Here is a 57,671-nt window from a genome sequence, read left to right as displayed (position 1 = left end):
CTACGTTTTTTGTCACTAGCTTGTTGAACTTCAAGTAAGGTTCTAGATTTTTTTCAGTTTGATCGCTAAATGTTTTGAAGAAATCTGTGTACATGGTTTGTCTCCTAGAGAAAGAATTAAAAATGTCCGTTTAAATAATTACTTAACTGTCTTTACAACCACAGCCGTGCCCATGCCGCCGCCCACACAAAGTGAAGCAACGCCATATTGACCATTTTGCTTATGAAGCTCGTGAACCAGCGTGACTAAGATTCGGTTTCCAGATGCACCAAGCGGGTGTCCTAGCGCGATAGCACCACCGTTAAAGTTCGCTTTATCTTGAATCGCGTTAACTGGAACTTGGTTTGTTTCCGCCAACTGATGAATCACGCCAAGTGCTTGCGCTGCAAATGCTTCGTTTAACTCGTAAACGTCGATATCATTTACTGTGAGTTCTGCTTTTTCGAGTGCTTTATTGACCGACTCAACAGGACCTAGGCCCATGATCTTCGGATCAAGACCCGATTGCGCATAGCTTACGATCTCAGCAAGCGGCGTTAATCCATGCGCTTTAACTGCGCTTTCAGATGCAACGATAATCGCACTCGCGCCATCGTTAATGCCTGATGCATTACCCGCAGTCACAGTGCCTTCGCGGTCAAAAGCAGGACGTAGCTTGCTTAAGGCTTCCATTGTCGCGTTCGCTTTTGGGTATTCATCCGTATCAAACATCACGGTTTCACGGCGTTGCTTTACTTCCACTGGCACAATTTCGTCTTGAAATTTGCCAGCTTCGATAGCGGCTACCGCTTTCTGTTGGCTAGACAGCGCGTATTCGTCTTGCTGCTGGCGAGTTAAGCCGATTTGTTTTGCTACGTTTTCTGCCGTCACACCCATGTGATATTGGTTGTAAACATCAGTTAAACCGTCCGCTATGAGCAGATCTTTTAGCTCCAGATTGCCCATTTTGTTGCCATCACGAATGCTGCTTGGTGCAGCAAACGGAATCTGAGACATGACTTCAACACCCGCTGCAACAACGATCTCAGCATCGCCACTACGGATATGGGACACGGCATCCATGACCGTTTTCATGCCACTACCGCAAACCATGTTTACGCCATATGCAGGAACAGATTCAGGAATCCCCGCAAACAGTGCCGCTTGGCGGCCAACACCCATTCCTTGACCTGCACCAACAACGTTGCCAACAATCACTTCGTCAACCTTGTCGCCAGGCAACTTTGCCGCTTCCAACGCGCCCTTAATCGCTACTGCTGCCAGATCGCCAGCAGAAGTATTTTTCAGGCTACCACCAAAAGCACCAATTGGAGTACGCTTCGCCGCTACGATAAATACTTTTTCCATCATCTTCTCTCCTTAGTGCATGTATAAGCCGCCGTTCACCGACAAAGTCTCTCCGGTGATGTAGGCGCCCGCATCGCTGACCAAGAAGCTCACTGATGCTGCAATTTCCTCTGGTGTCGCAAGACGTTTCATTGGAATTTGGTTCGTGATGGATTCCAGCACTTCTGGCTTCATTTGCTCAACCATTGGCGTACCCGTGTAACCCGGAGCGATAACATTAACTGTCACACCCGAGCGAGCACCTTCGTATGCTAAGGCTTTAGAGAAACCGATCATCCCAGCTTTCGCCGCCGAGTAGTTTGCTTGACCAAACTGCCCTTTAAGACCATTGACTGAAGAGATATTGATGACACGACCACCGCCTTTTTCGCACATTGCAGCGAAGAGGGGTTGCGTAACGTTGAATAAACTATTGAGGTTGGTATTGATGACATCATTCCAAGCTTGCGCAGTCATCTTTTTAAACACGCCATCACGTGTGATTCCTGCGTTGTTGACAACAACATCAATGGTTCCCTCCTCCCCAAGCAATTGCGCCAATTTCTCTGCACACTCTGTCGTGTTTGTTACATCCAACTCAAAAAGGCGAACCTGATCTTTGGTAAACCCTTTGCTGTTGAACCACTCCAGCGCACATTCGTAGTTACCTGTGAAATAAGTAGCGATTACACGGTAACCGTCATTGACTAATTGAGAGGAAATAGCAGAACCAATTCCGCCTTTTGATCCAGTGATCAAAGCGACTTTCTTCATTGAAGACTCCATTCTTAACGGCATTTAAAAAGCAAACTTAATACACTGATGAAATATTTCACCAACTGACGTGTTTATTTATTCTTTTGACAACCAATCCCGTGCTGCCTTTATTTTAAGTTAACCTAGAAATATTACATTTCAAATAAAAAACTCACCCAATTGCATAAGATTGATTTAGATCTCATTACCCGTGAAATGTTATAAAATAGTTAATTTTACATAAGTCATTGTTTTAAATCACACTTCCACAAAAGCCACACCAATAGAAATAGAAACATAATTATTAAATATCATGCACTTACATACAGAATGGCAGACGTTACATTATGTCATGATTTAAGATCTGAATTTTAAGCCTATATGATTACAACAAACTTGAGATTAGAATAATAATTCAATTATCAGCAAAAATAATTATCAAACATATCATTTAATTACTGCATTTAATGATAATTTAGTTATCAATTCGATTATTTTAATACAGTGATGATTAATACCGACAAAATATAATAAATTAAATATATTTAATCTAAAAATGATATAAGAGCTTGTCTCATACTGGTGCAATACGCACTATTATGACGCATAGATTAAAATATAATTTCATTTTAAATTTATATATTCGAAGAACATCAACTAGCTACTAGTGAAAGTAATCGTTCGCTTTGTAGTAGCATCCTTTTCCACTTTGCACTATCTTTGTGGCTTCTCTTTAATCACTAAATCATCAACAGATATGAATCTTGCATTGCTCAGTATGTTCATCCCTACTTTCTTTTTTGTCTCAATCACACCTGGTATGTGCATGACTCTCGCCCTAACGTTAGGTATGAGTATCGGTTATCGTCGCACGTTATGGATGATGATAGGGGAACTTCTCGGTGTCGCGCTGGTGTCAGTCTCTGCGGTGTTAGGTATCGCTGCGATTATGCTCAATTATCCTTGGATGTTTATCGCGTTAAAGTTCATTGGTGGCGGTTATTTACTCTATCTTGGAGTTGAAATGTGGCGGTCGCGAGGGAAACTTGCGATTAATGTCGACAACTTAGAAACACCAAAGAGTGACAATATCGCACTTATCATGCAAGGCTTCGTTACCGCAATCGCAAACCCAAAAGGCTGGGCATTTATGATTTCTCTTTTACCGCCTTTTATAGACCAAAACGCAGCACTTGCACCGCAACTGATCATACTTGTCTCCATTATTTTACTGTTTGAGTTCATTTGCATGTCTCTGTACGCTACTGGTGGTAAAGGGTTGAAACACGTATTAGGTCAGTCTAAGAATGTACGCCTAATGAACCGTATCGCAGGCACTTTAATGATGGGAGTTGGTGTCTGGTTGCTACTAAGCTAAGGCAAACTGGAAACAATGAAAAATATTCTGAATAAAATCGCTAAAGTCATGGGTGAAGTATTGGACTTTCAAGCCCGAGTTTGGGTTGTGAACGTCTATAGCGGTGAGCATAAAGGCGAGTCTTATGTCGTTAATGAAGATGCTTTCTCTGTACCTCTTCAGTGGATGAAGAAGAAAGGCTACCAAGAGTCGATGTTGAATAAAGTCGAAGCAATGAAGCGCTCACAAGTCTTAGAGTTCGATTTGGGACTTGTGAAACATCGCTTGATGCGCGTGAAATAAGCACAAAAAAGCGCCACTCAAGATGAGTGGCGCAAGCACTTCTACCTTAAAAATAATGCTACGGCGCTGCGTCAATCTCAACTGGAAGATAATGTTTCGGCTCCAGTTTCAACCACTCCGGCAGCACAGTACCAATCGAAATCGAAGACCATGTACCCGACAGAACGCCAATAAACATGGCGGTTGAGAAACCAGCCAAAGGCGCTCCTCCCATAATCCACAATGCTCCAACGGTGATCAGTGTTGTACCAGATGTCACCATGGTGCGTGAAAACGTCGCGATAACAGCTTGGTCATTGATGTCTTCTGTTTTCCAACTCTGCTTCGCAATCAACAGCTCACGGATTCGGTCTGCAATGATGATCGAGTCATTCAATGAGTAACCTAAAATTGCTAACACCGCTGCAAAAACGGTTAAGTTGAACTCCATTTGAGTAATTGCAAAGAAACCAAGCACTAAGATCACATCATGGGCCAAAGCAAATAGTGAACCACTCGCTAAACGCCACTCAAAACGGAAACACAAGTAACCGAGAATACTCAACACACAAATCAACAATGCTAAGCCACCTTGTTCAAACAAGTCCTGGCCAACTTGAGCGCCAACTATACTGTTGCTGACAACATCAACTTGGTGAGAGATTGGCTTCAACACCTCTTCTACACTTGGCAACGTTTGTCCATCTTCCGGCGCAGAGTAACGAATCACCCAACGGCCATCTTCACCAGAGCGTGTCACTGACGCAGATTCACCAAGCTTTGGTTGCAGAACGTCAAGCAGATCATGGTTAGTTAGCTGCTTATCTACCTTTACTTCTGTCACCATACCGCCAGTGAAGTCCAAACCTAGGTTCAACCCTTTAAAGCCTAGAGCGACGATCGCGATCACCGTTAAAATGATGGAAACTAGCGTAGTAAAGTAGCGAATTTTACGAATATTTTGTTTTAGCATTTCGACCATGATTAAACCCTCACATCACGACGGGCATCGCGGCCCCAAATTAAATTGATCATTGCTCGAGAGGCAAATACGCCTGTAAACATACTGGTTAACAAACCTAATCCGAGTGTTAAGGCAAAGCCTTGGATTGGGCCATTACCGATGGCGTACAAAATCACGGCGGTGATCATGGTAGTAATGTTGGCATCAAGGATGGTCGAGAATGCGCTGTCAAAGCCAAGATCAATCGCTTGAGCGAAGCTGCGGCCTTCACGCATTTTGTCCTTAATACGTTCAAAGATAATAACGTTGGTGTCTACTGCCATACCGACGGTTAACACTAAACCGGCAATACCCGGAAGCGTTAGAACCGCTCCTGGTAACAAGGCGATTAAGCCAAGCAAACAAAGCATGTTGGCGCAAAGCGCCACGTTCGCTACCCAACCTAAGCGGCGGTACCAAAGTGCCATAAAGGTCAGTGTTAGTCCCATACCTAAAGCCAGTGCTGCAAAACCGTTTTCAATGTTTTCTGCACCCAGAGAAGCACCGATTGTTCGCTCTTCCACAATAGTAACCGGCGCGGTCAGTGACCCCGCGCGAAGCAATAGCGCCAACTGCTGCGCATCGTCCATGCTACCTGCCCCAGTAATACGGAACTGGCTACCAAGCTGAGATTGAATAGTCGCGACGCTGATAACGCGCTCACTACGCTCAGTTACACCGCGATCGTTTGTTTTGTATTCACGGTAAACGGTCGCCATTGGCTTGCCGATGTGAGTTGCTGAGAAGTCACTCATTTTCTTACCACCAGCGTGGTCAAGAGAAATATTGACTTCTGACATGCCCATTTTGTCGACACCAGCACGAGCGTTCACGATGTGCTCGCCCGTTAGAACTGGTCGTTTTGACAAAATCACAGTACGACCATCATTATCTTGAAGAACAAGATCTTGGCTGCTGTGTGCTTGGCTCGCATCTTTCACTTCATAAAACGCCAAGCTTGCTGTTGCACCAATAACGTTTTTCGCTTGAGCAGGATCTTGTACACCAGGGAGCTCAATTCGAATGCTCTCTTTACCTTGGCGTTGCACTAGTGCCTCTGTGATACCAAGTTCTTCAATACGACCACGCATGATCTTCAGGTTTTGTTGAAGAGTCGACGATTGAAATTCTTGGATATTTTGTTCACTCGGTTCAAGCACAAAGCCACGAGATGAACTTTTTGAAATCCAGCCCGGGTAGTTTTGACGCAAGAACTTGTTCACTTCCGACAATGCTTGCTCGCTGTCACTGTTTACCGTAATTCGGTTGCCACTTTCTGCTCGAACTTGCACACCACGAACACGTTGATCACGTAGGTTCGCTTTAATTTCATCAATCAACGCATCACGTTGTTCTTCAAACGCTTTATTCACATCAACATTCAACAGAAACTGAACGCCACCACGAAGGTCAAGACCGAGCTTAATTGGGCTAAAGCCCATCTCACTCAACCATTCTGGCGCAACCGATACGTATGAGAAAGTGATGCTGTCGTCTTTATTTAGCTCTTTGTTTAACAACGCACGAGCTTTACTTTGCGCATCTTCACCATCGAATACAATGGTTGTTTTGCCGTCTTTTTCGATGATTTTGTCGGCTGAAATATGGTTGGTTTTTAGCAGTTGATTCAGATGAACAACCGACATTTCACTGTTGTTTTGATCCGCAAACGTCAACTGGATAGAAGGCTGTTCGCCAAACCAAGTTGGTATAGCACTTAGGGTTAAAATAATGACTGTCGTGATTAATACGACATATTTCCAAGCTGAGTAGTGATTCATCAGCTTTCTGTTCTTTTGCTGCTTTGGTGTTTTTTTCATGTAAACATCATCCCTTCACAATGAAGTGAAGCTTTTAATAACAAGGCTTAACACACGACAGATGCTCCCAGAATAAATTCAGGGTATGAAATGCTCAGAACGCTCACGTCCTGTCGAATACAATCGTCGTGTTAAGAGTGCACAATGGTGCAAATAGATGGTGTTTAGGCAGAAAACTGACTATTGAGTGCGACGTACATGGCATTGGTATCTTTCCAACCAGAAATGCGATGATCGCTTGTGAAATGATAAAATGTGGACTGGTTGTGACGCCAGTTAATGTCCATCAAGCTGTATGCGTAACCCGCATCAGCGTAAAACGGAGTCGTGAGATCGCCGACAAAATCTACGTGCTCGTCATCAAGCCCTTCCCGTAAGTAAGACGTCCAGCGCTGAGAGTTAAACAAAGCAACGGAATCGAGACTTGCATGGCCTTCAGATACTGGAGATTGAGAGCTTTCTTCTGAAACTTCAGAAAAATCGACGGAAGAGTTTGGCGATACACTTACGGCTACAAAAGGTTGTAGCTTAGAAAAGTGCGGTACGTGAGCCTTGTGGTCGATTTGCGCAGCAGATACATGCACTGGTAGCAATACCATTGCAAATAGCAGCAAAATCAACTTTCTAAGGTAAATCCAAGGCATAGGAACTCACTAAAAACACAAAGAGCCAAGTTAGGTCACTTGACTCGTTGATAGTATTCCTATTGATTATGGTTCACAACTAAAAAGTTATAAATCTCTGATTTCAGGTTTGCATCGTTATTGCATTTATCAAAACGTCTTTAGAAAACTAGTGTAATTGGTGGTGAGTTATCGATAAAAAATATCGCCCTTATCAACATCTAAGTAGATCTTGTTCTCTTGCTCCAAACCGCCACAATAGATGAAGTAAACGTTGCGCTTTTTGAACGTCACAGAACGAACCCAGCCTCCGAGCTCCTCAAAATCACTCGGATCACAGGTTTCATCGTCTAACAATTGCTGTGTTTTCTTACGGAAAATATCCAAGTGAACTTTTAAATCATCCGACTTCTGTAGGTATTCATCCAATATCTCTAAGCGCTCTTGCTCTTTAATAACTGGCTCTGCATCCGATAACCCTTCAGCATTCAACCATTCGGCTTTTTCTTCTCCACCCTCTTCATAGACAAGATAGCCGGAGATTCGGTACCACCCATCTACTTTTTCTAACACCGATACTTTTTCTCCCTTATAGAGCGTATCGACAACTAAAGCATTAGGGTTAGGCTTGTTGTAAACATTGACACGACGCTCAATAACGTAGTACTCGGTAACTTCCGGGGGAACGGCTTCTAAATCCAGAATCGGTTTGGATGTTTCTTTTTGCAGTGACGATTGCTCGACTTGTGTAGCCTTTGGTGCTTCAGGTTCATCTTTCTGCATAAAGAAGAAATAGTATCCAGCCCCCGCTCCGCCGAGCAACAGCATGACAATCAATGCGACGAGAATTTTCTTCATGCCCTTTTCCTTTTCATTCTTTATTCTTATCCCACCAGCAGCACGCATGTCGTAGAAATTTGGGTATATACTCAAAAGAGCAAGTCAACTAACGCGAGCAATAATGATCAACAGACTCAATTGGATACTACTATTTCTTCTGTTCCCGATAACGGGGCACGCCAATATTCAATGTAACCCATCGTCGTGGAATGACAATCTTACCCAATTCAATCGTTTAGAGTCCAATTACAATCAGCATGTTGAGGTATTCAATACACTTTTGACCGAACATAAACAGCGTCAGTTATTGTCCGAAACCTTTTCACTGCATGAGCTCGTGCTACTTTGGCGTGCCAAGTCGAACCAAAATGTGTTCAAAGCGCAATTAAAAGCATCGATTCAATACAAAGAAGAGCTCACAACTAAAGCGAATCAGCTGCTTAAATTGAGCACACAATCCCAATGGTCAGCAAATGGGTGGGAGATACTGGCCCAGAAGTGCCGCGAGTCAAACAAAACAGCCAATCAAATAACTGCGGAATGGTATAACACCAACGCTTTGGAACTTGCTGAAGATTACAAGCGCCTCTCTTCACAATATCAAACTCTGTCACAAGTCTATGATAAAGAAGCCCGAGCGCTTCAATACGCTCAAGATGTTTCGAAGTAAAAACAGAGCCAGTTTTGAATAGACGATGTTGGTTTTTCACTCCAATATTGGACGTTATTCGTGCTTTTTATCTTTCCTTAGTCGTGAACGATATCAAATGTAAATAATGGGATTGTTCCCTTTGACAAACTTGACTAAACCATGACCAAGACAATCAATTTATAGAGACATACGTCACATTAATGCTTTACTTATGGACATTTTTTGGTTAGTTTAGCCATTAATAAAATTTAATAAAAAGTCACATTTGGCTGGAGATGATGCTACAAACATGGTTATCAATCGATTAAGTAACAGGGAATGTCCTAATGCTACCAAAGCCAAGTTTTTGTCAGTAGTTAGGCACGTAAAAGAGTTCGGTTCAATCAGTGATTTGGATCTTTGTAAAATCTTCGGAGAAACAATATGGAGTGATGGGAGGGAATACCATTCAGCCGCGTTCTCATTCAAGGTTGATAGATACACAGGTAACTGTGAAATCTCACAATACAAAAACCAATAAGGCTTAAGAATTTATTAAGCGGAGTCAGGAAACGGACTCCGCTTTTTTGATCATGGCAATCGCAAAGTCGTGCTCGGAGTATCCCTCAATCAATCGTGTATTCGGACACAGCAACCGACAATAGCGAAAGACACCTTCTTTATTGTGCGACGCTAACATTTTCATGCTGGGTAGTTTGGATTCATCCAACAAGTTAAACACACAACCTTTCTCTGTCGCTCGGTACATTTTATCAATCATTTCAATGGTATGATTTGGGTTGGTGGATTGATAGTTCAATGATCCGGAAGCAAAAACAAAGTCGCAACGAGGCAATACCAACGTTGAAAAGTCGCCACATATAAACTTACTTTGCGTACGAAAATCTCGTTTTCTGGCTTCAGAGATAAACTGTTTTTGCTGATCAATGCCAATATAGCTTTGAGGAAGCCCCCCCGTAAGTTCGATAAACGCTAACAAGTCTCCGTAGCCGCACCCAATATCTAAAATACTTGAACCGTCTAACGTTAACCCTCGGCACAACGCCTCAAAACGGCTGATCTGACTATACTTATCTGCCCATCCCAGAGTTCGGGCTCTGTCTTTACCAAACTGTCTATATCGCTTTCGATGATAGTGGGCAATCTTAAGTCTATCGAAAAATTTCATCTTTCTTATGCATAAATCGGCAAACTGCCATTTCCTTTCACTTGTCTAATCGCCAGGTGGGTATGAATATCTTTCACATTTTCTAATCGCTGTAACTTTCTAGTAAATGTTTCATAACCAGCGAGATCTTTACTGACCACCTCTAACAGGTAATCATAGGCCCCTGATACGACATGGCATGAGATCACTTCATCCATCTCAACAACGGCATGTTCAAACTCATCAATCGAAGAAGCTTGGTGGTTATTTAAACTCACTTCAACAAATACAGTCATCGCGATGCCTACAGTGTCTCTGGACACAATAGCTCGATAACCACTTATTACACCTTCCTGCTCCAAACGCTTAATGCGTCTTGCACAAGGTGATGCCGATAGCCCTACTTGGTCAGCAAGTTCTGCCGTTGTCAGAGTGGCATCCTTCTGCATTAGGTTGATAAGTTGCCTGTCAATTTTATCCATTTATTCTTCCATGCCTTTAATCACCAACAATTAACACTTATACGCAATTTATCACCAACATCAAGCCTAATTACGTCAAACTTTGCCTCCCTTTTGCAAGAGTTTTATTCAACAATTAACACATCATTTACAAATGGACATGTCGATAATGATCTTGGGATACGCAGCTATATTAACGACCTTACTGCTTTGGTCTGGTTTCTTTATTTCTTTAAAAGGGGGCGCAATTTCTGCCTTGCAGCCAGCCGATATCGCGTTAGTTCGCTTTCTAATCCCAAGTATAATTTTATTACCATTTGTGATTAAGCATAAACAGTCGCTGCGCGTAGTGCCTAAACGCTACCTGGTTGGTGTTGTGGTTGGAAGCGGCCTTCCCTATCTTCTGGTCGTCGGAACGGCTATGCATTTCGCTCCCGTGGCGCACGGCAGTGCATTAGTACCTGGCACTTTGCCATTGTTTGTTTCTGCTATCGCGGTACTTTGTTATCAACAGTCGCTGAGTGCTCACCGCTTAATCGGGCTTTCTACGGTGTTGTTAGGGATTTTCGTATTCCTTCTTTCTAATAGCGGCGCAGAGTACAACTGGTCTCAGTTGCAAGGGCATATCCTGTTTCTAACTGGCAGCATCATGTGGGCTGCTTTCACCATCAGCGCTCGTGTCGCTAATCTTAATGCACACGTCTGTGCAGGATTCGTTGCAATCGCGTCTTTGGCTCTACTCATCATCGCCGTTGGTTTCGGGTGGGTAGACAGTTATTTGGTGGTAACACCGTTCAGCCAGTGGCCATGGGAGGAGTTATTTGGCCACGCGATGCTACAAGGTGTTGGCGCAGGTTTAATCGCTTCTTTCACTTTCATTTATGCAATTAGGATCATCGGTGCCGAAGCCAGCGCTGCTTTTGGTTCATTAACTCCAGTCGTCGCGACACTTCTTGCCGTTCCAATTTTTGGTGAACAACCAGATTCTCTCACTTGGTTAGCGCTGATGTTGGTCACATGCGGCAGTATTGTGGCAAGCCAAATCTTTATGAAAGGTGGAATGAGCCAAACTTATCGCCCACCACTTCACAGATAGCGATGATTTTACAAAAACTTATGCCTTACTATCTTGAATAACAAAATGGCGTTTTGATAGCCTCAGCTTAACTAAAAAATTAAAACGCCAATGTGATGCCAGCCACTCATACTAAAGATGAACTGCATAGGTTTCTCAAACCGGGAATGAAGCTTTCTACTAATTTCGAATTTGGGCCTAAGGATCAATATACGTATTCCACCACCTATCTGGGGATGAAAGAAAATGCTTATTTGATTCTTGATATACCAATGCGTTTGCTTGAAGAGCAAGTGATGAGAAAACTCCCCAACGCCGATGTCATCGTGCGTGGTGTATCAGATACGGAGTTAGGCCATGTCATTGCGTTTAAGTCCAGCGTGCTGACGACGACCGTTCGACCATCCCCCCTTTTGTTTATCCGCATTCCAGGAACATTTGCAACCAAACCAGTTCGGGAACATGAGCGTTACAAGTTGCAAATGGACTGTAACGTTATTCATGCAGGGAATGTCTACGACGGTAGCCTTATCGATTTCTCTCTAGCAGGTGTTGGTATATCAACCTTGATTGAGCCCGAATTCAACGTGGGTGAGAGTGTTACCATCGAATGCCCGTTAAGCCACTATATCGGAGAAGAAAATCGATGTGTCATTGCCAACATTAAGAAATTGGTGAAGGGATGGGTAGTTGGAATTAAGTTTGCTAGTTCCATTGAGATGACTCACGAACTAAAAACAGAGTTACTGGAGCAATCCTTTCTAACCAGTAACGTCTGAACTTACTGCTCGCTAAAGCGCGTCGCCTCAAAGCTGTTGAGTATTCTGTGAACCGTATAGGTCACAAGCAGCGTCGCAACAATAGCAAACAAAATACTGCTCACGCGATACAGCGCACTGAACATTAAGTCACCATCCGGAGTAAGGTATTGGCCGAAAAGAATACCTAACGTGGTTAAGCCGCCAAATCCGGCTCCCGAACCGCTAGACTCTTTCACGTGCATATAACTGAACATCATAGCCCCAATCCAAAGCAATGGAACGATAAACAATAAGGTATCCGACCAATCGTATAATACAAGTTGTCCTACAATACCAAAGGTCACCCCCATCAAGGTCCCCATTGCTCTTTTTCGCGCATACCCTAAAGCACCGTTCCAATGCATAGGAAACAATAAAAGTAAGGTTGTCGCCTGAGCAGACATAGAGTCACTGAGGTCAAATAGCTGGAATACAAGGAAAGACATTGTAGCGATACTCGCCCCCATAAGGGCTTCATGACGCATGCGATGACTCTGTTTAGGCTGCGACGGTTTCGCTGGTGGCTGACGAGGTTCCGCATCGGGAATCAAAAATGTCACCACATAAGCAACGATCACTGAAATAACATTCGCTTGCAGATTGCTAAAGATTAGGTCATTTAAGTCAGTGGTTGGATAACTCGCAAAGTGCAGCATGATGCTTAAGCTCAGTACGCTGTTCGCTCCAAATAAGAATAAGCTCCCTTTTGACATACAGGCGAATTTATACAGGAACAACCCGAATGCAATGATTGTCATCATGCCTGGGTGCCCACCAAATAACCCACCAAGCACACCAACTTCTAATCCACACACAACCGCTGAAAAAATCAGTTGTCGTGCGGCATGTAGACTCATGACTGGCACCATTCCAAGTAACAGCATCGGGGTTACAGTAAAGAATACGCCATAGTTCCAACCAAATACTTTACATAAAGTGAAACCAATGGTCGCACCAGTTGCAATGCGCAAACACTGACGGAAGTCGTTTTCCGACATGGGGTGGTCCCATAACTTCATATCGCCTCCTCGTTAATAAATATAATGAAGAAGACTCAAGAATTGGATCTGGCACCTCGCTAACCAACCAGATAATGAGTTTTCTGGCAACAACTGCACGGTTGCTCGTGCCCCTGCTGGAAATGCGCGCTGCTGAGGTTCATCGATAGCTAAATGTAAACGTAAGCGCTGCGCGTCTCTCACCCAACGGTTTGAGTCAGTTGGTGTTGCTAAGCGACCATCCGCATCGAATTGACCCGAGCTGACCCCGGCATCCACACTCGTAATACGAGCTTCAAATACATCACCAGGTAAGCTATCAAAAGCCACTAACGCACGGCTGTTCTGATTAAAGTGTCGTAAACTCTTTTCACGAAAGTCGGCAATGATATCCACGTCATCGGAGACTAAAGCGACAAGAGGTGTACCAGCTGCCGCATAGGCCCCCGTCTCCAGCTGCAAGTTAGCGACAACGCCATCATGTTCCGCCGAGACTTGAGTGTAAGACAGATTAAGTTCCGCTTGTTTTAGCTGGTTTTGCGCCACGCGGATATTCACATTCGTTGCGCCTAAATCACCGCGGTTTACTTCCAACTCTTTTAAACGAGCACGTGCGGCCAGTAAGTTCGCTTTAGCTGCCGTTGCACTGCTCTGTGCGTCATCGCGCTGCTGTTGCGAAGTACCATTACGGTGAAACAGAGTATTAAGACGTTTTGCTTCGCGAACTTTTTGTTCCGCCACGATTTTGCTCGCTTCAACGTCTGCTTTTGCCGCAGCAATAGAAGCATCAAGTTGTTCGTTGTTTTGAATCACACGCTCAAGGTTAAGTTGAGCCTTTTCTACGGCGAGCTGATAAGGCTGGGGATCAATCTGAAATAGTAGATCGCCTTGGCTTATTTCTTGGTTGTTGGCAACATAAAGATGCGTAATCTGCCCACTCACACGGGGGGCCACTTTAGTTACCACACGCGTTGCCATTGCCTGAGGCGTCAACGGCATGGCGAGATCTGCAACTAGAAAATAGGCAAAGACAAGGACAAACGCGACGCAAGAATATTTGATCCAACGTGCGAATTTTTGATCTGGAGTCATAGGCGTTTACTTCTCTTTTTATTCGGTTTTCTGACTTATTCGCTAAGTGAATCAAGCGCATTGTGAGCAATCTGATCAAGAATCAATGAAAGCTGCTGAAGTTCCTGGTCGTTGATGTCCGTTAGGAGCTTGCTTCGAACTTGAAGAATTCGAGCCTCCATTTGCTTTAGTAGGGTTTTCCCCTCTTCTGTGAGGCTAACAATACGTGCTCGCTTATCGTGTTCACAGCAATGGCGAACGATCAGAGATTGCTCTTCTAATAATTTTAATGTTCGCATCAACGACGCTAACTCGATCTCAAGCGCTTCAGCCAAATGCTTCTGACTGATGTTGTCACCCATTCGATAAAGCTTCCATAACGCAGTCCAACGCGGATACGTTAGGTTTAAAGGCTCTAACTCGCGATCTGCAACCATTTTCCACAAACGAGCAACACGAGATAATTTTTCAGCCAGAGAAAGGTCTCGCAAACTGTTGATGTCTTGAATCATAAGATCTACTCAATTACTTATCGTGCTAAGTAATGTAAAATAGTTAGCACGCTAAGTAAATATCTTTTTGTGATTGAAATCACGTTGGGTGTGTCAGTGAAGGGGCAGAAATCTAAGTAACACAACACGATGTTTGAACTTGAAATGCAGCGATGTACACAACAAACGTCGAGACCAATAAAGTCTGATTTGTATAAGAGTAAAAGGGTCAGATACAAAAAAGCACAACCCACTGTCATGGTGTTGTGCTTTTCAGATAATGAATAATTGGGTTATCTCGTAGTGAGCCAATTCCTTATGTTCGCTCAACTAAGAACCGCTGCTTAAAATCCACAAATGCTTCATGGAGCGCATTTTCTTTAATCGGCTTGAGAAGCACGTAATTCGCACCCGATTCCATAAAGGCGTCACTGGTTTCTTTCGCGGTGTCAGCAGTACACGCATAAATTGGCGTGCCTAGTTTTAGCTTTTGTCGGATCTCTTTGGTCGTTTCAATTCCACCAAGATGCGGAAGTTGGTTGTCCATCAGTATCAAATCGTAAGTATGATCTTTTAAGAATTCCATTGCTTCTAACCCATCTTTCGCCCAATCAACCTGCATTTTGTACTTGTTACAAAACGCTTTTAGAATGAATGCGTTAGTATGGTTATCCTCTACCAACAACACTTTGAGACTCTCTGCAAATAGTTCACCTGGCTTAACTCGCAAACTCGAATCAAGAGGGGTGAGTACTCGCTCACGATCTTTCACTGGCATTGTAATGACAAAAGTCGTTCCTAAGCCTTTCTGACTGCGGACTTGAACATCACCTTCCAGCATGTCGACGAGGCTCTTCACAATGGTCAGCCCTAAGCCACTGCCGCCGTATTCTCGAGTCGTTGTTGCTTCTTCTTGAACAAAAGGTTCGAACATTTGGTCGAGTTTGTCAGACTCGATGCCGATACCTGTATCCGTAATTTCCACGACCAGCACGCTATTGTCAGCGCCATAGAACTGCTCAAGTTCAGCATGCAAGCGCACGCTACCCGAGGGCGTAAACTTTACTGAGTTACTGACTAGGTTGAATAAAATTTGGTTCAGACGAACTTGGTCAGTAAAGATTTCAACATTGGGATCTATTTTGTTTTCAATGACAAGGTTGACGCCTTTACTTTCACAAATAGGACGATAAATGTTTTCTAACGTTCGAATTGTATCAGTGAAAGAAAACGGGTGCTTTTGGATATTAAACTTACCCTGCTCAATCTTCGAAAAGTCCAAAATATCATTCAAAACAGCAAGTAAGTGCTCACCACTATGTCGAAGTACGTCAATTTGGTTATTCTGCTCTTCTGTTTCCACAGAGTCTTTTAGCAATTGAGCAACCCCTAAAATTCCATTGATTGGCGTTCGGATCTCATGGCTCATTTTAGCCAGAAAGTCGGCACGGGCTTGAGCAGATTTCTCTGCTTCTTTGCGCGCCAAGTTACTCTGTTTTTCCGCCTCAATTAGCGTGGTAATATCCTGACCTTGAACAATAATACCGCTAATATCTCCATCAACTCGAATCGGCGATAAGTTCCAGCGATATACTTTGTCTCCAATTGGCACATTAACGCCTGTCAACGTAGCTCCCTGAGCCGCCATGCGAAGGTGTGGCATCAACTTTTCTTTGAAACCTTTGAACACTGGGTGCATGGTTTCAACATCGTTTTCCATGACTAACTCTTTGCGTGCTGCCGGATTGATTTGGACAAGTACACCCGATTCAGACCACACCATAATAGGAGATAACGCAAAGTTAAACAGGTCGCGGAAAGAGCGCTTTTGTGCTTCAAGCTCTTCAAAAGTGTTTTCTAGTGTCGAACCAATATGATCGAATTCCTCAATATCTGACCCCTCAAAACGCTCAAATCCTTTTTCTTCACGAGCCGAGCGGGTATATGCCATCAGGGATCCTAACTCTTCAACTACTCGATTCTCGATCCATTCTTTAGTCATTAGCGCAATCATGACCATACCGATAACTGAGGCTAGCATTGCTAGCAGGTGTTGGATTTGCAATGTCACCACGCTCTGATTGTCTTGCACAGTAAGCAAGCACAAGTCAGTCTCGGCGGCATTTACCTCAATAGGGGTTTTGATGATCAATAATTGGTCAAGCTTGTGCTGGGACTCTCGTCGTTTGAGTACGTCAAATATTTGATAAGCCTCATCTCCTACTAATGAGCTTGCCAATGGTGTGTTGTTAGCGACCAACACAACATTGTCGACGTTGCCTTCATTTTTTAACCTTTCCATCAACCCAAAGTTATTATCTAAAACAACAACATTGTAAGAGTACCCCATCACTTCACCGGTTTTAGGTTGTAAAACGGGTACACGACGAAGTAAAAGATGGCGAGTTCCCATCGGGGTCTGTGAGGGTAGATAATACCAGTTGTTGCTAAAGGTCACTTGACTGGCAAGTCGGCTAAGTATCAGGTTGTTGATGCCATAGAAATGCGCGTTGCCATCGTCCCAAATAATACCTTGATGATCGGTTAGGAAACGAAACTCTGGTGTATGGGAAGGATCACTCTGGTCAATACTCATGAAAAAGTAATTGAGTGCCTCTTCATCACGTTCTGTATAAAATTCCAATACAACATCACTTTTCGAATTGCTGTTGTGATGAATCTGAATCGCTGCAAAATGGCTATCAAAAATGTTCAGGATCAGGGCAGAGGTCTGCTGCTTGGTTCGGTCGACTTCCTGCCAAATAATCTGCTTCGAGAAGTAATAACTCTGAACAAAGATGCCTAGAATGATCGGAGCAAGTACGAGAATAATTATTTTGGTAATAAGCGTCGACAGTGAGCGACGCTTTCTTGTTTTTGATGTAGTTGTCATCAATTATCTGAGTATCTAAATGCACGTTTTCTTAATGCTTCAATTCTTTCTGGAGAGTCCGATTTGGTAACGACTTCAAAATCACCAGAGTAAACGGTGGGAACTGGCTTTCCTTCTAAATCCCACTTAATGGCCTCAGCCATTGCAATACCTGTATCATCGTTCATACGCATAACGGTAACGTCTAACTCCCCTTTAGAAAGCGCCTCTAACTCTGCTGAACCGCCGCCCCAACCATTGATCATGACATCATCACGACCTAACTCTTTAAGAGCGTCAACAGCACCTAATGCTACATCGGTAGAACACGCGTAAATGAAGTCAACGTCCGGATACTTCTCCAAACTGGCTTTTGCAGCTTCATACCCAGATTGCTTTGTTGCTTTGGTGTAGTAAGCAGATTGTAGTTCAAATTGATTATCGCGGTTCACTTGGTTGATAAAAGTGTTGCCTCTGATGTCACTAATGTAGCCCTCTGAGAAGTAGAGAACACTATAGTGGCTATGTTTAGGGAAACGCTTGCCAAACTCAACGGCCAATTCACGACTTCCTTCTGCGTGGTCGAAACCAACATAAAGAAACGGCTGATGATGTTCCCAATCCCTAACAGGTGTGGTGATATTTTGTAAAATTAACTTGGTTTTCTTTGAATCTAAGACATGCTCAACAAACTTACGATGTCTTGTGGTATCTAGAGTAAAGATCAAGTAATCGGAGTTGCTTTTCAGCGCCTCCATTAAAGACAAACTTTGCTGCTTTATATCTGCATTAGGACGAGTAAACACTTGATTTAGTTGATAGTCGATATCAAGCTTATCTAGGCGTTTTTCAAACGCATCGATGTTTCGAATCCAATAATCAGAGATCTGCTGCCCTGGATAAACAACAGAAATTTTCAGTGGACGCTTTTTGTCTTTTGCTACGGGTACAGGGGTTTCTCTTACCACTTCAGCCAACGCACTAGTTAACTGCTTCTGTTGTGGAAACTGGTCTAAAAACTCTTGATATGCCCAATACCCATTAAGAACTTGGGTGGCCTGCACATTCGGCGCAAAAGCGGCCATTGAAATCAGGGAGAATACTAACGCTTTTTTCATCTACTGCTCTTTTAGCTTTTTTATGAGCCTAATTCAGCTCTATTCATTACCTAGCCGAGTCATTCTATACTCTTGTAATCTACCTTCCTCTTAGTGCCTGTTTCAATAGTAAATTGGTTCTTGGTCTGAGTGGATGCAAATAAAGTACATTGAGTCGCTTCCTTTGTCTCGATAACGTAGAGACATTTCGCGCTTTTCATATTCAGGACCTTTAAACAGAACACCAGCCCATTATGCGTCAGTTTATTCCTACATGGTACTCCAAAAACAAAAAGAAACCGCCAATGTGACATAGGCGGTTTCCGTGTATCTTTGCGTAGCAAGGGCTTATCAGAGTGCCACTATCTCTAACATCATTTGTTGATGTTCGTCGACGACAATATTTGCTTTTGACATAACGAGCAGCTCTTTTTTCGCTTTAGTTAGTTGCTTAATATAGTACTCTGCTCGCATGGCAAGCGTCTTTGAGTCAAAATCCGATGACCATTCCAATACCAAAGGGCCTTTTCCCTTCAAAGCTTTCGCTCCTTTTCCGGTTTGGTGCTGATTGAATCTTCGTTCAACATCATTGGTAACACCACAATACAACGCGTTGCGGTTATTTCGTATCAGATAGACACTCCAACGCTGCGTTGTATTTTCCATCATGAAAGCAGTGACTCAACCTTAGCTTTTAATTCATCCAGCTCTTCTTTCAGCTGAGCGACTTCGAGCTCTAGCTGACTTACTCGATCGGAGCTCGAGCTTGCAGCAGACACAGGCGCTGCAAGTTCGGACGCATCAACATCACCACAGAACAAATGCATATAACGCGACTCCCGCTTACCAGCCTCACGTGGTAATTTGACCACTAATGGTCCTTTCTCTTCGCTTGCTAAATGCTCAAGGACCGTTTCCACTTCTTTTACATCATGAAATGTCGCGAGACGATTAGTACGAGTACGAATTTCCCCAGGTGTTTGAGCACCGCGCAAAAGCATACAGCATACAATGCCCTTTTCCTGCTCAGTCAGCTTTAAATCACCAAACTCCGTATTACAGAAACGGTGTTGATACTTGCTGACGCGGCTGTTGAACGCACTTTCGTCACTGACGAGCCTGCGCTCAATAAGAGCATCAACGGCATCGAGTACGTCTGACTCAGAGAGTGACATCACGGGATCACGGTTGCTTTTTTGATTACACGCGTTGGTTAATGCGTTCAGGCTGAGGGGGTAAAGATCTGGGGTAGTGACTTCTTTTTCGATCAAGCAACCAATAACTCGTGCTTCAATTGCCGTTAGCTCAACTTTCATAATGCATTTCCTTATTATTTTTGCATTTGACTTTGTACCTAAATCGCTTCGAAATCATACGCCATAAATTCACACAGCAGTGCAAGAAGCGTTAGCGGTTCAGGTGTTGGTGTCAGGCTAAAGCATAGCGTAAGACCTGACACCCCTTACGAATAGGGTCAGGTATCAATGCTCCGAGAGAATCGGCACTCTCGTCAAATTGCCATCTTGGTCGACCATCATTATTTTTGAACGATTAAGCTCAACTTCGATGATTTCGAGTTGCTCGCGTGCGTTGATATACGCCGTTTTTAACTTTTCAGCCACAGAGCGAGTGACTTGCTCATTATCTTGACTATTTACTTGCTCCGCAGTGTTACCAGAGTCCATATCAAGTTCATCATTTTGCATTCAATGGTGTTGATAATATAGTGAAGGCCACGTTATGACAATGAATCGATGGATTCTACGATGTTGGCCAAAACTCGAAGAAAGCAGCACGATTATATGGACACAGCGCAATTGGTTGAGAAATGTTCAACTCTGCATTGCTATTGATCTAAAGACTGTTATGCCACTGGATGTTGTGCTTTAATCGAGGAAGATATTCATAAAATTAGGAAAGAGAACTATGAGTAGCGTATTTGAAATCGTTAACCAAGCTCGTCGTAAAAACAAACTAAAACGTGAGCTTCTTGATAACGAGAAGAAAGTTCGTGATAACCGTAAACGTGTTGATCTTCTAGAAAACCTTCTAGACTACATCAAACCAGAAATGACTCACGATGAAATCGTCGCAATCATCAAAAATATGAAAGCAGACTATGAAGATCGTGTTGATGACCACATCATTAAAAGCGCTGAGATCTCTAAAGCACGTCGTGACATCAGCCGTCGCATTCGTGAGCTGACTGAAGAAGACAAGCAAACTAGCGGCAAAAAATAAACGCGTAAGCTAGATTTTCGAACCCCGAGCAAGAATATCTTCCTCGGGGTTTATTTTTGTCTCTAAACTAACCGCCGTGTACAATCAATCTAACTCTTATTCCTAACGCATTCAGCTTTCTATGTCTTCAACTACGACAAGTACACAACCAACGCTTGCAAAACAATTATTTACGATGACCTGGCCAATGCTTTTTGGCGTTCTGTCTTTAATGAGCTTTCAGCTTGTGGATAGCGCGTTTATCGGTCAGCTCGGCGTTTTACCGTTAGCCGCTCAAGGTTTCACTCTGCCTTTGCAAATGGTCATTATCGGCATTCAAGTCGGTCTAGGGATCGCAACGACAGCGGTCATTTCTAAAGCTCTTGGGGCGAATGAAAGTCGGTATGCCAAACAACTTGGCGGATTGGTATTGATGATCGGCTCAATTGGTGTCGCTATTTTTGGCGGGCTAATTTGGCTTTTGCGCTACCCCATTTTAGCTCTATTAAGCGCTCCAGAATCTGTTATGCCGATAATCGACAGTTACTGGCCTTGGTGGTTATTAAGCTCATGGACTGGTGCGGTTTTGTATTTTTATTACAGTATCTGCCGAGCTAATGGCAATACAATGTTACCTGGCACAATGATGATGATAACCAGCGGCGTGAACCTTGTACTCGATCCACTATTTATTTTCACGTTTGACTTGGGTATTAACGGAGCGGCAATAGCAACCATCGTCGCTTTTGGGTTTGGTATTTTAGTCGTCGCTCCTCGCGTGAAAAAGAATCACTGGGCAACGACACAATGGCAAGATCTTAACGTAGCCAAAAGTGTTGCATCTATCGGTAACATTATGGGCCCTGCGATGATTAGCCAACTGCTGCCACCGTTGTCTTCCATGCTAGCAACAAAATTATTGGCAAGCTTTGGAACCGCAGCAGTCGCCGCTTGGGCGCTTGGTTCACGCTATGAGTTCTTTGCTATCGTTTCGGTCTTGGCGCTGACAATGTCTATGCCTCCAATGGTTGGACGCTTACTTGGAGCAAAGAACTATGAAGATATCCAAAGGCTCGTCAGTATTGCCGTAAAATTCATTCTAGGTTTCCAACTTTTGATTGCTGCCATTACATTTGCCGTCGCAAACCCACTCGCATTATTGATGACAAGTGATGTGCAAGTGGAGCAAGTCTTGGAAATGCATTTACTGATAGTGCCGATCAGTTTGGGTTCATTAGGGGTTTGTATGCTAATGGTTTCTCTTTGTAATGCATTAGGCAAATCTTACACCGCGCTCACTATTTCAGCGCTGCGCTTGTTTGTCTTTTTCCTACCGTGCTTGTGGGTTGGCGCTCAAATGGATGGAATCCGAGGTTTACTCTTAGGCGCTTGTATCGGCAACCTGTTAGCTGGTGTTTCCGCATACCTAACCTATCGCCAAACCATACGCAAACTCGCAGGCGCTCAAGCCAACGCGTAACGATGAATAATCAGAACTAAGCCCCTGAAATGGGGCTTAATCGTTTTGACACCTTGTCTAAGTTGAAATGTTAGCTAGGCGAGTTTTAATTCACTAAAGAGCTCAAACAACTGGTTCGATTTATACGGCTTAGGTAAATAAGCATCCATGCCTGCCGCAAAACAGTTGTGGATGTCTTCTTCCAAAACACTCGCAGTGAGTGCGATAATCATCGTTTTTTCACGTCCTGCTTTCTTTTCCCAACGACGAATTTCTTTCGTCGCGGTCAGTCCATCCATCACGGGCATCATGCAGTCCATTAAAATTGCATCGAATTCTTCTCCCTTTGTGATGGCTTCTAACGCTTCTTGACCGTTGCTTGTTATCAAATAGTCATAACCTGCTTTATCCAGAAAGAAACTCGCTATTTTCTGGTTCATCAAGTTATCCTCCGCAATTAAGATCCTCCGATGAGAGCGCGACGCTCGATATTCAGAGCTGACAACATTATTGGTGACATTGTCACTTGATATAGTCTTTTCAACCTTAGCTAAATCATCAATGACATGCTTAAATCGATTGCCAAGGAAAGGTAATGTGAGTACGGCATGTACTTTTTCTGCATTTTCGTAGGGAGTGGATAAATGATGCTGGCAAATAATCACACGGCGAAGATCGTAATTAAATGATAGATTATCCAAGATTTCATCGGTATTAGCGTCGTTACTGTGGCACAGAAATATGACATCAAAGTCATCATTTATCGCTTGCACTTCATTCACATTATTAACACCAAAGAGATTGATTTTCGCTAAGCGACACTCTTTTAATACTTGGTCGGCGTAGTCGTAATTTGAGCAGATCAAAAGCCCTTTATTAATCACCTCAGAACGCCAGCCAAACACCGGAATTGCTTCAACCTCAATCGAGAATTCAAAGCATGTGCCCACTCCTTTTGTAGATGTTGCTACGAGCTTGCCCCCCATCATCGACACAAGCTGACAACAAATTGCCAAACCCAACCCTGTGCCGCCAAATTGCCTCGACACTCCTTCATCTTCCTGAGTAAAGGGTTCAAAAATCGTGGTTAACTTATCTTGATCAATGCCTATTCCGGTATCTTCTACTTTAAACGTCAGCACTCCACGTTCTTTCTCAGGTAACTCTTCATAACTAACATCAACGCATACATGCCCACTTTCGGTAAACTTAACCGCATTCGATACCAGATTCGTAACTACCTGTTTGACACGATGATCATCGACCATCACGCGAATGGGGATATTTTCAGCTAAATTAATACCTAACTTTAGCTGTTTAGATGTTGCTTTGGATTGGAATAAAATCATCGACTGATACACGACTTCTCGGATATCCGCTTCTACTAGTGACAGCTCCAATCGTCCAGACTCGATTTTAGAGAGATCCAATATATCGTTAAGTAAAGTAAGCAGCGTTTGAGATGATGAGTCAATGTCATCAACAACTTCTTGTTGATGCGAAGACAACTCACTTTGAGAGAGTATTTCTGTCATGCCCATGATCCCGTTAAGGGGCGTGCGTATTTCATGTGACATGTTGGCAAGAAACACAGATTTTGCACGATTAGCCGACACTGCTGACTCTTTTGCATGCAGTATTTCTTCAGTTTGTCTCTGCATTTCTTCAACCACTCGATTCACTTGCTGAGCAAAAATGGTCAGTTCATCACTTCCATCAACTTTGACTTTTGTTTGCTTCTCTTCGGAGTTGATCAACGCGTTTAAAGTATGAATGATCGCATCGAGTTTGCTGTTAACTCGGAACCAAGTACTAAATCCGAGCCAACAAAGCAGGATAACCACTAAGGCGACGCCAAAACTGATCATCGCTATATTGGCCTTTTGTTCATGAACCTGCGTGAGAAGCGACTGCTCAGTTTGTTTGGTGAACCCATCAATGAGCACTTGTAAGCGCTGCACACGAAAATCGAGTTCTTTTAAATACGCGGCGTAGTCACTTTGTGACATGTCTCCTGACATTAATTGTCCGCGAGACGCCAAGTTTCTCTGATATCTCGGCGAAGTAAACAAGCCAAGCAATTTATCCACTTGCTCGTATGACCCACCTAAGTTTAAAAACGCATCCAAATTTTGCTGCTGTCTGTCAATCGCCTGATAAAACATACTTTGACTTAGCCGACTCTTAGGGTCTTGGACTAAACGGTTCGTCAGCCAAGCTTCTTTCTGTGTCCAAAAAGAGAGCTGAGCAAGGTAGGCAATAAAATTTTGCATGCGAATGCCATCGTCACTGCCATACCATTGATGATTTTGCAGCAAAGAGCGCGACATATTTTGGAGCTGTTGAAATGCCCAATCACCCAGGTCGTCCATCTCACTCAATCTACCTGACAATACCCCCAGCATGGCTTCTTTCAGTTCATCAGCATACTCAGCAGTATTAGGGTTACTCACAAACTTTTGATGCAAAGAAGAAATAACTTCACCTTGTTCTTCAATATTAATGGCTGCAGAGACTTGAAGATCAGGCTGTCGGCGTACTTTCTCTATGGAGTAAATAAAGTGGGAGGCCTTGGATATAAATTGGAAACCTTGAATATTGCTAACCGTTTGATTGAGACGGCTCACGCGCAACGCATTATCAGAAAACTGCTGAACTGCAAACACCACTATTACCACAGCGGGTAATAGTGCGAGGAGTGCTAAGCGTGTTTTTATTGATAATCTCAACATCCATCAGCCTAATGGTTGATTTCATCCGTTTATTTAATATTAGACTAGTTTCTTGCATTGAAAGGCATATACGACATTGTTACTTTCAAACAACATTCACCTACCTAGATTATGGTTATTGTGAGTGTTTTATCATCGGCTAATGAAGTGGCAATTGTGATTCAAGTCATATTTTTTGATCTTAAAGTTGGATGCAAACAATAAAGTTTCACTCACAACTAAGAGTCGCATCACTTTTCAGGAAATCATCTATTGTATGTTTACCTATTGAGTTGCCTTATCGAGTTAAATCACACAAAAATGCAAAATATCCATTTTTGTCAACAAAACTAATTTGAAAGCAAACGTTATCATCGCAAAAAAAGTAAGTTACTTTCTAAATGTCAATACGTGAAAACCACTGCTTTAGTCACATTAATCCACCACTAACGTCCCCTTAAGTAGTGTTTTACACTGGATTTAATTTTCCTAGCAGAATAAGGACTCCGACCTTAGAATCCGCACACATAACTATTACAACCCGATTACATAACCCACCACACTCTTGCACGCTGCCGAAGAGGCAACAGCAGAGAGTATGGTTAGCCCCCAAAACGTGAAAGGTCTAATACAACAATGAGTCCAGAGAAATATCTCCAAGACTGGCAAACTAGCCAAACGATTGCTGAATCTATTTCCCCTCTAATTGGTAAGCTATATCGTCAAAAAGGAATCGAAGTGGTTCTGTTTGGTAAAACGCTTATTAATGCTACTACTATAGACATTCTCAAAACTCATCGCGTTGCAAGACGTTATACCGGTAACCCACTTTCGCTTGAGCACACGATGCCTATTATTCAAGCGCTTTGTGAAATGAGCATTTCTTCATGCCGTGTCGATGTTGGCCAATTGGCAACTATGTACTGGAATGAACATGACGATACAAGCTCTCTAAACGATTTCCTTATCACTGCACTTGATGGTGCTCGCGACGCAGATTCTTCATTGAAAGCGCGTGATGTGGTTCTTTACGGGTTCGGTCGCATTGGTCGACTACTTACTCGCCTTCTCATTGAGAAAAGTGGTCCAGGTTACCCACTAAGACTACGTGCGATTGTGGTTCGTGGCGGTAAAAAAGGCGATTTGGAGAAGCGTGCTAGCTTGCTGCGTCGTGACTCAGTTCACGGTCAGTTCAACGGTAGCATTGTTATCGATGAAGAGCGTAAAGCACTGATCGTTAACGGCAACTACATCCAAATCATCTACGCAAATAACCCAAGCGAAGTGGATTACTCAGCTTTCGGTATCAATAACGCGCTAGTTGTTGATAACACAGGTGTTTGGCGTGATTCTGAAGGCCTGAGCCAACACTTAGCGTGTCAAGGCGCAGAGAAAGTACTGCTAACAGCACCAGGTAAAGGTGACATCAAAAACGTTGTATTCGGTGTAAATGAGTCGGTAATTAAAGAAGATGACACCATCATCTCTGCGGCAAGCTGTACAACAAATGCAATCACGCCAGTCCTTAAGGCTCTGAACGATAAATATGGTGTTCTTTCTGGCCATATTGAAACCGTGCACTCATACACAAACGACCAAAATTTGATCGACAACTTCCACTCTGGTGACCGTCGCGGACGTAGTGCTTCACTAAACATGGTTCTGACTTCAACAGGTGCGGCAAAAGCAGTTGCTAAAGCATTGCCAGAGCTTGCAGGCAAGCTAACAGGCAACGCGATTCGCGTACCGACACCAAACGTTTCTATGGCAGTCGCTAATCTAAACTTAGGTGAAGACGTAGACCGTGATTCACTGAACGATTACTTGCGTGAAATGGCGTTGAACTCTGAGCTTTCGGCACAGATTGACTACACCGATTCAACAGAAATTGTATCAACTGACTTAGTTGGTTCTCGTCATGCAGGCGTCGTAGATGGTCAAGCGACTATCGCACAAGACAAGCGTTGTGTACTTTACATCTGGTACGACAACGAATTCGGTTACAGCTGCCAAGTTGTGCACTGTATGGAACAAATGATGGGTGTTCGTTACCAAACATTCCCTCGATAGGTGAACTTTGCTCCACAACGTTAACCACATAGCGTAGCGGACAATATCTCATATTTGTTCTAAATAATAAGCGCCATGCGCATTACTAATATTTTTCCCCGTTTATACGCCTGATCACCCTCAGGCGTTTTTTCGTTTCATTCATTTGACACTCTCCGGACAAAGTGAACGTCAGCATTCATGTTTTGTTCATGTTCACAGCATTAATCTGAGCACATAAATTACAGAGAGGTCATGATTATGAATCGGATTATTGTAACTGCACTAGCACTGATTACCGGTTTTTTTACGTTAGTATTTAGCTTGATCATTGCGATTCCGTTGACCATCGCAGCATTAATTACCGGTAAACGTATTGAAAAGCGCGTCAAGAAAATGCAGAGAGAAATGCACGAAGAGTATGAGTTTAATACAGGTAAAGCAGATGCGATTGAAGGTGAATTTGAAGAGGTTCGCCGGTAAGTAAATAAGATTTAGATGAGTTTCTCTCCCCCGACCGCTCCTGAGAAACTTCTTGCTTTCACCCTGTCCTTAAAATGGCAGGGTGCTTTTTTGAAAAGCACAATATTGAATAAGCACCTAGCGGTTTATTGCTTTATCTTTTTGTTGTAGGAGGCTGTGTAACCAGCCTCCCATAAATCACCATCGACACCAGAGTATGGGTTGGATTCTTTCGGAGCGCCGCTTAGGCAAGCATCTATGCCTTCCTTCTTAATTTCATCGATGTGATTTAAAACAAAGTCAAAGTGTTTAGGATCAGCCTTTTGTAGTAACCCGTACAAAAGGCCAAAGCCAAGCATCGTAAATACAAACAGTTCAAAAAACACCCAAATGCTCTTTGTTGAAAAGAATATCCAAGCAACGCTGCAAACACTGGTCAAAATTACTACTGGAGCTAAATCTACTATTCTTTGCATATTGCTCTCACCTTCTAAACGGTCATGAAGTCTCTACCCCTTTCATAGGGTAAGTAAGAGGAAAGTCCGTTTTTATCCAATAAAGCACTCTCGACTTAATATGCGACACTGTTAGTATTAACGTTAAGTGGCTATCGTTCTCATTATAACAATGCGTTGGAAAGTAGCTTTCACAGCAAATGAGAATATGAACCAAAGTAACACTATTGATAATATTAATTTTAGCAACGTTTAGCGTCAGAATTACGTAAATTGTGTAAGGGTTACTGAGAGTAGACAAAAAAGCAGCCACACGGGCTGCTTTTAGTATTTCTGTCTTGCGAGCTTGTCTATACCGTTACGACCACTCTAAGAGCCAGCAGCATGAGTACTACTCCTGACAAACGATCAATCAACACTGCCTTAGAGCGAATTCTGTCAACGACTTTAGAGCTCGATAGCACTAGGGTAATAAAGGTGTACCAAAGCCCATCCACAACAAACGGCGTGGCAACAATGATCATCTGATTACTCAAATCATTACCGAGCGCGACAAACTGACTGAATAATGCGATAAAAAACAAAGCAATTTTGGGACTTAAAATCGAGATAAAAAAGCCTTCTCGCGCAGACTGGATTACCGTTGTTTCCTCACCTGACTCCAACTTCGCAGCCACACCACCTTTTGAACGCAAAGCATTAAACCCTAAATACGCAAGATATGCCGCACCCACAAGGCTAATCGTCTTGAACAGCATCGGGCTTTGCTGCAAAACAACAGCGAGCCCAATCAAGGTAATAAACGCATATATACCAATGCCAAACGCATGAGCCCAAGCCGTAGCTAATCCATTGATACGTCCACCAGCCAACGAGTGCTTAGCGACAATAGCTAAGCTGGGACCTGGTGACATAGCCCCTAATAAACACACGGTAAAAAGTGATAACCAAACTGTTAGTGTCATAAGAATCTCCCCTCTTTGAAGCTCACTCTATCAACGGAAGAGGTATAATTAGAAATCAAAGTTATTCATACTAATCATGACTTCAAGTCATAGCTAAACGGTGTACGTATTAGCGAATGGAATATTCAGAAATTTGCATTACTGAGCGAATCTCTTCTCGCACCCATTTATGCGCAGGATCCGTGTCGTATTTGGGGTGCCACATTAACCAATATTGATGAATAGGTGTTTCGAGTGGTAATGCTTTATGGGTTAAGTCCCAATGCTTAGCGAGGTTAACGGCAATATGTTCAGGAGCCACCATCAGGTGCTCGCTTGCAACTAAGCGATTGATCGCAGCAGAGAAGAATGGAACCTTAAAGGTAACGTGGCGGGTGTGCCCTAGCTCTTTCAATGCTAAATCAGTGTAGGAATCTTTGTCTCCGCCGCCAGTCACTTTGATGTGTGAATATGAAATCAAGTCTTCAATACTGATCTGGTCCTGCTTTGCTAACGGATGAGAAGATTTCATCAAACAAACTGATGAATCCTCACCAATTTTAACGCTCGACACGCTCTGTGGTTTTTCTGGATACATAGAAGACGCGATATGGATGCCCGTCTCATGAAGTTTATCAAGAAAGTTGGGTTGCCACAGTCGGTACGCCATATCTAACTGTGGCGCTTGTTCACCCAAGTGAGAGGCAATATCGGGCAATACGTATTGCGCCACGTAGTCACTAGAAGCAATAACAAGCTCACCTTGCCACTGCCGCGGCTCAAAAGGTTGGTCATCGAGTAAATGGTCAAACTCAGCCAGTAATGCATCAAGCTTTGATTTTAACGCTATTGCTCGTGGCGTTGGTATCAGTTGATTACCTTGACGAATAAGCAGTGGGTCACCACACAGATCGCGCAATTGTGCAAGCTGTCGACTGACAGCTGACTGCGTAATGTGCAAACGGTCTGCGGTCCGGCTGACATGACACTCCTCTAAAAGTACATGCAAGGATCTAAGTAGATTCAAATTAATGTTGTTTAACATATTCGCTCAGAAGGGTTTTCAACATGGCATCCATTCATGGTCACTTCACAAACAGGTTCCCAGTCGTGTTAAAGAATTCAGCTAAGACGGTATGAGTCATCAGGTTTCGAAGCTCTGGATATCGTTGAATTTGATCTCTGATTTCGTTCAAGCGAGCCATCGTAGGCACTTCGACAAAAACCATCATGTCCGTCTCACCGCTGATCGCATGACACCATTTTACGCCATCAATTTTGTATAACTCGTCCGCGTATGATTCGCAATAATACGTAGAGGTTGATTTATCGAACTTTAAGGCAAAATAGGCGCAAATCGAATCCCCACCCGAAGGCGCAATTTCAGCGTGATACCCTAGAATCACTTTGTCATGCTCTAGCTTACGAATACGGGCCGTTACCGCAGAACGAGAAAGGTTTACTTTATCCGCAATTTCAGTCACCGACAGCCGAGCGTTGTGCCTGAGCAGATCCACAATCTTATGATCAAACTTGTCCATACCGTTACCAAGCTTTCCTTATTTTTCTCATTCTATACCGATTCTAACTGCATAAGAAACCAACATTTTGTTGGAATTATTTAAAACAACCGTCATATTGACGGTTTAGTAAATCATTTTGTTATTAACATTTTGGATATGCTATTTGGCGGGCATGAGATGAGTGCTGTTATCCATTTCAACAGAAAATAGATAACACATTGAAATCAAATTCCCAACTTAAGTACTCAGCACATAAATAGCATCGCTTAAACACATAAAACGAAATAACCAGAAGCCACAAGCTTTTTCGTAATAAGCCTCATAACATTGGATGAATCAATTCGCATGGAAGAGCTCAAAAAAGACATTTCACTCACATCAGGTATCGCACAGTTATCCACCACATTAATGGGAACTGGGCTGTTTATGATCCCGGCTATCGCAGCAGGTATAGCTGGCCATTTTTCACTATGGGCTTGGATTTTATTGTTCATCGCGATTTGTCCTATTGCGCTGACTTTTGCTCAACTGGGTAAACGATACCCCAACGCGGGCGGAACAGCCTTTTTTGTACGCAAAGCCTTTAACGCCAAACTGGAAAGTAGTGTCGCTTGGCTATTTGTTAGTGTCATTCCGGTAGGGGTTCCGGCCGCGATTGCACTCGCCGCAGGCTTTCTACAACAAATATTGCCAGAGCCTATTAGCAACAATCTGTTTGCACAAGTTCTCACGGTAGTACTTCTTGTGTTCGTCAACTTGATGGGCACAAAATCATCAGGTCATTTACAAACTCTTATTGCTTTGAGTGTCTTCGCACTTGTTGGCGCATTTTTATGGAAAGGCGACGTTAACAGCGCCGATCTTGTGATGCCCGCCATCACACAAGAGTCAATTTGGCCTATTACCGCAGCGTTAGGCGTGATGTTCTGGTGTTTTGTTGGCATAGAGGCTTTTGCCCATATGGGGGAAGAGTTCAAAAACCCTCAAAGAGATTTCCCTATTGCCATTGTGGTCGGTTGTTTTGTAGCAGGGGCTACCTATTGGGCATGCTCTGTCGTTATTTTAAAATTTGGCGCGTATGGTAACGCTCAATTTGATAACGCATCCATCCCCTGGCTTAGTGCCCAACTACTAGGCGATGGAGCCAAATGGATAATCAGCTTGATAGGTTTCTCCGCTTGTTTCGCGAGCGTTAACTTATACACACAGAGCCTAGCGCGAATGGTCTGGGCTCAAGCTCGGGAACATCGTCCTTCTAGTCCACTAGCCAAGATTTCACGTCGTGGTGTCCCTTTCTCAGCCACCATATTAGTTGGCGGCATATTATTGATATCTTGTGTGATAGGAACCCTATCACAGCTCGATCTGGAGTTTTTCCTAAAACTCGCAAACAGTGTATTCGTTCTGGTTTACATGTTGGCGATGTTAGCCGCTTTCAAATTGCTTCGAGGATTTGGTAAAACACTTGCGGGACTGTCCCTGCTGCTTTGTACCGGTGTTTTTATATGTTTAGGCTGGTCAATGTTATATGCACTTGGCATTTTTACTCTACTTTTACTGCCTTGGAAACAGTGGCGACATAAGCGACAAACACGTGTAGTTGAATAGTCATCGCTTCCCATTTCGAAATATGTGAGCTAAACGTTGGATACCAGCGTCTATGTTCTCTAACGCGATATTGCCGTAACCAAGCACGGCACCATGCCAGTGACGTGCTTGAAAATCTGGGTGTTCATAATAGCTCAAAGGTCGCAAGATGATCCCTTCATGCTCTGCTAGTTTCGTAAAACGCTGCTCATCCATACCATCTTGCCATTTCAACGTAATATGAAGCCCCGCCGCTTGGCTAACGACGCAAACACGGTCGCCAAAATGCTGTTGAATGGATAAATGCATCTGTTCATGCTTAGTTTTGTACAGTCGACGCATTTTTCGAATATGACGTAATAACCCACCTTCAGTAATAAAATCTGCCAATGCTTCTTGTGTATGCGTCGGCGAATCACCACTTAACGCATCTTTAACCACCAAACATTGCTCTACTAAACGTTCAGGAGCTACAAGGTAGCCAAGCCGCAATCCGTTAAACATCACTTTACTGAAGGAACCCACATACAACACACGATCATCTCGACCCATTTGAGCTGCTAGCCCCTGTAAGCTGGTATAGGGACGATGAGCAAACTGAAATTCGCTGTCATAATCATCCTCGATGATCCAACTTGATTGTTCGACCGCCCAGTTGATGATCTTTCCTCTTTGCTCGGTATTGAGTGTGGTGCCCATCGGATATTGATTACTTGGTGTAATATACAGCGCATCGGCATCGCTTGAGGTCACCGCTTCCACATCAAAACCTAATTTCTCTCTTACGAACAAAGGCTCAAATTGATAGTTTTGGAACTGAATCAACTTCCGCATTTGCGCGTAACCTGGTTGCTCCATCAGAACCTTATCACCTTGTTTGAGCACTACCATCGTCGCAATTGACAACGCTTGCTGCGCCCCAGAGGTAATAATAATGCGCTCTGGAGAACAATTCACTGAACGGCTTGATGCGAGGTAGTCAGCTAAAGCACAGCGCAATGCCCAACTACCCTGAATATCTTGATTCCCCAACAAGCAAGTACGAGACATATGGCGAGTGAGTAACTTTTGCCATTGCGCCATCGGAAATGCGTCCAAATCCGGCACACCCGGTGCAAATGCGCGGTTGATATCAAAGTGAGCTTTCGGTGATGAGTCTCTCTGAACTGAACTAGGTTCAGGCAAGTACTGCTCTGGCAGTTCTACGGCAACATAAAAACCAGAACCTTTTTGGCTGTTCAAGTACCCTTCCGCCACTAACTGTTCGTAGGCAGAAATCACGGTATTCCTACTTAGATTAAGCTCTTGTGAAAGCTTCCGCGTAGAAGGCAGCTTCCCATTCTTCACCCACAGTCCTTGAACAATTTTCTTGCGAATAGCAAAAAACAACGCTTGCTGACGCGTTCCATCACTGTCTTTTAAATGCAGGTCACCGATATCAATCAAAGACAAACTGGATCCATCCATTAGTTAAAAGTGGCTCTCTTTAAGCTACCAGTTAAACGCTACATTGCAATCAAAGAATGAGGATCAATCGCTCGTAATCGTGAGCAAACAAGGAGAGAAAATGCTATCCAACACCAATAGAACGGAAATTAAGAAAGGCGCACATAAAGCCGTCTCTGATGTTAGCAAACTGCACGCCATCATAGATGAAAGCCTAATCGCTCATATTGCGATAACCAACGAGTCAGGCCCTGTGGTCATCCCTATGCTGGCATGGCGTGTCGATGATTACGTGTATATCCATGGTGCCAACAACAGTCGACTATTACGCTCACTCAAACAAGGAGTGCAAACGTGCTTAACCTTTACTTTGTTTGATGGTTGGGTATTGGCTCGAAGTGCGTTTCACCACAGTGCGCATTATCGCAGTGTTGTGGTCTTTGGCCAGTTTGAGATGGTGGAAGATAACCAAGAGAAAGACAGGTTGCTGAATCACTTTATTGAACAGATCGCTCCGGGGAGAACAGAACAAGTCCGTTTGAGTAATGAAAAAGAACTCAAAGCCACCATGCTACTGCGTATCCCGCTCACGGAGGCATCAGTGAAAATCAGCAATTTTGGCGTCAACGACGATGCGGAAGACATGGACATCCCTGTTTGGGCAGGTGTCCTACCCTACCGAACCGTCGTAGGTCCGCTGCAAGCTTGTGACGATTTGTATGAAGGTATCGCAGAGCCAGACTACCGCAGTGCCTACTCTAACCGTTGGCAGGAATAAGCACCGTAAAACGTGCGCCGCCTAAGTGACTCTCGCCGACAGAAAGCTCCCACCCCAGTTGCCGCGCTGCACTGGTAGCGATGGCAAGCCCTAAACCAAAGCCTTTCATGTCGGCGTTGCGGCTTTTGTCTAAGCGCGAAAATGGCATAAACACTTCTTCTCGCATCGCTTCAGGGATGCCCGGACCATCGTCCTCAATATCGATGCTCCAACAATCCTCTACCGTTCGAATCGTCACCTCAACGCAGGATTCACCGTAACGCTTGGCGTTTTGCAGCAAATTATCGAGGACGAGGTTACCCAAAGTAGGCTGAAAGTGAATCAATTGGTTCGCGAGTTCATTTTCTGCTCTCAACATGGCGGACTCTAAGCCTAGGTAATTCATGCGGCTTTTACACCAAAGTGGCAGTTCCATGGTTTCAACAGAATCGATCCATGAGTGGTTTTTCACACTCAAGCGAGACAGCATGACGATGTCGGATGTTAAATCCGTCACTACATCAACGTATCGTTCAATATCGTCATGTAACTCTGCCTGCATTTCACCACTCATGCGTCGAGCTAAATCCGTCGCTAGCTGAATACGACTCAGCGGAGTGCGCACTTCATGAGGAATAGCTTGAGTAAAGATGTGTGTTTGGCGTACTCGTCTCTCAATCTCTTCAGACATGCAGTTGAAGCCTTGGGCGAGCTCTTTCACGGGTTGCGAAAATTGCTTTAGATCGACTCGCGTATTCAACTCACCAGAACCAAATTGTTGTTGCGCAGCCGTTAGTTGCCGAATTTGGCGGTCAAGACGTCGTACAGGTATGTAAACCATAATGCCTAAACTGCATACAACAACCAAAAGCAGAGTAAGTATAAATACAATCTCAGAATCTTCATTCCAATCAACGTGTGGGCTAAAGAAGTCCGTTTTTTCTTTGAAAACTAAACTCTTCGAAGTGTTAGGCAAAGGGAATACCGCAGCATAGGTACTGCCGTCAATAAGATAAACAGGTACCCCTTGCATTCGGTACAGCAGATTACAATCTCGACAAGGCGGTGATCCGTCCCAGTTCTCAACCAATGTTAAATCAAAGATAAAGAAATCTTGCTTGCCGTTTTCGGTTAACTTCTTGTAGAGAGAATCCGGAGTGCCTCGCTGCTCAATGTATTGATCGACAAAATAAGCACCATCGTTCAAAAAAACACCGACTTCTGTTTTGCGCATGTACTCTTCCCCTATAAAGAGAAACAAAGCAACAGTCAGCGCAAGGCCGGTTACTAACCCCACATATAGACGAGTAAACAGGGAAAACACGCGTCATTTACCTGTCAGCATGTAGCCGTGGTGACGTATAGTTTTAATGGTAGCCGTATGGATATGAGCCTTGGAGAATTTCTTCCTTAGCGACGATATACGCATATCAATCGAACGATCAGTAATGCAGTATTCAATGCCTCGGGCAAGACGACAACATGATTCACGAGATACTGGCTTATCGACATTCAGCATCAGGAGCTCTAAAATTTCAAACTCAGAACTCGTTAAACCAATATCTTTTTGCAAATAAAATGCTTGGGAGCGACGAAGACAAAGACTAATGCCATATCGGCTCAGCTTTTCTTCTTCAACGATATCAACTTGACGACAATAGCGACGCAACGCTGCTTCAATACGGGCGAGCAAAATATTACCTTTTATCGGTTTGGTAAGGTAATCATCAGCACCGAACTTAAATAAGCTCACCTCGCTCATTTCATCATCGGTCGCAGTCAAAACAATGATAATACCATGATAAAACTTACGCGCCTCTTGGCATATTTCTGCGCCATTTTTTCCTGGTAACATTAAATCTAACAGCACTAGGTCCGGCTTGAGCCCCTTAATCGTTTCTAATGCATTTTGACCGTTATCGATGACAGTTACCGTATATCCTTCGGCTTCGAGGTACATTTTGGTTAATCGAGCAATCTCTGAGTCGTCTTCTACCAGTAAGATTGTATTACCCACCATGAATCATTTACTCCACCAATATGATGGAGGGAGTATATCGCTCGTCCTATACTACGCAACCCACTTAAATGATAATTTTAATAAAAAGCAGGCTTACATACGCTTACAAACCATACATATACGATAACCCTAATCATTCCATACCCCTTAAACCATACAATAACCTGATGTTTTATTTATTATCAGAATATAGCTTCACATATAAAATAAAATTCGGAATAAAAATCTACTATATTTTTAAACATATCGAATAATAGGTCTTACCAAAAAACAATATCAACATATATGACTTAGTTTGCTTATATAGACAGGACTTTATGTTGCTTCTAAGTTTCTTGCTCTAATAAAGTCTACGAGTAACATGAAATGAGATATTCCAAATTAACACCTTTAGCCATATTTTGCGCGATAAGTCTAACTGCTTGTGGCGGCAGTGAATCTAATCCGAAACCATCGACAACGAAACCTCCAACACCACCAATGCCAACATTGAGCACTGTCACAATCCCAACTGTCGTTTCTACAGAGTTTCCAGCCAAGTTAAAAGTGGCTGCTGATGCTGGCTTCACCCACTATGTGAAAATCTCCCTTTCTGAAGCAAATAACAATGATACATTTCACATTGTGGCCGTTGATGACGGTGCGAATAATGAAAAAATCTTTCGTGCAGCCAAAATCATCCAACACCTTCTAACAAACCAACCAGACTCTAAGTACGGTGCTGACAAGTCTCGTATCGCTAAGACATTAGCCGAGCGTGATGCCACACTAATGCTGACCGAAAACGACGAACAGAATGATGAGATGTTAACCAAAATCTTTATCAACGAACTGATTCGCCAAGATAAATTGAACGATGCAGTTACAAACTCGGGCTTAGCACACTCTTTTGATACGAGTTCTCTAGAAAAGTTTGTTGTAAGCATGATGGTACTTAACGAAGATGATATGGATACACTTGTCACATCTATCGCGTCAACATTAGTAACTAGTAAAGAAACACCAAACTGGCTAAGGAATAGCCAATCTTTAATGTATCGAGAACTGACAGTTGAAGGCGATTGCCATTACATGAGTAATTTTGCCGATTACTGCGCCAATCTTGGTAAAAAAGCCGAACGAGACGCCGCTTTTGAAGAAATTTTACACTTGGTCCAAGCGCAAGGTATTGCACCTAACACGGCGACTGCGGCACTGCAAAATGACATTCAAGCTCATGCGTTAAGCATCTATAACGATATTCAATCGGGCAAACCGACGGTGTGGCGCCCTACTCAGTATGACTGGGACGATTGGAAATCGGACGACTTCGATCCTGAAAGTGTTAAAAAAACGGGCCCTTCATATTCTCACGAATATTTTGCTGCCGCTTTTGAAGCTTACATGGGTGTAGCAAAAGCAAACGGACATGGTTTAGATGGCTACCAAGCGTTAACGCGTGAAGAAATGCAAACCCAAGATCCACAAGCCGTTGATTGGATCAGTGGCTTATTCCACGGATACTTGCAATATACCGCGAATATCGACTCTGCGGGCGTCAAGCTCTACACAGAAAAGACAAATCCAGGCACAGTACCTACCTTCCGTATGGCTCCCAACAAAGACGGTTCGATAGAAGCGTACACCTACAAATCTCAGTGGCTAACAAAAGTGAAGATCATTGGCGACGACGCGATGAATGTGATCGGTAATGATCAAAACAATACTTTTGAAGGCAACAGCAAAGACAACAGCATTTATGGTGAAGGCGGTATCAACACCTATATCGTGCCACACAAACTGGCGGAATGTACTGTTATCAAAGCAAAGAGTGTTTCTGTTGAGTGCCCAAATACAGGCACTGACGAGTTGTACGACATTCAGAACATCCAATTCACCGACCAAACCCTAGATGTAACCAAGCTATAAACAATGAAAAACATGAAGAAACTTATTCTATTCGCTCCCTTGCTCCTTGTTGGTTGTGGTGGCCTAGCCGTCATGGATCGTACTGATGCCGTAAAAGCACAACCAGAAATGCTGATCAAAACCGACGGTGATTTTTGGGGATTCGGTGCAGATGGCCATTTTGATTTTGCTGGTAAGTACAAAGGCAAGTATTCACGCAGTGCTTCTAACTCAAGTTGGTTTAACCGTATCTCTTTCAAAGAAGGTTCAATGGGCGCAGAAGTGACTCGTATCGACAGCGGGGAAACTTGGCTTTTGAACTGCACCGGAGGCGGTATGTCGGTTAACTACATGGGCGTCGATTTTGGTGGGAATGATCCTTACACCTGTGACATTACTCAAGATGGTAAAAAAGTCGGTGAGTTTGCGATGGAGCCAAAATCCGCTCTCATCGACATCAGCTTTGAGAAAAAAGAGACAGGCGTAGTGCGTATTGGTAGCACCCACTTTAATGTAGAAACTGTACATACTAGTCCTGACGCCATGATGGCGGTAGACATTCCATTGGGTTATAGCTTTAAGGAGGGCACACAAGAAATTGCCGCAGTGCAGACGAACGGTACCATTGCGGTGCAGATGCTCCCTGAACTTAGCGAACAAAAAAAGGATGTAATTGCCATCGGCGCTGTTGCAAGTGCACTAAGTTGGCGTCCTAAGAAATAGCCATCACATAAAACGACACAAAAAATAACAAAGCCCTCAACTTTGAGGGCTTTTATTGCTTGTACTCATAGAGATAAGTGGAGCACTACTTCTCTAATCTTCCCGTATACTGCTTGGGCGTTAATCCACGATGTTTCTTAAACATACGATTGAAGCTCGCCACATTGGTATAACCAAGGCGCGTGGCAATGTCATCAATACTCACGCGCTTACTCAACAAACCAGCTGCAATATTACTCAATACATAGCCAGAAACCGTCGAAAAATTGAGTCCTAATTTATGCAAACGACGTTGAAACTGCTGTTCAGATAAATCAAGCAGAGAAGAAACGCGCTCTAACGTTGGCAATCCATAATGGCTGCTGTAATTCACCACTTCATAAATCACTTTCAACTCATCTTCTGGGTCGGGCATATTAAGCAAATCATCTAAATCGGAAAAACTCATCGCTAGACGGTTGTCTTCTCGATGGCTCACTTGGCGAGAAGCTAGTCGGTCATCTCCTGGGATCCATATCTCTGTTTTTGGCTGACTCCATTCCACCTCGCAGCCGAAATATTCCCGGTATCGCTCCGTATTTTTTCTCGAGCCTGAAACCTTGACACGTAAAGGCTGGTAATCTTTGCCAAGAAATTCGCGTAACACCTTAATCATAAATACCGCACAGCGGATACTATCGTGCACCTTTACTGACGTTTCTATAAACGGGTTGTGGTAAGTCCATTTGATGATTTTACCCGACTGTTCGCCAGCAAAAAACGCCCCTGATTGTAGGTTGCTCACACCATAATTCACTCGCCGAATCGTACTGGCTAAATCATTGCCGGAGAATAACCAGCGTCCCACTGGCCCTAGCTTTTGCAGTTCAATACCTCGGCTGAGACTCAACACCACATCCGGGTCACCACTGGCTTGTTCAACACAACGATACCATTCCGCAACGGCTTTTAGCGGGATCAGTGTCATTGGGTTACGAAACACCGATGCTGGGATCCCTAACTCATCCGAGTCCAAATTGTATTTAGATAACGCGAGGTTATGCATGTTTAGAATGCCCATCGCGCGAATAAACCGAACCGTTTTCATAACCAATCACATCAAATTTAATCCTATAGTGATTGAATCTGTCACAAAGAAAGCCGCAAATCAAATTCAGATCACAATACGCCAACAGTTTGATAGAGGAGTGTTTAATGAGTTTACTGAGTGTCCCATTTGTCGGTACAGGCGCAGATACGGCGTTACATGTTGTCGCTGCTGTCGTTTTAATCGCGAGTGTCGCGGGCGCGTGTTACGGCTTTTGGAAAATCCATGAATTACCTATCAATAAAGCACACAGCAAAGACCATCATCAGATAGGGCTCATCACTGCGCTGACCTGGATAGGGTTTGTCTGGCACTGGGTTTGGGTACTAGCCGTGATCTTTGCATTTGTTGATATGGAAAAAGCCATCATCAATCTGCGTGATACATGGAAAAGTAAACCGCAAACAGAAACACAGCCAAAAGAGGAAGCATAATGTTAGAAGGTTTAGCAGTATGGGCACTCTTCATCTACCTGTTGCGTTTGGTTGGCATGCCTTGGAACAAAGCAACCAAATCGTTCGCTTATCTTGGCGGCTTTGGTTGGCTAATGTTCGTCTGGGTAGGTTTGATTAACTTCACCCCGATGGATTTATCCGGCGGTTCTGTCGTGCAGTCGCCACACATCCAATTGCGTCCAGATTCAACCAATGTAAAAGGTAAAGTTGACCACATTTACATTAGGCCAAATCAGAAAGTTAGAGAAGGTCAGCTCATTTATGAACTTGACCCAACGCAATACAAAATCGCATTAAATCAAGCGAACGTATCCGCTGATTCTGCTCGCGTTGCATTAGCTACGGCAAAAGGCGACATTGAGATTGAAGAAGCTAACCACGAAGCGCTAGTGCAAGATCTAGAAACATCCAAGAGCCAGTTGGAAGCGGCCAAAGTTGACTACAAATTGCAGAAAAAAATGCTAGATCGTTATGTTGAGCAAAACCGAGTGGTGCAAAACACCATCACGGAAAGCGACATCGACAAACAATCGAGCACGGTAGATATGGCACGTCACAACGTGTTAACCCTTGAGTCTCAAATCAAGAAGAAACAAGTCGATATTTCCCGTGCAAAACTGGCGATTCATAAAGCGGAACTTGCAGTTGAAACCAAACAAGCCGAACTGCGCCAAGCTGAAGAGCAAATTGCAAAAGCGCAATGGGATTTGAATAGCACAAAAGTTCATGCCCCAACAGATGGCTTTGTCACCAACTTTATCCTGCGTGAAGGTCAGCGTGTATCGATGATGCCGCGTATCAACATGTACACTAACGAGAAGTATGTGCTGATGCGGGTCAACCATCAGGCGATTCGTAACATCAAACCGGGTCAGCCAGCGGAATTCTCTTCGTCCGTTTACCCAGGTAAGATCTTCTCAGCGACCGTCGAAGGCATTGTTGAAGCAACAGGTGAGTCACAAGGTAATCTACTGGGTTTCGATGATTCCGTACGTGTCACCACTGGAAAGAACTTACAGAACAAACACCACTTTGTTCGTCTTAAGATTGATGAGCCAGAAGGCTACGACATCCCTGTTGGCTCTGTTGGCCTCGCATGGGTCAGCGGTGAAAAACCGATAGGCTTCATGGCCTTCTTAGATGTGATTCGCGGGATCATCATCCGAATGAAGTCTCAACTGTACTTCTTCTACTCTATCTAAACTCGCAAACCGCCAGTTACGCTGGCGGTTTTCTTTTCATTTGTATCCAAACATATCCTTTTCCCGTATAACAATTAGTTAGTAAATAGCGGAGAAGATTCATGTCGGCAAAGGAAAGAAGCCTACCTACCCATCGCATCTCAAGATTCAGCAAGTTCGCTTCACTTGCTACCCGTGTCGCAGGCAATGTGATTGCAGAAGGCACGAAACAGATAGCCAAAGGCAACAAACCAAAAGCGAAAGACCTCTTGCTGACGCCACAGAACATCGCGCGCTTAACTGACCAACTTGCTCACCTGCGTGGCGCTGCAATGAAGCTTGGTCAAATGCTATCAATGGATGCTGGTGATGTTTTAGAACCTGAACTTGCCGATATTCTTTCCCGTCTTCGTTCCAACGCAGACCCAATGCCTGCAAAACAACTCAACGCAGTAATGGAAAGTTCGCTAGGAACGAATTGGAAAGCTGAGTTTCTGTCATTTAACTTCAAACCAATCGCCAGTGCATCAATAGGACAAGTGCACCAAGCCTACAGCGATGCGGGCGATAACCTAGCCGTCAAAGTGCAATATCCGGGCATACGGAAAAGTATCGATAGCGACGTCGACAATGTCGGTACACTGCTCAAGGTCGTTGGGTTGATTCCCGAGTCTGTCGACTACAAAGGATTGCTCGAAGAAGCGAAAAAACAGCTACATGATGAAGCCGATTACGCACGAGAGGCGCAATTTGCCATTCGTTATCATGACGCTTTGAAGGAGCACCCTCATTTTGTCGTACCGAAGATTCATACTGAAAGTTGCTCAGACTCCGTTCTCGCGATGGAATTCATTGATGGTAGCCCGATTGAGCAAATCGAACATTATGATCAGAGTACACGGGATTTTGTCATGCACAGCCTACTCGAATTACTGTTTCGAGAGCTGTTCGAATTTAAGATGGTGCAAACCGATCCCAACTTCGCCAACTACTTATATATCGAAAACACTCGTCAAATCGGCTTGCTAGACTTTGGTGCGACCCGCGAATACAGCGAACGGTTCAGTACCGGCTATCGCCAAGCTTTCGCATCTGTCGTTAACAATGACGAACAAGGCTTGAATGATGCGCTTGAACAAATAGGCTTCTTCAGCCAAACCATCCTTCCAGACCAACGCCAAGCGATTCTCGATCTAGTGAAAATGGCATGTGAACCTATGTTGGTCGATGAGCCTTATGACTTTAAAGCCAGCGGCTTAGCACAAAAGCTTCGCGAGGCTGGCACCATTCTAAGCATGGAGCAAGAATACTGGCATACTCCACCAGCAGATGCCCTATTTTTGCACAGAAAAATCGGCGGAATGTACTTGCTGGCAGCCCGTATTGGCGCAAAAGTGAACATTCGCCAATTGGTACAGCCATATCTCACCATCAACAGCGAATAGCCTATTGTTTTTCTGTTACTTTCAAGTACCTTGAGCAAGGTTAAGATGCATAGTTGTGCATCTCAATAACATGCCATACTTCCATAAAACGAATTAACTATCGGGGTACTCGGTGAGCAAGTTTCAAGATCTCTCCACTCTAATCCAGCAAATTGGCCAAGCCGAAGAAGCGGATCAAGTCGCAACGCTCAATGAATCTATTGAAGCGGGCCTCGAGCCCGGCGCGGTTGCCCTGATTCTAGAAGCCTTTCCAATCGACGATCGTGTTCGCTTATGGCGAGCTTTACCACTAGAGCTACATATCGACGTGTTAACGGAAATGCGTGCGGACGTACGTTTCTCTATCATCAACGCGTTATCTGAAGTCGAGCTAAAACTCACTCTCGCTAAACTCGACAACTTGTCGCTCATCGAATGGGCCGATTCGTTGCCAGAGTCGATCATCAACGAAGCGCTCTCGTTGATAGAAAAAGATGAGTTGGAACTTTACGATCAAGCAAACGAGTATGCTGATGAAGAACTCGGCCACTGGGCTGAACGTAAGATCATCACCCTGCCCTTCAACATTACGATTGGGACAGCTAAGCAGTTAATGGAGCGCTATAGCTACGACACGCCTCAACAGGTGTATCTGATTAATCGTAATAAACAGTATCGTGGAACGGTCAACTACTTCGATATCTTACGTGGTGACCCCGATACTCGCTTAAAAACACTCGTTATTGAGGCTGTGACGGTTCTAGACAGTAAAATGATGCTTCCTGAAGCGGTAGAGGCATTAGAACACAGCACACTGCCCGCTCTCCCTGTAACTGATGCAGACCAAACACTGATCGGTGAAGTCGATTGGCAGTTTGCATTGAGTACACAGCGTGAAATCTACGAAGCACGTTTGATGGCCGGTACAGGTATGGATGAAGGCGATGACTTGTTTGCGCCAGTATTAAAAAGCTCGCAAAAGCGCGGTGTTTGGTTAGGCATCAATTTGCTTACTGCGATTTTGGCGTCTGTCACTATCGGACTATTTGAAGATGTAATTGCGCAGGTGGTGGCTTTGGCGGTGCTCATGCCAATTGTTGCATCCATGGGGGGCATTGCTGGCAGCCAAACGCTCACTCTAATGATTCGTGCGATGGCGCTTAATCAGATCACCCCAGGTAACCGTTTCAAGCTATTGAAAAATGAGTTGGGTATTGGCTCTCTGAACGGCATTGCTTGGGCGTTAATCATCGGCGGGCTCGCCGGATTGTGGTTTCAATCTCCGGTTCTTGGGGGAACCATCGCGCTGGCCATTATCGTCAATATTATTACCGCAGCTTTATTTGGTGTGCTGATTCCCATTATTCTGGATAAGTTTAAATTGGACCCCGCTTTGGCTGGCTCGGTGATTCTAACAACAGTGACAGATGTAGTTGGTTTTTTCGCCTTTTTAGGAACGGCGAGTTTAGTCATGCTTTAAAAGGTTCATTGTTTATTAATCAATCATTAGCATAATAGAGTCAAATTGCATAACGCAGTTGCAAATTGCAAACATACTCAAACTTTAAGCAACGCATGTCACAGAAACTACGTATTTTAGGGCATATTAAAGTTGGCACAGTAACTGCATTATATAAATCGACCCTTCTTAAGCCGAGGGTCACCTAGCCAACTGACGTTGTTAGTGAACTTGATTTTGTTCACATGTATATAAGCCAATCGCACTCTTTGCGGTTGGCTATTTTTTTATGTGGCTATTGCCCTCTTATCCTCTGACCGAGCTCGGTTGTACTTTTCTTACCCACAACAGATTGTTTACTGTTTATAAAATTCAAATATTCGCCCACTAAACCATTAGAAATGCCAGCTTCAACAAAAATAAATCACCTACATAAAATAAAACCAAGAAAACACACCCAAAAAAAGAACAAATAACGTCCAAACCAAAAACCTCATCATGAAATCGTTTTCTTTTCATAGAAATCGACTGAACAATCCAGAGTTATAGATAAATTTAATCCATAAAAACAAATAGCAATTCAAAACATTCATTTCACATAGAAAACCTGTCTATAAATCATAGAAAATACGTAAAATCAAAATTTCCACCTTTAGAATTTAAAAATCAAACCATTGTTATTAAAAGAAAAAACACACATCAAAAACAAAGCAAACGTTTAAATTGCAATTTTATCATTGACTATTAAATTTACATCACGATAATACGCGCCGTTTGCCTGAAAATCAGGTGCTATAATTTAATATTTCAATGTGCGGAGGTAATAATGGCTGGAGACAATAACTACAGTCTTGGACCAGTTCCTAACACGGCCAGAAAAGGCGTGGCGTCACTTACAATGGTGATGTTAGGACTCACTTTTTTCTCCGCAAGTATGTGGACTGGGGGTTCTCTCGGTACTGGGCTCTCCTTTAATGATTTTTTCCTCGCTGTTCTCATCGGCAACCTAATCCTCGGTACTTACACTTCTTTCCTCGGTTACATCGGCGCTTCTACTGGTCTCTCTACTCACCTTCTTGCTCGTTTCTCTTTTGGTTCTAAAGGCTCTTGGCTTCCTTCCGCTCTTCTTGGCGGTACTCAAGTCGGGTGGTTTGGAGTTGGTGTCGCGATGTTTGCGATTCCGGTGCACAAAGCAACGGACATCGATACCAACACATTGATCCTTGTATCCGGTTTGCTCATGACCGCGACCGTTTACTTTGGAATCTCAGCACTGGTGGTGCTGTCAGCAATCGCCGTTCCCGCGATTGCACTACTTGGCGGTTACTCTGTCATCGAGGCAGTAAAGAGCGTTGGCGGTATTGGCGAACTACAACAAGTTCAACCAAGCGAGCCACTCGATTTTTCAATAGCACTCGCGATGGTTGTCGGCTCTTTTGTTAGTGCAGGTACGTTAACGGCGGATTTCGTACGCTTTGGCAAAAAGCCGCGCAGCGCCGTGATGATCACCATGGTGGCATTTTTCATCGGTAACTCGTTAATGTTTATCTTTGGCGCGGCAGGTGCGTCGGTGACGGGTCAATCAGACATCTCTGAAGTGATGATCGCGCAAGGTCTTCTTATTCCAGCTATCATCGTTCTTGGCTTGAACATCTGGACGACCAACGACAACGCGCTCTACGCATCGGGTCTTGGATTTTCCAACATCACAGGCTTACCAAGTAAATACATCTCAATGGCGAACGGTCTTGTTGGCACACTTTGCGCTCTCTGGCTCTACAATAACTTTGTTGGCTGGCTGACCTTCTTATCTTTGGCAATTCCACCGATTGGCGGTGTGATCATCGCTGACTTCTTCACGAACCGTAAACGCTACGCAAACTTTGAAGCCGCCCAATTCCAAAACGTTAACTGGGCTGGCATTATCGCTGTCGTGATTGGCGTTGGTGCGGGACACTTCCTGCCTGGCGTAGTGCCGATTAACGCTGTACTTGGCGGCGCAATTAGCTTCCTGATTCTTAATCCTGTTCTCAACAAAAAAGCACTGGCTACACAGCCAGCGTAAGGAACCATCATGACAACACTACTGATCAAAAACGTAACGCTAAAAGGACAAAAAGGTCTGCAGCAAATTTTGATTGAAGATGGTCAATTCAAGCGCATTGAAAGCAACGATGTGGAGCTTAGTCATAACGGTGACATCATCGATGCTGAAGGCGGTATGGCGGTTGCGCCTTTCTGCGAGCCACACATTCACTTAGATACAACTCAAACCGCAGGTGAGCCAAGCTGGAACATCTCTGGCACATTGTTTGAGGGTATTGAACGTTGGGCTGAGCGCAAAGAAATGCTGTCGATTGAAGACGTGAAAGCGCGCGCAAAACAAACCTTAAAATGGCAGATAGCAAACGGCGTACAACACGTTCGTACCCACGTCGATGTTTCAGACCCTACCCTAATTGCCCTAAAAGCGATGGTAGAAGTGCGTGAAGAGATGAAAGAATGGGTAGATATCCAAATCGTCGCCTTCCCGCAGGAAGGAATTCTCTCTTACCCAAATGGCAAAGAGCTGCTAGAAGAAGCCGTCAAATTAGGTGCGGACGTGATTGGCGCGATTCCACACTTTGAATTCACACGCGAATATGGCATTGAATCGTTGCACTACGTATTCGAGTTAGCGAAAAAATACGACCGCCTGATCGACGTGCATTGTGATGAAATCGATGACGAACAATCTCGGTTCGTTGAAACACTGGCAGCATTAGCGCACAAGTTTGATATGGGGAATAAAGTCACGGCCAGTCACACCACAGCGATGGGTTCCTACAACGGTGCATACGCATCTCGCCTGTTCCGTTTATTACGCATGTCCGGTATCAACTTCGTGGCAAATCCATTGGTGAACATTCACTTACAAGGACGTTTTGATGATTACCCAAAACGTCGCGGCGTAACACGAGTGAAAGAGATGCTGAATGCCAACATCAACGTCTGCTTTGGACACGATGATGTATTTGACCCTTGGTACCCACTAGGCACTGCAAACATGCTGCAAGTACTGCATATGGGTCTGCACGTGTGTCAGGTGATGGGTTACGACCAAATCAACAACTCACTGGATCTGATCAGCAACAATTCAGCACGTACACTGAACATTCAAGACAAGCACGGCATTGAAGAAGGCAAACCAGGTAGTTTACTGATTCTTCCCGCAGAAAATGTTTTTGACGCAGTACGTCGCCAAGTGCCGGTTCGTTACTCTGTTCGTCACGGTAAAGTGATTGCAGAAACACAGCCTGCGACAACTCATATTCATCTTGAACAAGCAGAGCAAGTAACGTTCAAACGCTAAAAAGATCGGCGAAACGAAAAAGGCCTGACGACATCGTCAGGCCTTTTTTCTACTGGTAAACATCACTGCTCGCTCTGTCTATTCTTGTCTCATAAACCACTGAACACATTGAAAGGCCATATAAAACGGCTCAGTACCAAACGTTGCACAAGGTTCTGGTGGCTGAATCTCAATTACACCATCGCACTTGGAAATTATTCTAAGCGTTGGGCATACTTCTGACTTCATTTTAGTTGTAGATATGAACCATGACGTCATTAAGCCAGATAGAACCGCAATTTTTGGAATTTATGCAGCAAGAGATGCAAGTAGATGCAGCTCATGATCTTAAACACGTAAAACGCGTGGTCAAAACAGCGAAACAGCTCTGCAAAGAAGAAAATGCAGACATCGCGATTGTATTACCGGCTGCCTATTTGCATGATTGCTTTACTTACCCGAAAGATCACCCAAATCGCAAAGAGAGCTCAATCATCGCAGCCAAAAAAGCGGTCGCATTTTTAGAGAGTATCGATTATCCGCAGCAATATCATGATGCCATTGCTCATGCGATAGAGGCACACAGCTTTAGCGCAAACATCAGGCCAAATACGTTGGAAGCCAAAATCGTCCAAGATGCCGACCGTCTGGACGCTTTAGGCGCAATTGGCGTGACGCGATGCATTCAAGTCAGCACTCAATTTAACGCGCAACTTTACAACGACAGCGATATATTTGCCGAAGAACGTGAACTTAACGATAAACAATTCACTCTGGATCACTTTCAAACCAAGTTATTCAAAATCGCTGAAACCATGAACACGGAGTCAGCGAGACGCGAAGCGCAAAAACGCAAAACCTTTATGCAAACGTACCTAGAGCAGTTACACGACGAGGTAACAGCGTAAATGTCAGAAAGCTATACGTTAATTAAAGAGCTTAAACGCCAACTAAAGTTAGCTGGGCTGCATTATGCGGATGTTGCACAACACCTTAATTTAAGTGAAGGAAGCGTCAAACGTTTACTCGCTGAAGGTCAGCACATTAGCCTTGAGCGCTTAGAACGAATTTGCCAATTGATTGGTTTAGAAATGGCGGAACTATTTAAGCTCGCGGCTGCGCACAATAAAGGTCTAGAGTCGCTAACGTTAGAGCAAGAAAAGCAGCTGGTTGACGATAAAGCCCTGCTGCTCGTGGCGATCTGTGTTGTAAATGGCTATCAGTTTGAACAAATCGTTCAGCAATATACCTTCAATGAGTTGGAACTGGTGCAAAAGCTTGCTCATTTGGATCGGCTGAACATCATCGACTTGCAGCCAAATAACAAAATTCGTTTGCGTATATCTCCGACATTTAAGTGGCAGATGGGCGGCCCTATTCAACGGTTCTTCCAACAGCAAGTTCAAGACGCCTTTTTCCAAAGCTACTTTTCTGGTGAAGATGAAAAGTTCTCCATGGCAACAGGATTGATGAGTGTACCAACCAACAAGAAGCTACAACAGAAACTGCAAAAGGTCATCGATGAGTTTTATCAGGCTTGCCAAAGTGATAGCTCTCTCGATATGGACGAAAAACACGGCACCTCTCTGATTATTGCGATGCGTCGCTGGACGTTCCCTCTGTTTGAACCATGGGAAAGAAAACTCACCAATAAGTCTCGCAATTAGTAACTCAATAAACAAATGGAAATAAAAGTAACGAATTTCGTTACTTTTGGTGGCATACAACGTCACTTGAAAGAGAAAGCTGGTTTAATCGTTCATTGAGCATAAAGTGCTCCCATCTCATTCGACTTTGTTTAATCGGGGCCCGTATGTTTTTCTCAAAACGCTTTTTTCCTTACTTTGTGACGCAATGCCTTGGCGCACTCAATGACAACATCTACAAAAACGTTCTGTTATTGATGGTGACATACAGCCAAATTGATAACCTACCAATATCCGTCAATCTATTCGTTAATTTGGCGGCAGGCTTATTCATCCTACCTTTCTTTCTATTCTCAGCGCATGCTGGTGCCGTCGCTGACAGCATGGACAAAGCCAAATTAATCCGACGTCTAAAGCTCATCGAGCTGGCTATCATGTCTTGCGCAGCAACCGCTATTGCCACCCAAAGTGCCATGCTGATGCTGGTTCTGCTGTTTATGACAGGCACTCAATCGGCCTATTTTGGCCCCGTGAAATACGCCTTACTACCACAAGCGCTCAAACCAAATGAGCTTGTTAAAGGAAATGCTTGGGTTGAAATGGGCACGTTCCTTTCGATTCTTATAGGTACGCTTAGTGCAGGCCTGCTGCTATCCATTCCTAATGGTACCTTGATTGCTTCTTGTGTCGTGATTACCTTGTCTTTGCTTGGGTTCATGAGCAGCGTGAATATTCCAGCGATGCCTAGCCAATCAAATGACAAAGCGAAGTTTGAACCGATTTCTGGTTTAAAGAACACGTTAAAAGTGGCAAAAAAGCAGAGAGGCATCTGGATGTCTATTCTTGCCATCAGTTGGTTCTGGTTCATGGGTGCGACTTACCTAACTCAATTCCCTAACTTCGCACGCGAACATTTGTTTGCAGACAGTACTGTCGTTTCTTTACTGTTGGCATTGTTTTCCATTGGTATCGCTACAGGCTCTTGGTTGTGTGAAAAGCTCTCTTTCAACCACGTTGAGCTTGGTATTTTGCCATTCGGTATCCTTGGACTGACAGTGTTTGGCGTCGACTTGCTATGGGCAGTCCCGAGTTATCCATCGCTTCCGGTGCACTTTTATGATGTGCAAAGCTTCGTTGCTGAATCCAAACATCTGCGCGTCATGATTGACCTGTTCCTTGTTGGTGTAAGCGGCGGTGTCTTTATTGTTCCTCTTTATGCGTTCATCCAATCGCGTTCAAACAAAGGGGAATGTGCACGTGCCATTGCTGCTAACAACATCATGAATGCGTTGTTTATGGTGGTGTCTGCTTTGGTTTCGATCGTTGTACTCAGCGTACTAGAGCTTTCTATTGTGGAACTGTTTGTCATGATGGCAATAGGTAACTTCTTCGTGGCAGTCTATGTCTATCGTCAAGTACCGGAATTCACACAACGCTTTATCAGTTATTTACTCAGCCATTGTATGTATCGTGTGTCCGTAAAGGGGCGCCAACATATTCCTGAACAAAGTGCTGCGTTAATCGTGGCTAACCATGTTAGCTATGTCGATGCATTGATTTTGATGGGAACCTCTACTCGCCCGGTTCGTTTTGTGATGGACAAGTCCATCAGCGAGCTACCTGTTCTTAAATATGTATTCCGTCATGCAGGTGTTATCCCGATCTGTTCTCCACGTAAGTGTGCCGACACTTACCGACGAGCATTTGAACAGATTGAACAAGCACTTAACGACGGTGAGGTTGTCTGTATCTTCCCTGAGGGTCGTTTAACGTCTAACGGTCAATTGGGTGAGTTTCGCCCTGGTGTAGAGAAAATCCTTGAACGTAACCCTGTTCCTGTCATCCCTATGGCGTTAAAAGGGCTTTGGGGTTCTTTTTTCAGCCACAAAGGCGGACATGCTCTCACAAAACGACCGACTCGTTTTTGGTCAAAAGTGGATGTTGTTATCGGTAAAGTGTTAAGTCCTGCGTCTTTAAATCGTCATCAATTGCAACAACAAGTACAGGATTTACTGGGCTGAGTCGCTTGCTACAGCAGTCAAACTTTGCAGCAAAACGTAAATATGCACCACAAAGCACAAGTAGTTTCTTGTCAATTAGAGTAGGATATCTACGACGTCATAAATCTAGGAGGTATTATGAAAATCATCATCTTACATGGTCTTTATATGCATGGGCTGGTCATGCAGCCTCTTAGCCAAAAGCTGAGAAAACTCGGATACGAAACGCAAGTACTCAGCTATAACACTGTTGCTATCGATGAGTCTTCACTGTTTGATTCTATTGATCATTCGCTTAATCCACTGACCACAAACGTGCTCGTGGGACACAGCTTGGGGGGCTTGATGATTAAGCGCTATCTCGCCAACAGAAAACCGAGCACTAACTTAATCTCTCATGTTGTCGCTATCGGTTCGCCTCTTAAAGGCGCGTCCATTGTAGGTCGAATTCAAGATCTCGGATTGGGTGCAATTTTAGGCAATTCGCCACACCACGGATTAAACAAACATGATGACGCCTGGGATTTCCCTCAAAAACTCGGCAGTATCGCAGGAACGATGCCGATTGGCGCTCGCCCATTGTTGATCCGTAATGACAACACCATGTCGGACGGTACCGTTACCGTAGAAGAGACAAGACTGGACGGTATGCAAGATCATATCGAAGTGAAGCAAACGCATACGAGCCTGATTTACAACACCTTCGTGCCGCAGCAGATTGATCACTTTATTCGCACAGATTATTTCCGTCGATAGCACACTTTTCCATCATACAGATGGAATCGACTTTCCAAGCTATTCAGTTCGCAGTACTATCCTAGCTCCACTTCTTCACAACTTGGATGAAGTGGTACATTTTTAATTGTTCTCAGGGCGGGGCGAAATTCCCCACCGGCGGTATACTTTTTCAAGTGAGCCCGCGAGCGCTCGATTCGTCGAGGTCAGCAGATCTGGTGAGATGCCAGAGCCGACGGTTATAGTCCGGATGAAAGAGAATAAGAATACACCAGCATAGCGAGTCAGATCGCTAAGAATGCTGGTGCACTTCTTTTTGATCGTATTTTACGGCGATCTCTCATACCGCCCTGATTCTGGTGAAATTTAGGAGTTAACCATGAATCAGTCATCACTACTTGCCGAATTCGGCGACCCAATTACTCGCGTTGAAAACGCACTTATCGCTTTAAAAGAAGGCCGTGGCGTACTGCTTCTTGATGATGAAGATCGCGAAAACGAAGGCGATATCATTTATTCAGTCGAGCACCTCACTAACGAGCAAATGGCATTGATGATCCGCGAATGTAGCGGCATCGTTTGTTTGTGCTTAACAGATGCTCAAGCAGACAAACTGGAACTGCCTCCTATGGTGGTAAACAACAACAGCGCAAACCAAACCGCATTTACGGTTTCTATTGAAGCGAAAGTTGGTGTAACAACGGGTGTTTCAGCTGCAGACCGCGTAACGACCATTAAAACGGCGGCAAACCCGCACGCAAAACCGGAAGATCTTGCTCGCCCGGGTCACGTATTCCCTCTGCGCGCACGTCCAGGTGGTGTAATGACTCGCCGTGGTCACACAGAAGGTACGATTGATCTGATGCAAATGGCAGGGCTTCAACCCGCTGGCGTACTGTGTGAAGTGACCAATCCAGATGGCACGATGGCAAAAGCACCGGAGATCGTAGCATTCGGTCGCCTCCACAACATGCCGGTACTGACGATTGAAGACATGGTAATGTACCTGAACCAGTTCGAGTTGAAACTGGCATAGTCAGATCTCAGCTCTTGAAAAAAGCCGCGCATTTGTGCGGCTTTTTTGATCGATCCTCTTTGCACTTGAGTAGTTATACTTATTGAAAACAAGGGGAACAACACCATGAAAGGATTACTGAAACTCGCCGCTCTCGTTAGCTTTCTCTCCATGAATTCGCTTGCTCTTGCATCTGAGTGCCCTGATATTCTTCAAGGTAAGCAAAGGTTGTTAAACTCAACGGAAGAAGTCGATCTATGCGAAAGCTTTAAGGGAAAGACACTACTAATCGTCAATACAGCAAGCCAGTGCGGCTTCACTCCTCAGTTCGAACAGTTAGAAACCCTCTATCAAACTTACAAAGACCAAAACTTCACCGTTATCGGTTTCCCGAGCAATGACTTTCGACAAGATAGAGGAAGCGAAACAAACACAGCGAAAGTCTGTTATCTCGATTACGGGGTCACCTTTCCAATGATGGCTCGCTCTTCAGTATTAGGTGTAGATGCGAACCCAGTCTTCAACCAGATTACTAACCAAGCAGGCATAAAACCAAAATGGAACTTCTACAAGTTTCTAATTAGCTCTGAAGGTAAAGTTATTGCTACTTTTCCAAGCTCCACATCACCGACAAGTACTACGCTTACCAATATGATAGAGCAACAATTGTAAGGTGACGACCATGACAACACGCTCAACCATGCTACAACTCGGTTACTTAGGCCTGGTTCCATTTGTGTTTAGTTTAGGGCTGATTTTCACTGACATCTCACTCTTCAATTTAAGTGGTCAGCAATTTTTCATCGCATATAGCGCCGTTATATTAAGTTTTTTATCCGGCATCCTTTGGGGTAATGGCATTGAGCATTACTACCACCGCCTTAGCCGAAATATATTAATTCTCAGCAACCTTTTTGTCTTACTAGCTTGGGGCGCACTACTGCAGGGCCACAAACATTACGCAGTCGCAACCCTACTCTTAGCAATTGGGTACCTTGCTGTTTGGTATGCAGAAAAGCTCGTGAGGAAAGTCGAACAAGACGCCGAGCCCAAGGGATATCAAGGAATGAGGAGCAAACTGACCTTCGGCGTAATCGTAATGCACGGATTGGCTTTAGTTTCATAACCTGGTCTGTCCAGTACTAAGATCACAAAAAAACGTCTTTTTATAAAACAATGTTCATTTCGTGAATGCACACATATTTTGAACACTGTTTTGTTTCATTTATGAATCAATCCACATATAAGTAATTCAAAGCATTCACAAAGGATATGAATATGTTTTTTCGCAAACTTTTGTTTAGCACTGCGATGATCAATGCAACGACAGGTTGCGTGTCTTACCAGGCACAACAAGCCGCCGCTCAAACAGTAAATAATACAGGCGCTGTGCTTACCAATGTGATTAAAACTACGATTGCTCAGCCATGTAATGTTGCAATCACTGCTGCTAGCTTGTTTTATCCGCATGCCATATTTATGACTAGTGTTCCGACTCAAGCATGTACAAGCGTTCTTAGATAATACGAGTGTGATAAGCATAAAAAATGGCGACTCTACTGTCGCCATTTTTAAGCTTCAATGCTATTTATAGTTACAGCGTCAATAAGTAATTAACTAATTGATTGTACTCGTCGTAAGTACGAATTTCGTTGGCCAAAACAATGTATTTATTGTTCACAACCACACCCGGAACCCCTCTTAACGTGCTGGCAGAGAATTGCTTATCAAAACCTTTCTGCATTGAGTTTACGGCGAAACTGTTGTAAGCCGCATCAAACTTCTTACCTTCTACGCCATTATCAACGAAGAGTTGTTTCAGCTCAGCTTCGTCTTTTGGCGCTTGTCGCTTTTGATGAATTTGGGCAAACATGGCAGGAATCATTGTATCTTCAACCCCGAGCGACACCATCGTCGCGTAGGACTTGGCCATCGGAATCGCCATATCTCCGCCCATGAACCCCACATGTACCTTTTCAAACTTTGCCTCTTTTGGCAGAGCAGGTTTTAAACGCTCAATAAGCGACTCAAACTTGTAGCAATGTGGGCAATAAAAAGAAAAGAATTCCGTCACAACAGGTTTCGATGCTTTCTTAACATCCAGAACTTTGTAGTGCTTCCCTTCTTCAAATTGCGCTGCATGAGCGGTAAAAGTCAGTAAAATTGCACTACATAAGGCAAGTAGTTTTTTCATTGTTTATTTCCTTGTGGCATTCAAATGCCAAATCATTTCATTTGGTAAAAAGGGGTAAACCCCAAGTAATTTGAGATGAGGAATTAAACAATCGGAGGACGATAAAGCTTGGTGATCACTGTCACTACTTTTTCGACTAGAGGCCTATCAATCAAAGCAAGGCTATAAGGAAGAAGCAGTAAGTCGTTTTGAGATAAGTTGGCGGGAATTTTGACCATGCAGGAAGAGCTACAACTCGTGTGAGATTGTTGTGCCTTATTGATGGCTGACTCATCGTGATGTGATTCTACGCAGTCGTCATTGACGCCAAGTTGTTTGTGCAGAGCAGCCTGTTGAACAATAAGATCGCGTACTTCAATTGTTTTCATCGGAGCGGAAGCCTGCGCCACAGGAGCGACACTACTCAAAAGCATAGCAACTAAGCAAACTATCGCAGTCAACAATGTACGGTTAAACTTCAACATAGCTACATCAAGGAAAATGGTGATTTAAGATAATACATGATAACGGTTTGACTTCAAGATACGGACTCTCGGCTCGCTAACAAACTCTGTTCTTTGACTATTTTAGGCTAGTGAATTTTCTCTCTAACGCTCCCTCAGTACACGAAACCAGCACAACGAGCTATTCACCGTTCGGATACTCCCCTCATCAGATACCAGCAACAATTCGATAAAACTTGAAATCATTATGAAACACGAGTAATAGTTAGAACAGTTTTTGTACGAACAAGGAAAGATCAATGCTTAAAAAAAGATTCTTTAAGACAAAAGATGAAGTCGAAGTCACGTTCGAGCTAGATAAAGATCAGTGGGACTCTGTCCAAATTGCTGGAGACTTCAACAACTGGCAGCCAGAACCGATGAAATTAGTGAAGAAAAGTCGTCAGTTTAAATTTAAAACCCGCTTACCTAAAGCGCGGAATGTTCAGTTCCGTTACTTGCTCGATGACGCGAAGTGGGAAAATGACCCACAAGCTGATGCTTACGTTCCAAATGCATTTGGCAGCGACAACAGCGTCGTATGTACCACCGAATAAGCGGTAATTTCGCTTTAAGATTCCATACCTAGGCGCAAACGTTGCGCCTTTTTACATCTCTCGAAATGTGATTGGTGATTAGATTTAAATCATTAATTGGCAATTTTATCCAATTAACTCATCCGATAACCTTATTCTGAGAAAGCTTTATTTGAAATAATTCGTAAATTTGTTTAAGTTCCATTGATATTAAATATTGTATACATCACTTAAATGAACGCACAACAAATCAAACCATCTCTAATCATTGTGGAAGACGATCCCAAATTACAAACTATGTTGGGTGAGTATTTTGTTGAACAAGGTTTTCAGGTCAAATGTATCGACAATGGGACGGACGCACCCAATGCGATTATTGACACACAACCAGACGTGGTGCTGTTAGATTTGATGCTACCCGGGCAAGATGGTCTGAGTGTATGTCGTCAAATCCGAGAATGCTACAAAGGCAAAGTGTTGATGCTAACAGCAAGTGATGATGACTTCGATCATGTCGCCGCATTAGAAATAGGCGCAGATGACTTTGTTACTAAACCCATCAAACCTCGCGTATTGCTGGCTCGTATTCGCATGCTATTAAGAAGAAAAGAGGCGGCGCCTACCGAGTCCGAAAACGGCCTACAAATTGGTGTTCTGTGTTTAAACCGGTTGCGTAAATCGTGCGTAATGAACCAAGAAGAAATTGCGCTGACAGACGGCGAGTTCGATTTGTTGTGGGTTCTTGCAACGCATGCTGAAAAAACACTATCACGCGAGTGGCTGACCAAAACACTGCGTGGTATTGAATACGATGGAACAGACCGCACCATTGATAATCGCATAGTGACACTGAGAAAGAAGCTAGGCGATGCTTCTTGCTCACCACAAAAAATCATTACCGTTCGCGGCAAAGGCTACCTATTTATGCCTGATGCATGGAATGAATAATGAGACGTATTTATCTGGAAAGCTTTGTTGGCCTTATCATTCTGTTTATGGCTAGCTTGTGGGGATACGAGTTCTTAGTTTATGAGATCAACACAGATTATGACTACCTATTACAAGAGCATGAGGGTCAAGCTTTTCACGATCTGATCTATCCTATCTATAAAGAACACGGATTAGAATATACTCAACAACAGTTGGAACAATTTGCCACATCAAGCCATCGTTTGTTGGTGCCTCATACGCTTGAAGAGCTTCCAACAGACA

At 43.8% G+C, this 57,671-nt stretch carries 58 protein-coding genes and 1 riboswitch (2 of these 59 cut by a window edge); of the genes, 30 read left to right on the top strand and 28 right to left on the bottom strand.

Annotation, left to right across the window (positions count from 1 at the left end; all coding sequences use genetic code 11):
* The 3 genes in view from R7O13_RS01660 to R7O13_RS01650 are tightly spaced (at most 44 nt apart) and all read right to left on the bottom strand, a layout consistent with a single transcriptional unit that may run on beyond the window.
* Positions 1–94, bottom strand: the beginning of a protein-coding gene (locus R7O13_RS01660) for a phasin family protein (protein WP_005373550.1). It extends 254 nt beyond the left edge of the window; the window shows 94 of its 348 coding nt (coding positions 1–94); its start codon is at positions 92–94; the stop codon falls past the left edge of the window.
* A gap of 44 nt (positions 95–138) precedes the next feature.
* Positions 139–1,347, bottom strand: coding sequence for an acetyl-CoA C-acetyltransferase (locus tag R7O13_RS01655; protein ID WP_053349411.1), 1,209 nt, complete (start codon positions 1,345–1,347; stop codon positions 139–141).
* A gap of 12 nt (positions 1,348–1,359) precedes the next feature.
* Positions 1,360–2,100: an SDR family oxidoreductase gene (locus R7O13_RS01650; protein ID WP_005373555.1), complete on the bottom strand. Its 741-nt coding sequence runs from the start codon at positions 2,098–2,100 to the stop codon at positions 1,360–1,362.
* Positions 2,101–2,839: 739 nt separating this feature from the next.
* Between R7O13_RS01650 and R7O13_RS01645 the strand changes: the two genes are divergently transcribed.
* Together R7O13_RS01645 and R7O13_RS01640 are read left to right on the top strand one after the other, a co-directional pair.
* Positions 2,840–3,460: a LysE family translocator gene (locus R7O13_RS01645; protein ID WP_021035942.1), complete on the top strand. Its 621-nt coding sequence runs from the start codon at positions 2,840–2,842 to the stop codon at positions 3,458–3,460.
* Positions 3,461–3,475: 15 nt separating this feature from the next.
* Positions 3,476–3,742 carry a hypothetical protein gene (locus tag R7O13_RS01640; RefSeq protein WP_017635186.1) on the top strand — a complete coding sequence of 89 codons (267 nt, stop codon included), beginning with the start codon at positions 3,476–3,478 and terminating at the stop codon, positions 3,740–3,742.
* A 58-nt stretch (positions 3,743–3,800) separates the two neighbouring features.
* Here the strand turns inward: R7O13_RS01640 and secF are convergent, their stop codons facing one another.
* The 4 genes from secF to R7O13_RS01620 all read right to left on the bottom strand — a co-directional run bounded on the left by secF (position 3,801) and on the right by R7O13_RS01620 (position 8,025).
* The gene (secF, locus tag R7O13_RS01635; RefSeq protein WP_005373567.1) at positions 3,801–4,703 is read right to left on the bottom strand and encodes a protein translocase subunit SecF; all 903 of its coding nucleotides are present in this window, start codon (positions 4,701–4,703) and stop codon (positions 3,801–3,803) included.
* A gap of 2 nt (positions 4,704–4,705) precedes the next feature.
* Positions 4,706–6,544, bottom strand: coding sequence for a protein translocase subunit SecD (gene secD, locus R7O13_RS01630; protein WP_213903243.1), 1,839 nt, complete (start codon positions 6,542–6,544; stop codon positions 4,706–4,708).
* A gap of 164 nt (positions 6,545–6,708) precedes the next feature.
* A complete protein-coding gene (locus R7O13_RS01625; protein ID WP_047101211.1) occupies positions 6,709–7,188 on the bottom strand; it encodes a hypothetical protein in 480 nt (159 codons plus the stop codon).
* A 168-nt stretch (positions 7,189–7,356) separates the two neighbouring features.
* On the bottom strand, positions 7,357–8,025 hold the full coding sequence (locus R7O13_RS01620; protein ID WP_005385650.1) for an SH3 domain-containing protein: 669 nt from the start codon (positions 8,023–8,025) through the stop codon (positions 7,357–7,359).
* A gap of 103 nt (positions 8,026–8,128) precedes the next feature.
* Between R7O13_RS01620 and R7O13_RS01615 the strand changes: the two genes are divergently transcribed.
* On the top strand, positions 8,129–8,677 hold the full coding sequence (locus R7O13_RS01615) for a hypothetical protein (protein WP_017635183.1): 549 nt from the start codon (positions 8,129–8,131) through the stop codon (positions 8,675–8,677).
* A gap of 526 nt (positions 8,678–9,203) precedes the next feature.
* Here R7O13_RS01615 and R7O13_RS01605 read toward each other — a convergent pair.
* Positions 9,204–9,827 (bottom strand): class I SAM-dependent methyltransferase, encoded by a 624-nt coding sequence (locus R7O13_RS01605; RefSeq protein ID WP_318302800.1) that lies wholly within the window; start codon positions 9,825–9,827, stop codon positions 9,204–9,206.
* A gap of 5 nt (positions 9,828–9,832) precedes the next feature.
* Positions 9,833–10,288, bottom strand: coding sequence for an Lrp/AsnC family transcriptional regulator (locus R7O13_RS01600; protein WP_005373581.1), 456 nt, complete (start codon positions 10,286–10,288; stop codon positions 9,833–9,835).
* A gap of 148 nt (positions 10,289–10,436) precedes the next feature.
* Here R7O13_RS01600 and R7O13_RS01595 point away from each other — a divergent pair, with 148 nt between their 5' ends.
* Together R7O13_RS01595 and R7O13_RS01590 are read left to right on the top strand one after the other, a co-directional pair.
* On the top strand, positions 10,437–11,363 hold the full coding sequence (locus R7O13_RS01595) for a DMT family transporter (RefSeq protein ID WP_017635181.1): 927 nt from the start codon (positions 10,437–10,439) through the stop codon (positions 11,361–11,363).
* Between the two features lie 95 nt (positions 11,364–11,458).
* Complete coding sequence (locus tag R7O13_RS01590) at positions 11,459–12,121, top strand: flagellar brake protein (RefSeq protein ID WP_005373585.1); 663 nt, start codon at positions 11,459–11,461, stop codon at positions 12,119–12,121.
* Between the two features lie 2 nt (positions 12,122–12,123).
* Here the strand turns inward: R7O13_RS01590 and R7O13_RS01585 are convergent, their stop codons facing one another.
* The 8 genes from R7O13_RS01585 to R7O13_RS01550 form a co-directional block, all read right to left on the bottom strand.
* Complete coding sequence (locus R7O13_RS01585) at positions 12,124–13,161, bottom strand: DUF2955 domain-containing protein (protein WP_017635179.1); 1,038 nt, start codon at positions 13,159–13,161, stop codon at positions 12,124–12,126.
* A gap of 12 nt (positions 13,162–13,173) precedes the next feature.
* Positions 13,174–14,232 (bottom strand): HlyD family secretion protein, encoded by a 1,059-nt coding sequence (locus R7O13_RS01580; protein ID WP_017635178.1) that lies wholly within the window; start codon positions 14,230–14,232, stop codon positions 13,174–13,176.
* Positions 14,233–14,267: 35 nt separating this feature from the next.
* The gene (slyA, locus tag R7O13_RS01575) at positions 14,268–14,723 is read right to left on the bottom strand and encodes a transcriptional regulator SlyA (RefSeq protein WP_017635177.1); all 456 of its coding nucleotides are present in this window, start codon (positions 14,721–14,723) and stop codon (positions 14,268–14,270) included.
* A 295-nt stretch (positions 14,724–15,018) separates the two neighbouring features.
* Positions 15,019–17,595 (bottom strand): quorum-sensing autoinducer 2 sensor kinase/phosphatase LuxQ, encoded by a 2,577-nt coding sequence (gene luxQ, locus R7O13_RS01570; protein ID WP_170896920.1) that lies wholly within the window; start codon positions 17,593–17,595, stop codon positions 15,019–15,021.
* Positions 17,595–18,692: an autoinducer 2-binding periplasmic protein LuxP gene (locus R7O13_RS01565; RefSeq protein WP_005385634.1), complete on the bottom strand. Its 1,098-nt coding sequence runs from the start codon at positions 18,690–18,692 to the stop codon at positions 17,595–17,597. Before R7O13_RS01565 ends, luxQ begins: the two co-directional genes overlap by 1 nt.
* Positions 18,693–19,022: 330 nt before the next feature.
* Entirely contained in the window at positions 19,023–19,340 is a 318-nt protein-coding gene (locus tag R7O13_RS01560; RefSeq protein WP_005373593.1) for a GIY-YIG nuclease family protein, read from the bottom strand.
* A complete protein-coding gene (locus R7O13_RS01555) occupies positions 19,337–19,987 on the bottom strand; it encodes a YceH family protein (protein WP_005373594.1) in 651 nt (216 codons plus the stop codon). The genes R7O13_RS01560 and R7O13_RS01555 overlap by 4 nt, the downstream gene beginning before the upstream one ends.
* A gap of 165 nt (positions 19,988–20,152) precedes the next feature.
* Positions 20,153–20,377, bottom strand: coding sequence for a hypothetical protein (locus tag R7O13_RS01550; protein ID WP_005385630.1), 225 nt, complete (start codon positions 20,375–20,377; stop codon positions 20,153–20,155).
* Positions 20,378–20,597: 220 nt separating this feature from the next.
* Between R7O13_RS01550 and R7O13_RS01545 the strand changes: the two genes are divergently transcribed.
* Both R7O13_RS01545 and R7O13_RS01540 read left to right on the top strand, forming a co-directional pair.
* Positions 20,598–20,912, top strand: a complete 315-nt coding sequence (locus R7O13_RS01545) for a DUF496 family protein (protein ID WP_005373603.1) — start codon at positions 20,598–20,600, stop codon at positions 20,910–20,912.
* Between the two features lie 121 nt (positions 20,913–21,033).
* Positions 21,034–22,371 (top strand): MATE family efflux transporter, encoded by a 1,338-nt coding sequence (locus R7O13_RS01540; protein ID WP_005385628.1) that lies wholly within the window; start codon positions 21,034–21,036, stop codon positions 22,369–22,371.
* A 74-nt stretch (positions 22,372–22,445) separates the two neighbouring features.
* Here R7O13_RS01540 and R7O13_RS01535 read toward each other — a convergent pair whose 3' ends face one another.
* The gene (locus R7O13_RS01535) at positions 22,446–25,082 is read right to left on the bottom strand and encodes an ATP-binding protein (protein ID WP_170896919.1); all 2,637 of its coding nucleotides are present in this window, start codon (positions 25,080–25,082) and stop codon (positions 22,446–22,448) included.
* Positions 25,083–25,697: 615 nt separating this feature from the next.
* Between R7O13_RS01535 and R7O13_RS01530 the strand changes: the two genes are divergently transcribed.
* Positions 25,698–27,131, top strand: a complete 1,434-nt coding sequence (locus R7O13_RS01530) for a glyceraldehyde-3-phosphate dehydrogenase (RefSeq protein ID WP_005373606.1) — start codon at positions 25,698–25,700, stop codon at positions 27,129–27,131.
* Positions 27,132–27,371: 240 nt separating this feature from the next.
* Positions 27,372–27,593: a hypothetical protein gene (locus R7O13_RS01525; protein WP_005373607.1), complete on the top strand. Its 222-nt coding sequence runs from the start codon at positions 27,372–27,374 to the stop codon at positions 27,591–27,593.
* Positions 27,594–27,718: 125 nt separating this feature from the next.
* On the opposite strand, the gene R7O13_RS01520 is transcribed toward R7O13_RS01525, so the two are convergent.
* From R7O13_RS01520 to R7O13_RS01505, 4 genes are all read right to left on the bottom strand, one after another.
* Complete coding sequence (locus tag R7O13_RS01520; protein ID WP_170896918.1) at positions 27,719–28,048, bottom strand: hypothetical protein; 330 nt, start codon at positions 28,046–28,048, stop codon at positions 27,719–27,721.
* Positions 28,049–28,377: 329 nt separating this feature from the next.
* A complete protein-coding gene (locus R7O13_RS01515; RefSeq protein ID WP_005373611.1) occupies positions 28,378–28,992 on the bottom strand; it encodes a LysE family translocator in 615 nt (204 codons plus the stop codon).
* Between the two features lie 109 nt (positions 28,993–29,101).
* Positions 29,102–30,016, bottom strand: a complete 915-nt coding sequence (locus R7O13_RS01510) for a LysR family transcriptional regulator (RefSeq protein ID WP_017819875.1) — start codon at positions 30,014–30,016, stop codon at positions 29,102–29,104.
* Between the two features lie 40 nt (positions 30,017–30,056).
* Positions 30,057–30,512, bottom strand: a complete 456-nt coding sequence (locus tag R7O13_RS01505) for an Lrp/AsnC family transcriptional regulator (protein WP_005373615.1) — start codon at positions 30,510–30,512, stop codon at positions 30,057–30,059.
* Between the two features lie 327 nt (positions 30,513–30,839).
* On the opposite strand from R7O13_RS01505, the gene yjeH reads away from it, so the two are divergent.
* Positions 30,840–32,102, top strand: coding sequence for an L-methionine/branched-chain amino acid transporter (yjeH, locus tag R7O13_RS01500; protein WP_213987106.1), 1,263 nt, complete (start codon positions 30,840–30,842; stop codon positions 32,100–32,102).
* Here the strand turns inward: yjeH and R7O13_RS01495 are convergent, their stop codons facing one another.
* Entirely contained in the window at positions 32,103–33,548 is a 1,446-nt protein-coding gene (locus R7O13_RS01495) for a PLP-dependent aminotransferase family protein (RefSeq protein WP_213867607.1), read from the bottom strand.
* Positions 33,549–33,648: 100 nt separating this feature from the next.
* Between R7O13_RS01495 and R7O13_RS01490 the strand changes: the two genes are divergently transcribed.
* Positions 33,649–34,305 carry a pyridoxamine 5'-phosphate oxidase family protein gene (locus tag R7O13_RS01490; protein WP_213893526.1) on the top strand — a complete coding sequence of 219 codons (657 nt, stop codon included), beginning with the start codon at positions 33,649–33,651 and terminating at the stop codon, positions 34,303–34,305.
* Here R7O13_RS01490 and R7O13_RS01485 read toward each other — a convergent pair.
* Together R7O13_RS01485 and R7O13_RS01480 are read right to left on the bottom strand one after the other, a co-directional pair.
* A complete protein-coding gene (locus R7O13_RS01485) occupies positions 34,286–35,608 on the bottom strand; it encodes an ATP-binding protein (RefSeq protein WP_318302792.1) in 1,323 nt (440 codons plus the stop codon). The genes R7O13_RS01490 and R7O13_RS01485 overlap by 20 nt on opposite strands.
* Before the next feature lie 3 nt (positions 35,609–35,611).
* Complete coding sequence (locus R7O13_RS01480) at positions 35,612–36,304, bottom strand: response regulator transcription factor (protein WP_005373624.1); 693 nt, start codon at positions 36,302–36,304, stop codon at positions 35,612–35,614.
* Between the two features lie 366 nt (positions 36,305–36,670).
* On the opposite strand from R7O13_RS01480, the gene R7O13_RS01475 reads away from it, so the two are divergent.
* Complete coding sequence (locus R7O13_RS01475) at positions 36,671–38,212, top strand: hypothetical protein (protein ID WP_213987108.1); 1,542 nt, start codon at positions 36,671–36,673, stop codon at positions 38,210–38,212.
* A gap of 12 nt (positions 38,213–38,224) precedes the next feature.
* A complete protein-coding gene (locus R7O13_RS01470; protein ID WP_080276951.1) occupies positions 38,225–38,914 on the top strand; it encodes a hypothetical protein in 690 nt (229 codons plus the stop codon).
* Between the two features lie 85 nt (positions 38,915–38,999).
* Here the strand turns inward: R7O13_RS01470 and R7O13_RS01465 are convergent, their stop codons facing one another.
* Positions 39,000–40,001 carry an AraC family transcriptional regulator gene (locus tag R7O13_RS01465; protein ID WP_054574582.1) on the bottom strand — a complete coding sequence of 334 codons (1,002 nt, stop codon included), beginning with the start codon at positions 39,999–40,001 and terminating at the stop codon, positions 39,000–39,002.
* Positions 40,002–40,108: 107 nt separating this feature from the next.
* On the opposite strand from R7O13_RS01465, the gene R7O13_RS01460 reads away from it, so the two are divergent.
* The 14 genes from R7O13_RS01460 (at position 40,109) to R7O13_RS01395 (ending at position 54,771) form a co-directional block, all read left to right on the top strand.
* Positions 40,109–40,435: an MFS transporter gene (locus R7O13_RS01460; protein WP_017635162.1), complete on the top strand. Its 327-nt coding sequence runs from the start codon at positions 40,109–40,111 to the stop codon at positions 40,433–40,435.
* Positions 40,435–41,658: an HlyD family secretion protein gene (locus R7O13_RS01455; RefSeq protein ID WP_213965416.1), complete on the top strand. Its 1,224-nt coding sequence runs from the start codon at positions 40,435–40,437 to the stop codon at positions 41,656–41,658. Before R7O13_RS01460 ends, R7O13_RS01455 begins: the two co-directional genes overlap by 1 nt.
* Before the next feature lie 101 nt (positions 41,659–41,759).
* Positions 41,760–43,082, top strand: a complete 1,323-nt coding sequence (locus R7O13_RS01450; RefSeq protein ID WP_005385593.1) for an ABC1 kinase family protein — start codon at positions 41,760–41,762, stop codon at positions 43,080–43,082.
* A 112-nt stretch (positions 43,083–43,194) separates the two neighbouring features.
* Positions 43,195–44,541, top strand: coding sequence for a magnesium transporter (locus tag R7O13_RS01445; RefSeq protein ID WP_005373641.1), 1,347 nt, complete (start codon positions 43,195–43,197; stop codon positions 44,539–44,541).
* Positions 44,542–45,346: 805 nt separating this feature from the next.
* Complete coding sequence (codB, locus tag R7O13_RS01440; protein ID WP_318302788.1) at positions 45,347–46,585, top strand: cytosine permease; 1,239 nt, start codon at positions 45,347–45,349, stop codon at positions 46,583–46,585.
* 9 nt (positions 46,586–46,594) lie between these two features.
* A complete protein-coding gene (locus R7O13_RS01435; RefSeq protein ID WP_318302787.1) occupies positions 46,595–47,872 on the top strand; it encodes a cytosine deaminase in 1,278 nt (425 codons plus the stop codon).
* A 248-nt stretch (positions 47,873–48,120) separates the two neighbouring features.
* Positions 48,121–48,759, top strand: a complete 639-nt coding sequence (locus R7O13_RS01430) for an HD domain-containing protein (RefSeq protein ID WP_017819864.1) — start codon at positions 48,121–48,123, stop codon at positions 48,757–48,759.
* Positions 48,760–49,518 (top strand): helix-turn-helix domain-containing protein, encoded by a 759-nt coding sequence (locus R7O13_RS01425; protein ID WP_042522681.1) that lies wholly within the window; start codon positions 48,760–48,762, stop codon positions 49,516–49,518.
* Between the two features lie 146 nt (positions 49,519–49,664).
* Positions 49,665–51,518 carry an MFS transporter gene (locus tag R7O13_RS01420; RefSeq protein ID WP_318302784.1) on the top strand — a complete coding sequence of 618 codons (1,854 nt, stop codon included), beginning with the start codon at positions 49,665–49,667 and terminating at the stop codon, positions 51,516–51,518.
* Between the two features lie 117 nt (positions 51,519–51,635).
* Positions 51,636–52,253 (top strand): hypothetical protein, encoded by a 618-nt coding sequence (locus R7O13_RS01415; RefSeq protein WP_005373653.1) that lies wholly within the window; start codon positions 51,636–51,638, stop codon positions 52,251–52,253.
* Between the two features lie 104 nt (positions 52,254–52,357).
* Positions 52,358–52,498: riboswitch (FMN riboswitch) on the top strand.
* Between the two features lie 113 nt (positions 52,499–52,611).
* Entirely contained in the window at positions 52,612–53,268 is a 657-nt protein-coding gene (ribB, locus tag R7O13_RS01410; protein WP_005373655.1) for a 3,4-dihydroxy-2-butanone-4-phosphate synthase, read from the top strand.
* Between the two features lie 105 nt (positions 53,269–53,373).
* Positions 53,374–53,919, top strand: a complete 546-nt coding sequence (locus R7O13_RS01405; protein WP_054577749.1) for a glutathione peroxidase — start codon at positions 53,374–53,376, stop codon at positions 53,917–53,919.
* Positions 53,920–53,929: 10 nt separating this feature from the next.
* Positions 53,930–54,373 (top strand): DUF3429 domain-containing protein, encoded by a 444-nt coding sequence (locus tag R7O13_RS01400; RefSeq protein WP_005396352.1) that lies wholly within the window; start codon positions 53,930–53,932, stop codon positions 54,371–54,373.
* A gap of 152 nt (positions 54,374–54,525) precedes the next feature.
* Complete coding sequence (locus R7O13_RS01395) at positions 54,526–54,771, top strand: hypothetical protein (protein ID WP_005373664.1); 246 nt, start codon at positions 54,526–54,528, stop codon at positions 54,769–54,771.
* Between the two features lie 70 nt (positions 54,772–54,841).
* On the opposite strand, the gene R7O13_RS01390 is transcribed toward R7O13_RS01395, so the two are convergent.
* The gene (locus R7O13_RS01390; RefSeq protein WP_137282779.1) at positions 54,842–55,441 is read right to left on the bottom strand and encodes a thiol:disulfide interchange protein DsbA/DsbL; all 600 of its coding nucleotides are present in this window, start codon (positions 55,439–55,441) and stop codon (positions 54,842–54,844) included.
* 83 nt (positions 55,442–55,524) lie between these two features.
* Positions 55,525–55,905 carry a hypothetical protein gene (locus R7O13_RS01385; protein ID WP_005373669.1) on the bottom strand — a complete coding sequence of 127 codons (381 nt, stop codon included), beginning with the start codon at positions 55,903–55,905 and terminating at the stop codon, positions 55,525–55,527.
* 278 nt (positions 55,906–56,183) lie between these two features.
* Here R7O13_RS01385 and R7O13_RS01380 point away from each other — a divergent pair, with 278 nt between their 5' ends.
* The 3 genes from R7O13_RS01380 to R7O13_RS01370 all read left to right on the top strand — a co-directional run.
* Entirely contained in the window at positions 56,184–56,480 is a 297-nt protein-coding gene (locus R7O13_RS01380; protein WP_053349287.1) for an isoamylase early set domain-containing protein, read from the top strand.
* Positions 56,481–56,693: 213 nt separating this feature from the next.
* Positions 56,694–57,407 carry a response regulator gene (locus tag R7O13_RS01375; RefSeq protein ID WP_005373673.1) on the top strand — a complete coding sequence of 238 codons (714 nt, stop codon included), beginning with the start codon at positions 56,694–56,696 and terminating at the stop codon, positions 57,405–57,407.
* A protein-coding gene (locus tag R7O13_RS01370) for an ATP-binding protein (protein ID WP_005373675.1) crosses the window boundary here: on the top strand, positions 57,407–57,671 show its 5' portion. The gene runs 1,034 nt beyond the window's last position; the window shows 265 of its 1,299 coding nt (coding positions 1–265); its start codon is at positions 57,407–57,409; its stop codon lies off the right edge, out of view. Before R7O13_RS01375 ends, R7O13_RS01370 begins: the two co-directional genes overlap by 1 nt.

Source organism: Vibrio sp. Y176 (assembly GCF_033438945.1).
This window is presented reverse-complemented; position numbering and strand designations above follow the sequence as displayed.

What these genes read in the sequence shown, in the direction of transcription:
- R7O13_RS01655 (WP_053349411.1), bottom strand. Translation starts at nt 1,347, where the DNA reads ATGGAAAAAGTATTTATCGTAGCGGCGAAGCGTACTCCAATTGGTGCT.
- R7O13_RS01650 (WP_005373555.1), bottom strand. Translation starts at nt 2,100, where the DNA reads ATGAAGAAAGTCGCTTTGATCACTGGATCAAAAGGCGGAATTGGTTCT.
- R7O13_RS01645 (WP_021035942.1), top strand. Translation starts at nt 2,840, where the DNA reads ATGAATCTTGCATTGCTCAGTATGTTCATCCCTACTTTCTTTTTTGTC.
- R7O13_RS01640 (WP_017635186.1), top strand. Translation starts at nt 3,476, where the DNA reads ATGAAAAATATTCTGAATAAAATCGCTAAAGTCATGGGTGAAGTATTG.
- secF (WP_005373567.1), bottom strand. Translation starts at nt 4,703, where the DNA reads ATGGTCGAAATGCTAAAACAAAATATTCGTAAAATTCGCTACTTTACT.
- secD (WP_213903243.1), bottom strand. Translation starts at nt 6,544, where the DNA reads ATGAAAAAAACACCAAAGCAGCAAAAGAACAGAAAGCTGATGAATCAC.
- R7O13_RS01625 (WP_047101211.1), bottom strand. Translation starts at nt 7,188, where the DNA reads ATGCCTTGGATTTACCTTAGAAAGTTGATTTTGCTGCTATTTGCAATG.
- R7O13_RS01620 (WP_005385650.1), bottom strand. Translation starts at nt 8,025, where the DNA reads ATGAAGAAAATTCTCGTCGCATTGATTGTCATGCTGTTGCTCGGCGGA.
- R7O13_RS01615 (WP_017635183.1), top strand. Translation starts at nt 8,129, where the DNA reads ATGATCAACAGACTCAATTGGATACTACTATTTCTTCTGTTCCCGATA.
- R7O13_RS01605 (WP_318302800.1), bottom strand. Translation starts at nt 9,827, where the DNA reads ATGAAATTTTTCGATAGACTTAAGATTGCCCACTATCATCGAAAGCGA.
- R7O13_RS01600 (WP_005373581.1), bottom strand. Translation starts at nt 10,288, where the DNA reads ATGGATAAAATTGACAGGCAACTTATCAACCTAATGCAGAAGGATGCC.
- R7O13_RS01595 (WP_017635181.1), top strand. Translation starts at nt 10,437, where the DNA reads ATGATCTTGGGATACGCAGCTATATTAACGACCTTACTGCTTTGGTCT.
- R7O13_RS01590 (WP_005373585.1), top strand. Translation starts at nt 11,459, where the DNA reads ATGCCAGCCACTCATACTAAAGATGAACTGCATAGGTTTCTCAAACCG.
- R7O13_RS01585 (WP_017635179.1), bottom strand. Translation starts at nt 13,161, where the DNA reads ATGAAGTTATGGGACCACCCCATGTCGGAAAACGACTTCCGTCAGTGT.
- R7O13_RS01580 (WP_017635178.1), bottom strand. Translation starts at nt 14,232, where the DNA reads ATGACTCCAGATCAAAAATTCGCACGTTGGATCAAATATTCTTGCGTC.
- slyA (WP_017635177.1), bottom strand. Translation starts at nt 14,723, where the DNA reads ATGATTCAAGACATCAACAGTTTGCGAGACCTTTCTCTGGCTGAAAAA.
- luxQ (WP_170896920.1), bottom strand. Translation starts at nt 17,595, where the DNA reads ATGACAACTACATCAAAAACAAGAAAGCGTCGCTCACTGTCGACGCTT.
- R7O13_RS01565 (WP_005385634.1), bottom strand. Translation starts at nt 18,692, where the DNA reads ATGAAAAAAGCGTTAGTATTCTCCCTGATTTCAATGGCCGCTTTTGCG.
- R7O13_RS01560 (WP_005373593.1), bottom strand. Translation starts at nt 19,340, where the DNA reads ATGATGGAAAATACAACGCAGCGTTGGAGTGTCTATCTGATACGAAAT.
- R7O13_RS01555 (WP_005373594.1), bottom strand. Translation starts at nt 19,987, where the DNA reads ATGAAAGTTGAGCTAACGGCAATTGAAGCACGAGTTATTGGTTGCTTG.
- R7O13_RS01550 (WP_005385630.1), bottom strand. Translation starts at nt 20,377, where the DNA reads ATGCAAAATGATGAACTTGATATGGACTCTGGTAACACTGCGGAGCAA.
- R7O13_RS01545 (WP_005373603.1), top strand. Translation starts at nt 20,598, where the DNA reads ATGAGTAGCGTATTTGAAATCGTTAACCAAGCTCGTCGTAAAAACAAA.
- R7O13_RS01540 (WP_005385628.1), top strand. Translation starts at nt 21,034, where the DNA reads ATGTCTTCAACTACGACAAGTACACAACCAACGCTTGCAAAACAATTA.
- R7O13_RS01535 (WP_170896919.1), bottom strand. Translation starts at nt 25,082, where the DNA reads ATGTTGAGATTATCAATAAAAACACGCTTAGCACTCCTCGCACTATTA.
- R7O13_RS01530 (WP_005373606.1), top strand. Translation starts at nt 25,698, where the DNA reads ATGAGTCCAGAGAAATATCTCCAAGACTGGCAAACTAGCCAAACGATT.
- R7O13_RS01525 (WP_005373607.1), top strand. Translation starts at nt 27,372, where the DNA reads ATGAATCGGATTATTGTAACTGCACTAGCACTGATTACCGGTTTTTTT.
- R7O13_RS01520 (WP_170896918.1), bottom strand. Translation starts at nt 28,048, where the DNA reads ATGCAAAGAATAGTAGATTTAGCTCCAGTAGTAATTTTGACCAGTGTT.
- R7O13_RS01515 (WP_005373611.1), bottom strand. Translation starts at nt 28,992, where the DNA reads ATGACACTAACAGTTTGGTTATCACTTTTTACCGTGTGTTTATTAGGG.
- R7O13_RS01510 (WP_017819875.1), bottom strand. Translation starts at nt 30,016, where the DNA reads ATGTTAAACAACATTAATTTGAATCTACTTAGATCCTTGCATGTACTT.
- R7O13_RS01505 (WP_005373615.1), bottom strand. Translation starts at nt 30,512, where the DNA reads ATGGACAAGTTTGATCATAAGATTGTGGATCTGCTCAGGCACAACGCT.
- yjeH (WP_213987106.1), top strand. Translation starts at nt 30,840, where the DNA reads ATGGAAGAGCTCAAAAAAGACATTTCACTCACATCAGGTATCGCACAG.
- R7O13_RS01495 (WP_213867607.1), bottom strand. Translation starts at nt 33,548, where the DNA reads ATGGATGGATCCAGTTTGTCTTTGATTGATATCGGTGACCTGCATTTA.
- R7O13_RS01490 (WP_213893526.1), top strand. Translation starts at nt 33,649, where the DNA reads ATGCTATCCAACACCAATAGAACGGAAATTAAGAAAGGCGCACATAAA.
- R7O13_RS01480 (WP_005373624.1), bottom strand. Translation starts at nt 36,304, where the DNA reads ATGGTGGGTAATACAATCTTACTGGTAGAAGACGACTCAGAGATTGCT.
- R7O13_RS01475 (WP_213987108.1), top strand. Translation starts at nt 36,671, where the DNA reads ATGAGATATTCCAAATTAACACCTTTAGCCATATTTTGCGCGATAAGT.
- R7O13_RS01470 (WP_080276951.1), top strand. Translation starts at nt 38,225, where the DNA reads ATGAAGAAACTTATTCTATTCGCTCCCTTGCTCCTTGTTGGTTGTGGT.
- R7O13_RS01465 (WP_054574582.1), bottom strand. Translation starts at nt 40,001, where the DNA reads ATGAAAACGGTTCGGTTTATTCGCGCGATGGGCATTCTAAACATGCAT.
- R7O13_RS01460 (WP_017635162.1), top strand. Translation starts at nt 40,109, where the DNA reads ATGAGTTTACTGAGTGTCCCATTTGTCGGTACAGGCGCAGATACGGCG.
- R7O13_RS01455 (WP_213965416.1), top strand. Translation starts at nt 40,435, where the DNA reads ATGTTAGAAGGTTTAGCAGTATGGGCACTCTTCATCTACCTGTTGCGT.
- R7O13_RS01450 (WP_005385593.1), top strand. Translation starts at nt 41,760, where the DNA reads ATGTCGGCAAAGGAAAGAAGCCTACCTACCCATCGCATCTCAAGATTC.
- codB (WP_318302788.1), top strand. Translation starts at nt 45,347, where the DNA reads ATGGCTGGAGACAATAACTACAGTCTTGGACCAGTTCCTAACACGGCC.
- R7O13_RS01435 (WP_318302787.1), top strand. Translation starts at nt 46,595, where the DNA reads ATGACAACACTACTGATCAAAAACGTAACGCTAAAAGGACAAAAAGGT.
- R7O13_RS01430 (WP_017819864.1), top strand. Translation starts at nt 48,121, where the DNA reads ATGACGTCATTAAGCCAGATAGAACCGCAATTTTTGGAATTTATGCAG.
- R7O13_RS01425 (WP_042522681.1), top strand. Translation starts at nt 48,760, where the DNA reads ATGTCAGAAAGCTATACGTTAATTAAAGAGCTTAAACGCCAACTAAAG.
- R7O13_RS01420 (WP_318302784.1), top strand. Translation starts at nt 49,665, where the DNA reads ATGTTTTTCTCAAAACGCTTTTTTCCTTACTTTGTGACGCAATGCCTT.
- R7O13_RS01415 (WP_005373653.1), top strand. Translation starts at nt 51,636, where the DNA reads ATGAAAATCATCATCTTACATGGTCTTTATATGCATGGGCTGGTCATG.
- ribB (WP_005373655.1), top strand. Translation starts at nt 52,612, where the DNA reads ATGAATCAGTCATCACTACTTGCCGAATTCGGCGACCCAATTACTCGC.
- R7O13_RS01405 (WP_054577749.1), top strand. Translation starts at nt 53,374, where the DNA reads ATGAAAGGATTACTGAAACTCGCCGCTCTCGTTAGCTTTCTCTCCATG.
- R7O13_RS01400 (WP_005396352.1), top strand. Translation starts at nt 53,930, where the DNA reads ATGACAACACGCTCAACCATGCTACAACTCGGTTACTTAGGCCTGGTT.
- R7O13_RS01395 (WP_005373664.1), top strand. Translation starts at nt 54,526, where the DNA reads ATGTTTTTTCGCAAACTTTTGTTTAGCACTGCGATGATCAATGCAACG.
- R7O13_RS01390 (WP_137282779.1), bottom strand. Translation starts at nt 55,441, where the DNA reads ATGAAAAAACTACTTGCCTTATGTAGTGCAATTTTACTGACTTTTACC.
- R7O13_RS01385 (WP_005373669.1), bottom strand. Translation starts at nt 55,905, where the DNA reads ATGTTGAAGTTTAACCGTACATTGTTGACTGCGATAGTTTGCTTAGTT.
- R7O13_RS01380 (WP_053349287.1), top strand. Translation starts at nt 56,184, where the DNA reads ATGCTTAAAAAAAGATTCTTTAAGACAAAAGATGAAGTCGAAGTCACG.
- R7O13_RS01375 (WP_005373673.1), top strand. Translation starts at nt 56,694, where the DNA reads ATGAACGCACAACAAATCAAACCATCTCTAATCATTGTGGAAGACGAT.